The 57,671-nt window shown below is 61.0% G+C and carries 41 protein-coding genes and 26 pseudogenes (2 of these 67 running past the window's edge); 41 read left to right on the plus strand and 26 right to left on the minus strand.

Annotated features, from left to right (window positions below):
* Both HB777_38585 and HB777_38590 read left to right on the plus strand, forming a co-directional pair.
* Nucleotides 1–2,122, plus strand: partial view of an AAA family ATPase gene (locus HB777_38585; GenBank protein ID QND69538.1) — the 3' portion only. It extends 1,352 nt beyond the left edge of the window; only the last 2,122 of its 3,474 coding nucleotides appear in the window; its start codon lies beyond the left edge, outside the window; its stop codon occupies nt 2,120–2,122.
* Between the two features lie 261 nt (nt 2,123–2,383).
* A complete protein-coding gene (locus HB777_38590; GenBank protein ID QND69539.1) occupies nt 2,384–3,727 on the plus strand; it encodes an IS1182 family transposase in 1,344 nt (447 codons plus the stop codon).
* Between the two features lie 274 nt (nt 3,728–4,001).
* On the opposite strand, the gene HB777_38595 is transcribed toward HB777_38590, so the two are convergent.
* Nucleotides 4,002–4,292, minus strand: coding sequence for a hypothetical protein (locus tag HB777_38595; GenBank protein ID QND69540.1), 291 nt, complete (start codon nt 4,290–4,292; stop codon nt 4,002–4,004).
* A 199-nt stretch (nt 4,293–4,491) separates the two neighbouring features.
* Between HB777_38595 and HB777_38600 the strand changes: the two are divergent.
* Nucleotides 4,492–4,731: pseudogene (locus tag HB777_38600) on the plus strand (nucleotidyl transferase AbiEii/AbiGii toxin family protein).
* Nucleotides 4,732–4,942: 211 nt separating this feature from the next.
* Here HB777_38600 and HB777_38605 read toward each other — a convergent pair.
* A pseudogene (locus HB777_38605) lies at nt 4,943–6,282 on the minus strand (IS1380 family transposase).
* A 450-nt stretch (nt 6,283–6,732) separates the two neighbouring features.
* Nucleotides 6,733–7,011 (minus strand): annotated as a pseudogene (locus tag HB777_38610) (IS3 family transposase).
* 43 nt (nt 7,012–7,054) lie between these two features.
* Between HB777_38610 and HB777_38615 the strand changes: the two are divergent.
* The gene (locus tag HB777_38615; protein ID QND69541.1) at nt 7,055–8,428 is read left to right on the plus strand and encodes an IS30 family transposase; all 1,374 of its coding nucleotides are present in this window, start codon (nt 7,055–7,057) and stop codon (nt 8,426–8,428) included.
* A 13-nt stretch (nt 8,429–8,441) separates the two neighbouring features.
* Here HB777_38615 and HB777_38620 read toward each other — a convergent pair.
* Nucleotides 8,442–9,343: pseudogene (locus tag HB777_38620) on the minus strand (IS3 family transposase).
* A 635-nt stretch (nt 9,344–9,978) separates the two neighbouring features.
* Between HB777_38620 and HB777_38625 the strand changes: the two are divergent.
* Nucleotides 9,979–10,212: a hypothetical protein gene (locus tag HB777_38625; GenBank protein QND69542.1), complete on the plus strand. Its 234-nt coding sequence runs from the start codon at nt 9,979–9,981 to the stop codon at nt 10,210–10,212.
* Nucleotides 10,213–10,944: 732 nt separating this feature from the next.
* Here the strand turns inward: HB777_38625 and HB777_38630 are convergent.
* The 6 genes and pseudogenes from HB777_38630 to HB777_38655 form a co-directional block, all read right to left on the minus strand.
* A complete protein-coding gene (locus tag HB777_38630; GenBank protein QND69543.1) occupies nt 10,945–11,397 on the minus strand; it encodes a hypothetical protein in 453 nt (150 codons plus the stop codon).
* Between the two features lie 474 nt (nt 11,398–11,871).
* Nucleotides 11,872–12,579 (minus strand): serine protease, encoded by a 708-nt coding sequence (locus HB777_38635; GenBank protein QND69544.1) that lies wholly within the window; start codon nt 12,577–12,579, stop codon nt 11,872–11,874.
* Between the two features lie 406 nt (nt 12,580–12,985).
* Nucleotides 12,986–13,147 (minus strand): annotated as a pseudogene (locus HB777_38640) (hypothetical protein).
* Nucleotides 13,148–13,198: 51 nt separating this feature from the next.
* A pseudogene (locus HB777_38645) lies at nt 13,199–13,989 on the minus strand (cytochrome P450).
* Between the two features lie 57 nt (nt 13,990–14,046).
* Complete coding sequence (locus tag HB777_38650; GenBank protein ID QND69752.1) at nt 14,047–15,456, minus strand: insulinase family protein; 1,410 nt, start codon at nt 15,454–15,456, stop codon at nt 14,047–14,049.
* Nucleotides 15,457–15,463: 7 nt separating this feature from the next.
* On the minus strand, nt 15,464–16,972 hold the full coding sequence (locus HB777_38655) for an insulinase family protein (protein ID QND69545.1): 1,509 nt from the start codon (nt 16,970–16,972) through the stop codon (nt 15,464–15,466).
* A 425-nt stretch (nt 16,973–17,397) separates the two neighbouring features.
* Between HB777_38655 and HB777_38660 the strand changes: the two are divergent.
* The 10 genes and pseudogenes from HB777_38660 to HB777_38705 all read left to right on the plus strand — a co-directional run bounded on the left by HB777_38660 (nt 17,398) and on the right by HB777_38705 (nt 26,150).
* Nucleotides 17,398–18,535: pseudogene (locus tag HB777_38660) on the plus strand (IS3 family transposase).
* Between the two features lie 91 nt (nt 18,536–18,626).
* A pseudogene (locus HB777_38665) lies at nt 18,627–19,012 on the plus strand (transposase).
* Nucleotides 19,009–19,221: a transposase gene (locus tag HB777_38670; protein ID QND69546.1), complete on the plus strand. Its 213-nt coding sequence runs from the start codon at nt 19,009–19,011 to the stop codon at nt 19,219–19,221. The pseudogene HB777_38665 and the gene HB777_38670 overlap by 4 nt, the downstream one beginning before the upstream one ends.
* Nucleotides 19,145–20,167: pseudogene (locus HB777_38675) on the plus strand (transposase). Before HB777_38670 ends, HB777_38675 begins: the two are co-directional and overlap by 77 nt.
* 163 nt (nt 20,168–20,330) lie before the next feature.
* Nucleotides 20,331–21,959, plus strand: a complete 1,629-nt coding sequence (locus HB777_38680) for an IS1634 family transposase (GenBank protein ID QND69547.1) — start codon at nt 20,331–20,333, stop codon at nt 21,957–21,959.
* Between the two features lie 95 nt (nt 21,960–22,054).
* Nucleotides 22,055–22,315, plus strand: a pseudogene (locus tag HB777_38685) (transposase).
* A 404-nt stretch (nt 22,316–22,719) separates the two neighbouring features.
* Complete coding sequence (locus HB777_38690) at nt 22,720–23,862, plus strand: IS630 family transposase (GenBank protein QND69753.1); 1,143 nt, start codon at nt 22,720–22,722, stop codon at nt 23,860–23,862.
* Nucleotides 23,863–24,245: 383 nt separating this feature from the next.
* Entirely contained in the window at nt 24,246–24,473 is a 228-nt protein-coding gene (locus HB777_38695; GenBank protein QND69548.1) for a helix-turn-helix transcriptional regulator, read from the plus strand.
* A complete protein-coding gene (locus HB777_38700; protein ID QND69549.1) occupies nt 24,470–25,723 on the plus strand; it encodes a type II toxin-antitoxin system HipA family toxin in 1,254 nt (417 codons plus the stop codon). Before HB777_38695 ends, HB777_38700 begins: the two co-directional genes overlap by 4 nt.
* A gap of 265 nt (nt 25,724–25,988) precedes the next feature.
* Nucleotides 25,989–26,150, plus strand: a pseudogene (locus HB777_38705) (IS110 family transposase).
* 91 nt (nt 26,151–26,241) lie between these two features.
* Here the strand turns inward: HB777_38705 and HB777_38710 are convergent.
* The 7 genes and pseudogenes from HB777_38710 to HB777_38740 all read right to left on the minus strand — a co-directional run bounded on the left by HB777_38710 (nt 26,242) and on the right by HB777_38740 (nt 32,370).
* Complete coding sequence (locus tag HB777_38710) at nt 26,242–26,385, minus strand: hypothetical protein (protein QND69550.1); 144 nt, start codon at nt 26,383–26,385, stop codon at nt 26,242–26,244.
* A 133-nt stretch (nt 26,386–26,518) separates the two neighbouring features.
* A complete protein-coding gene (locus HB777_38715; GenBank protein ID QND69754.1) occupies nt 26,519–28,030 on the minus strand; it encodes a transposase family protein in 1,512 nt (503 codons plus the stop codon).
* A gap of 677 nt (nt 28,031–28,707) precedes the next feature.
* Nucleotides 28,708–29,214 (minus strand): annotated as a pseudogene (locus tag HB777_38720) (IS1380 family transposase).
* Between the two features lie 139 nt (nt 29,215–29,353).
* Nucleotides 29,354–29,560, minus strand: a pseudogene (locus HB777_38725) (hypothetical protein).
* Nucleotides 29,561–29,916: 356 nt separating this feature from the next.
* Nucleotides 29,917–31,011 (minus strand): response regulator, encoded by a 1,095-nt coding sequence (locus HB777_38730; protein ID QND69551.1) that lies wholly within the window; start codon nt 31,009–31,011, stop codon nt 29,917–29,919.
* A gap of 295 nt (nt 31,012–31,306) precedes the next feature.
* Nucleotides 31,307–31,438 (minus strand): annotated as a pseudogene (locus HB777_38735) (IS91 family transposase).
* An 809-nt stretch (nt 31,439–32,247) separates the two neighbouring features.
* A pseudogene (locus HB777_38740) lies at nt 32,248–32,370 on the minus strand (peptide deformylase).
* Between the two features lie 106 nt (nt 32,371–32,476).
* Here HB777_38740 and HB777_38745 point away from each other — a divergent pair.
* Nucleotides 32,477–33,817, plus strand: a complete 1,341-nt coding sequence (locus HB777_38745) for an IS1380 family transposase (protein ID QND69552.1) — start codon at nt 32,477–32,479, stop codon at nt 33,815–33,817.
* A 134-nt stretch (nt 33,818–33,951) separates the two neighbouring features.
* Here HB777_38745 and HB777_38750 read toward each other — a convergent pair.
* Nucleotides 33,952–34,367, minus strand: a pseudogene (locus tag HB777_38750) (peptide deformylase).
* 3 nt (nt 34,368–34,370) lie between these two features.
* A pseudogene (locus HB777_38755) lies at nt 34,371–34,893 on the minus strand (MucR family transcriptional regulator).
* A gap of 364 nt (nt 34,894–35,257) precedes the next feature.
* Between HB777_38755 and HB777_38760 the strand changes: the two are divergent.
* From HB777_38760 to HB777_38845, 18 genes and pseudogenes are all read left to right on the plus strand, one after another.
* Nucleotides 35,258–35,440 (plus strand): hypothetical protein, encoded by a 183-nt coding sequence (locus HB777_38760; protein QND69553.1) that lies wholly within the window; start codon nt 35,258–35,260, stop codon nt 35,438–35,440.
* Nucleotides 35,441–35,676: 236 nt separating this feature from the next.
* Nucleotides 35,677–36,663: a DUF3991 domain-containing protein gene (locus tag HB777_38765; GenBank protein ID QND69554.1), complete on the plus strand. Its 987-nt coding sequence runs from the start codon at nt 35,677–35,679 to the stop codon at nt 36,661–36,663.
* Between the two features lie 112 nt (nt 36,664–36,775).
* Nucleotides 36,776–37,381 (plus strand): annotated as a pseudogene (locus HB777_38770) (DUF1419 domain-containing protein).
* Nucleotides 37,382–37,393: 12 nt separating this feature from the next.
* Nucleotides 37,394–37,793, plus strand: a pseudogene (locus HB777_38775) (DUF3085 domain-containing protein).
* Between the two features lie 84 nt (nt 37,794–37,877).
* Nucleotides 37,878–39,722, plus strand: a pseudogene (locus HB777_38780) (N-6 DNA methylase).
* Between the two features lie 15 nt (nt 39,723–39,737).
* A pseudogene (locus tag HB777_38785) lies at nt 39,738–40,490 on the plus strand (hypothetical protein).
* A pseudogene (locus HB777_38790) lies at nt 40,490–40,808 on the plus strand (hypothetical protein). The pseudogenes HB777_38785 and HB777_38790 overlap by 1 nt, the downstream one beginning before the upstream one ends.
* 483 nt (nt 40,809–41,291) lie before the next feature.
* Nucleotides 41,292–41,879, plus strand: a complete 588-nt coding sequence (locus HB777_38795) for a hypothetical protein (GenBank protein ID QND69555.1) — start codon at nt 41,292–41,294, stop codon at nt 41,877–41,879.
* Nucleotides 41,880–42,213: 334 nt separating this feature from the next.
* A complete protein-coding gene (locus tag HB777_38800) occupies nt 42,214–43,140 on the plus strand; it encodes an ArdC family protein (GenBank protein QND69755.1) in 927 nt (308 codons plus the stop codon).
* A 213-nt stretch (nt 43,141–43,353) separates the two neighbouring features.
* The gene (locus tag HB777_38805) at nt 43,354–43,662 is read left to right on the plus strand and encodes a type II toxin-antitoxin system RelB/DinJ family antitoxin (GenBank protein QND69556.1); all 309 of its coding nucleotides are present in this window, start codon (nt 43,354–43,356) and stop codon (nt 43,660–43,662) included.
* Nucleotides 43,659–43,952: a type II toxin-antitoxin system RelE/ParE family toxin gene (locus HB777_38810; protein ID QND69557.1), complete on the plus strand. Its 294-nt coding sequence runs from the start codon at nt 43,659–43,661 to the stop codon at nt 43,950–43,952. The genes HB777_38805 and HB777_38810 overlap by 4 nt, the downstream gene beginning before the upstream one ends.
* A 642-nt stretch (nt 43,953–44,594) precedes the next feature.
* Nucleotides 44,595–44,906: a DUF736 domain-containing protein gene (locus HB777_38815; protein QND69558.1), complete on the plus strand. Its 312-nt coding sequence runs from the start codon at nt 44,595–44,597 to the stop codon at nt 44,904–44,906.
* Between the two features lie 115 nt (nt 44,907–45,021).
* Nucleotides 45,022–45,267 (plus strand): type II toxin-antitoxin system Phd/YefM family antitoxin, encoded by a 246-nt coding sequence (locus HB777_38820; GenBank protein QND69559.1) that lies wholly within the window; start codon nt 45,022–45,024, stop codon nt 45,265–45,267.
* Nucleotides 45,264–45,649, plus strand: a pseudogene (locus HB777_38825) (type II toxin-antitoxin system VapC family toxin). The gene HB777_38820 and the pseudogene HB777_38825 overlap by 4 nt, the downstream one beginning before the upstream one ends.
* A gap of 693 nt (nt 45,650–46,342) precedes the next feature.
* Nucleotides 46,343–46,654 (plus strand): DUF736 domain-containing protein, encoded by a 312-nt coding sequence (locus tag HB777_38830; GenBank protein ID QND69560.1) that lies wholly within the window; start codon nt 46,343–46,345, stop codon nt 46,652–46,654.
* 70 nt (nt 46,655–46,724) lie between these two features.
* Nucleotides 46,725–46,901 (plus strand): hypothetical protein, encoded by a 177-nt coding sequence (locus HB777_38835; protein ID QND69561.1) that lies wholly within the window; start codon nt 46,725–46,727, stop codon nt 46,899–46,901.
* Nucleotides 46,901–47,149 (plus strand): CopG family transcriptional regulator, encoded by a 249-nt coding sequence (locus HB777_38840; protein QND69756.1) that lies wholly within the window; start codon nt 46,901–46,903, stop codon nt 47,147–47,149. Before HB777_38835 ends, HB777_38840 begins: the two co-directional genes overlap by 1 nt.
* The gene (locus tag HB777_38845; protein ID QND69562.1) at nt 47,146–47,583 is read left to right on the plus strand and encodes a PIN domain-containing protein; all 438 of its coding nucleotides are present in this window, start codon (nt 47,146–47,148) and stop codon (nt 47,581–47,583) included. The genes HB777_38840 and HB777_38845 overlap by 4 nt, the downstream gene beginning before the upstream one ends.
* Before the next feature lie 37 nt (nt 47,584–47,620).
* On the opposite strand, the gene HB777_38850 is transcribed toward HB777_38845, so the two are convergent.
* The 3 genes and pseudogenes from HB777_38850 to HB777_38860 form a co-directional block, all read right to left on the minus strand.
* Nucleotides 47,621–47,899 carry an HU family DNA-binding protein gene (locus HB777_38850; protein ID QND69563.1) on the minus strand — a complete coding sequence of 93 codons (279 nt, stop codon included), beginning with the start codon at nt 47,897–47,899 and terminating at the stop codon, nt 47,621–47,623.
* A 119-nt stretch (nt 47,900–48,018) separates the two neighbouring features.
* Nucleotides 48,019–48,264: a WGR domain-containing protein gene (locus HB777_38855; protein QND69757.1), complete on the minus strand. Its 246-nt coding sequence runs from the start codon at nt 48,262–48,264 to the stop codon at nt 48,019–48,021.
* A gap of 374 nt (nt 48,265–48,638) precedes the next feature.
* Nucleotides 48,639–48,960, minus strand: a pseudogene (locus HB777_38860) (type IV secretory system conjugative DNA transfer family protein).
* Between the two features lie 55 nt (nt 48,961–49,015).
* Between HB777_38860 and HB777_38865 the strand changes: the two are divergent.
* Nucleotides 49,016–50,030 (plus strand): annotated as a pseudogene (locus tag HB777_38865) (helix-turn-helix domain-containing protein).
* Nucleotides 50,031–50,262: 232 nt separating this feature from the next.
* On the opposite strand, the gene HB777_38870 reads toward HB777_38865, so the two are convergent.
* A complete protein-coding gene (locus HB777_38870; GenBank protein QND69564.1) occupies nt 50,263–50,442 on the minus strand; it encodes a hypothetical protein in 180 nt (59 codons plus the stop codon).
* Between the two features lie 204 nt (nt 50,443–50,646).
* Here HB777_38870 and HB777_38875 point away from each other — a divergent pair, with 204 nt between their 5' ends.
* The 5 genes and pseudogenes from HB777_38875 to HB777_38895 all read left to right on the plus strand — a co-directional run bounded on the left by HB777_38875 (nt 50,647) and on the right by HB777_38895 (nt 53,957).
* Nucleotides 50,647–50,889, plus strand: a complete 243-nt coding sequence (locus HB777_38875) for a helix-turn-helix transcriptional regulator (GenBank protein QND69758.1) — start codon at nt 50,647–50,649, stop codon at nt 50,887–50,889.
* The gene (locus HB777_38880) at nt 50,886–52,301 is read left to right on the plus strand and encodes a type II toxin-antitoxin system HipA family toxin (GenBank protein ID QND69565.1); all 1,416 of its coding nucleotides are present in this window, start codon (nt 50,886–50,888) and stop codon (nt 52,299–52,301) included. The genes HB777_38875 and HB777_38880 overlap by 4 nt, the downstream gene beginning before the upstream one ends.
* Before the next feature lie 224 nt (nt 52,302–52,525).
* Nucleotides 52,526–52,831, plus strand: a pseudogene (locus tag HB777_38885) (helix-turn-helix domain-containing protein).
* Between the two features lie 532 nt (nt 52,832–53,363).
* Complete coding sequence (locus HB777_38890) at nt 53,364–53,591, plus strand: hypothetical protein (GenBank protein QND69332.1); 228 nt, start codon at nt 53,364–53,366, stop codon at nt 53,589–53,591.
* Nucleotides 53,592–53,600: 9 nt separating this feature from the next.
* Nucleotides 53,601–53,957 carry a DUF2958 domain-containing protein gene (locus HB777_38895; protein QND69566.1) on the plus strand — a complete coding sequence of 119 codons (357 nt, stop codon included), beginning with the start codon at nt 53,601–53,603 and terminating at the stop codon, nt 53,955–53,957.
* 692 nt (nt 53,958–54,649) lie between these two features.
* Here the strand turns inward: HB777_38895 and HB777_38900 are convergent.
* From HB777_38900 to HB777_38910, 3 genes are all read right to left on the minus strand, one after another.
* The gene (locus HB777_38900) at nt 54,650–55,021 is read right to left on the minus strand and encodes an XRE family transcriptional regulator (protein QND69567.1); all 372 of its coding nucleotides are present in this window, start codon (nt 55,019–55,021) and stop codon (nt 54,650–54,652) included.
* Nucleotides 55,022–55,818: 797 nt separating this feature from the next.
* Nucleotides 55,819–56,250, minus strand: coding sequence for a hypothetical protein (locus HB777_38905; protein QND69568.1), 432 nt, complete (start codon nt 56,248–56,250; stop codon nt 55,819–55,821).
* A complete protein-coding gene (locus HB777_38910; GenBank protein ID QND69569.1) occupies nt 56,247–56,948 on the minus strand; it encodes a ParA family protein in 702 nt (233 codons plus the stop codon). The genes HB777_38905 and HB777_38910 overlap by 4 nt, the downstream gene beginning before the upstream one ends.
* Nucleotides 56,949–57,503: 555 nt before the next feature.
* Here HB777_38910 and HB777_38915 point away from each other — a divergent pair.
* Nucleotides 57,504–57,671 carry the 5' portion of a hypothetical protein gene (locus HB777_38915; protein QND69570.1) on the plus strand. Its footprint extends 249 nt past the window's final position, so only the first 168 of its 417 coding nucleotides appear in the window; its start codon is at nt 57,504–57,506; the stop codon falls past the right edge of the window.

A 57,671-nucleotide genomic window follows, 5' to 3' on the forward strand; every position in this document is an offset into this window, starting at 1 on the left:
AGATGCAGGTGCAATTCGATGGGAAGCTGCGATCGCGCGCTTGCATCCCTGGTCGGGAGATGCTCAGGCATTGGCCAGGATCGCCATTCCGAATGCTGGGCGGCTTGGCGCATGGAAGGCGCTGGCAGCAGAGCTCGGGATGAGCAGGGGCGTCCTTTCCGAACGTCTTGCCGAGCACCAAGGCCATCACGACTTGCTTTCGGCGCGGCTGGAAGCCCTTCGTGCCTCGGTCGATGTCACCGACGATGACGCGGCGGACGCTATTCGGCGCGCCCGGGACGACGCCTGGGCAAGGCATCGCGATGACCTGACTGGCGATACGGCGGATGATTTCGCGGCAGCACTGGCTCGAGACGACAGCGTCGCGGCAGGCCGTCTAGCCAACGCCCGGGAGCTCGTTGAGATCCGCAGCACAAACCGCAACCTCGCAGAAACCGCCGCCACCATCGCGCATACGCGCGACCAACTTGAACGCAACAGCTCAGATCGGGAGGCTGTGCCCTCGGAAGTTCTTGCAGTCGCAAGAGACCTGCTTGGAGAAATCCCCGAGACATCCCCCGAACAGCTGATCGAACTGATCGAGGATCGCATTGCTGCCCGGATCGATGCGCTCGCGGCCTGGGAGGAGATCGAGCTTTCCCGCAAGAAGACCGAGCGGGCGGTTGATGAGGAAGGCCGAATACGCCTGGAGCTGAGCGGCGCACGGGCGAGCGTTGGCGTCGGTTCGGATCCTGGTGACAGCCTGGAGACGGCCATGGCCGTGGCAGAGCTGTTCCTTGAGAGACAATTCAAGGTGGACGCTGAGCGCACCGAGGCGCTCAAGACCGTTGGCACAAGGCAAGAGGATCTGGCCGCTAGACGCCGAGCCATCGAAGTCGCTGAGCGACGTGAGGATGAATGGCTAGCCGGCGTTGCCGAAGCGCTCAAGGGCACCTGGCTCGAGAGCGGCATCTCGGCGACCGGCGTCGGGGGCGTCCTCGATCAATTGGCTGAACTGTCCAAATGTCTTCAAGACCGGGACGCCATGCGACTCCGTATCGAGAAGATGGAGGCCGACAGGGACAATTTTCTGGTCGAGGTTACCGCCGTTGCAGCCGAAGCGGGCGAGGCGGCCAACGACGACGAACCGGAACAGCTGGCGGTTCGGCTTGCCGAGCGCCTGGAGCGCGCCGAGCGCATGCGCGAGGCCAAGGCAGGCCTCGTCAATGACCTGCAGCGCCTGCAGGATGGGCGTGAGACCCTCGATGCCGAGATTTCGGTACATGAGCGCCGCAGGAACGAGGTCCTGAGCGTCTTTGGCGTGGCCACGCTATCCGAAGTCGTGCAACGCGACGAACTGCTGCGCGACAGGGATCGCCTGCGCACAGCCGTGGCCGGACTTGAGGAGCAGCTGTCGTCCGAGCTCGCGGTGGAGGGGTTCGAGCAGGCGCGTTCGATATTGGATGCTGTCGATCTCGACAGTCTCGCAATCGAGAAGGCTGAGGCAGAGCAACGGCTTCGCGCTTCTGACGAGGCGATACAGCACCAGCTCATTCGGCAGACGCGCGCGACCGACAAGCTGGACGCGATTGGCGGCGACAGCGCTGTTGCCCGGATAGATGCCGAACGGCGCACCGTCCTTCTGGAAATCGAGGAAAAGGCCGTCCGCTACATCGAGCTGAAATTGGGAATAATGTCGGCTGGAAATGCTCTGCGTCTCTACCGCGAGCGTCACCGCTCCGGGATGATGGAGCGCGCATCAGACGCGTTCGCCCTCATGACGCGCGGCCAGTACTCTGGCCTGACAACTCAACCTGTAAAGGGTGGGGAAGTGCTCATCGCGTTGCAGCGCGATGGGCAATCCAAGGTCGCCGACGCGCTGTCAAAGGGCGCGCGCTTTCAGCTCTACCTGGCGCTCAGGCTTGCTGGGTACTACGAATTTGCGCAATTTCGACCCTCAGTTCCATTCATCGCCGACGACATAATGGAAACCTTCGACCATGTCCGATCCGAGGAGGTTTTCCGGCTGTTTGGGGAGATGGCAAGTGCAGGGCAGGTTGTCTACCTGACGCATCACCAGCACCTGTGCGAGATCGCCAAGGCTGTTGTGCCGAGCGTAGCGATTCACGAACTTGGAGAGTAATGGGTGATTGTGTCGTAACCGCTCTACGTCGATGAGGGCGTTTTGCGCTATCAATCATTTGATGAGGACGTCGAGCTCGGCAGCTACTTGGATTGTTAGTAGCAAGTTAGCCAGGTTGTTGGTCCGAAATATGTGGATTTTTCGGACATTCCAGGGCTTGGCGTTCGTCCGAAATACGTACGAGACTGTTGAAAAACTCGGCTTGAATGGCCTCCCAACACGTGATTCCATCCCTCTGCTGAGCGCTGGAGATGATTTGTCATGATGGGCAGGCTCGATCTTCAAGAACAACTCTTCTACGAGTTTCGGCTTGATGAGCACGTACCTGCCGGTCACCTACTCAGACGCATCGATGCGACGCTTAATCTAAGCTTTGTGCATGAGCACCTCGCCTCAAGCTACAGCCACACTGGCAGGCCTTCGATCGATCCCGAGTTGATGCTGCGAATGCTGCTTATTGGTTACCTGTACGGCATTCGGTCAGAGCGGAGGCTTTGCGAGGACGTTCATCTTAACTTGGCGTTCCGCTGGTTTTGCAAGCTCGGCCTCAACGGAGCTGTGCCGGACCACTCAACGTTCAGCAAAAACCGCTACGGCCGCTTTCGCCAAGGGGATCTGTTTCGAAGGTTGTTCGAGGAGATCGTCGGTCATTGTGCCACTGCTGGGTTGGTCTCAGGCACGGATACTGCAGTCGATGCCAGCTTCATCGAGGCGGATGCGAGCTGGCAGAAGAAACTTCCTGGTGACGCCAATGCAATCGCCTGGTCCGACGGTGGCACGATCTCGCGGCCAGTGCATGAGTATCTAGCCGCACTCGACGCAGCGCTGCCGCAGGCCCCAGATGAGCGTGAACCTTCGACGCCGAAACATTTATCGCCGATTGATCCGCAAGCTGGCTGGTCAAACAAGCATGGACGTGGCCGTTTCGGTTATTCAACCAACTACTACATCGACACTGAAACGAGCGTCATTCTTGACGTCGAGGCCAGTCCGGCTCGCTTCGCTGCGGAGGTGAACACAACCAAGACAATGGTGGTGCGGACGCGCGAGCGTCTCGGACTGACGCCTGAACGGCTGGCAGCTGATAAGGCTTACGGCAGCGCCGGGCTTCTGAGCTGGCTTCTCGAGCAGGGTATCGAACCGCATATCCCGGTGATTGAACGCCAACACCAGACCGCCGGCAAACTGACCCGCGATGCTTTCTCCTATGATAGGCAGAGTGACAGCTTCACCTGTCCTGAAGGTCGGCAATTGACCTATCGGGGAAGGGACATCGGCGCGCGCGCCAATGTCTATTTCGCTCGCCCGTCCGACTGCGGCGCCTGTCGTTCAAAGCTGAGTTGCACAGACGGACCAGCGCGACGAATTACACGATCCTTCGACGAGGATGCACGTGATCAGGTACGGGCGCTGCGCGAAACACCTGGCTATGCCCGCTCACGGCGACTGCGCAAGAGGATCGAGCGGCTCTTTGGCCACTTCAAGCGCAACATCGCGTTTCGACGATTGAGGCTACGAGGCCTGAGCGGGGCAAAAGAAGAATTCCTTCTCGCCGCAGCGGTTCAGAACCTCCAACTGTTGGCAAGACGACCGGCCGCTGCATGAAGTGGAACGGTTCGGCAGACATCGCGCCAACATATCGGCTCCAGTGCCCTGCGGTCGTTCCGGCTAGTTATTCAACAGTCTCGTACATATTTCGGACATGAGCGAGACTCGATCTGACCTGCAGGCTCTCATCCAAGATCACATGGCGACAAGTCCGCCACGCATAGTCTGGAACGCCTGCGGATTTTCTTAACCTCGGCAATCGCGATGCGGTGGACAAAGTGCTGCAGCGGATGGTCAAGGCCGCCGAACTGCGGCGGATTGATCGCGGACTTTACGATCGACCAACGTTCACACCTTGACTCAACAGAAAAGCCCACCAGCCCCCCGTGGCGTCATCGACGCCGTGGCGCGGCGTGATCAGATCCGGGTTCTCGTTGACGGCAAGACCGCAGCAAATGACCTCGGCCTGACTGACGCTGTACCAGCCCGCATCGTCGTACACGCCGATGCGCGGTTGCGGCCGATTCGACTTGGCAACCTCGACATCACCTTCCGGCCCACGTCGGCCAGCAAACTCTACTGGGCTGGGCGTCCGGCAATGCGCGTCGTCCAGGCGCTGCATTGGATGCGCGATATGCTAGGCCAAGATGAAGGGAACCAGAAACTGTTACGGCGCCTGCGCCGACTGCTGAACGATCCCGACCAAGGTGACCGCCTCCGTGCCGACTTGGCGGCTTGAAGCCCCTACTGCAGGACGCCGCTGAGGTATCCCAAGGCCGGCTCCAGCCGAGCGGGACTATGCCTCCGAGAATGCTGAGCCAATGAATTCTGCTTACGACCAGGTCCTGAGCGCCGACACCGAGACAAGAATGGGCTTGTTTACAACAACAGCTCAGCGTCTTAACTCCAGGCCGCAGAATATCGAAAAGGACTTCTGGGTCTGCTGGACCTTGGACGCCCTGTTCAATGGCCTGCCTGCCGATAGTCCAAGGCTACTCTTCAAGGGCGGCACTTCCCTTTCCAAGGGGTTCGGCCTTATCAGCCGGTTTTCCGAGGACATCGGTGCGCCGTGACGGTGCGGGAGGTGAAGTATGACTTAGCCGCCTTGATGCACAGCGATGAGTTGTCGGCGGCCTGAAGCTACGATTTGGTCGCGATGTGGGTGCATTTTGACAAGCCTGGTCGGGCGGCGGGGCTGATCCGTCGGTGATGGGAGGCGGGGTTTGCGGGTTGATGTTGGCGGGTTCGGTTCGGGGCATCTTGGCCCCGTCGCTATGTCACGAGTTGGGGGATGCGATCGAGGACGATGCGCAGAATACGCTGGTCGGGGCAGGATGTCGGCAGGTGCAGGCGGATTTGCGTTTTCATCTCGACCACCCGCGCGGCGATTTTGATGAGGCGCAATCGCAGCGTGTCAAATTGGGCGACGGCAAAGCTCGAGCGCCTCGGCATCGCAGCGCGCAGGCTCCACATCAGCCAGTAGGCGCCGGCATGCAGGAAGAGCCGGAACTGGTTGGCCGTCGCTCTTGTGCAGGATGTGCGGTCGGCGGCAAGATGCGTCTTCCAGGACTTGATGTGGTTCTCGGCCGCGCCGCGCCGGCAGTAGAGGTCCTCGTAGAGCGCCTTGGCCTTGCCACTGGCCAGATTGGTGACGATGAAGCGGGTGTCGGCACCTTGGGCGCCGACCTCGACCCGCGCGATGATGCGCTCGACGCGGCTCCAACTAGCGGCGCCGTCAACGAACTCCTTGAACCTGCGGACCTTGCCTGTCTTGGCCGACACTTCGAAGCGCGCCGTCGTGCTGGCCTCCAGATCCGCGACATGCTTGCGCAGGGTCGTGGTGGGCGCGAGGCCAAGATGAAGTCGACGTCGTTGGCGCGGCACCAGTCGATGACCTGCGGGCTGCAATAATGGCTATCGCCGCGGAGCAGGATTCGAATGTTCGGCCAGTTGATCCGGATCGCCCGCACCAGACGGCGCAGGTGGGGGCGGATCTCAGCCCCACTCGGCCGCTTGGCCGGTCGCAGGATCGCGCTGACGAACCGTCCCGCACCATCGAACACTACGATCGGCTGGAAGCCGTACTCGTCATGGTGGGCATTGAACAGGCGAAGCTGTTGGCCTCCGTGCACAGCGTCGAAGGTGTCGTCAATGTCGAGTACGATCCGCTTCGGCACCTGCCGGAACGAGGCGCAATAGAGATCGACCATCGCCCGCCCCATCGCAACCAGCTCCCGCACGCCGGGCAGGTTCTCCAGCCGGCACAGCGTCGATTGCGACGCCAGATCCCGACCCGACGGCAGCGCATCCTGGGCCATCTTGAAGACCGGATCGCGGCGCAGCCGGTTGGCGTCGTTGCCGTCCTCGTAGCCGGCGGCAATCATCTTCATGCGAAAGCCGATCATGTCCGCCAGGCTGTGGACGACCTGGTCCGGGCAGCGCGGATCGTCGATGCAACGCGCCAGACGCTCGGCCACCCGCAACCGCTTTTCCACCTCGGCCAAAGCCAGAACGCCGCTGTTGGACGACAGCATGCCGCCGTCGAAACGGGCGACGACGGACTTGCCGCCGACTGATGACAAACCGCTCAGCGGCAGCGTAAGATCGTTCATGGTGGGTGTGGTCTCCGGGAAATGGTTCGGATCGGCTTAAGCAACCAAATCCTAAGTCATTTCAACGGCTTGCGCCACATCCACCAACCCCCATGAATTTTTCAGGTTAGGTATCACCTCCCAAACTTGCTGATTTTCGACCGGCGGCTGTAACGCCGCCCCTCTACAGAGAACAGTAGATGGAAGGGGGCCGCAAAGCTCGACCGGGTGTCGCCGGTTGGGTGTCATAAGCAGAGCGGCCTTAACTGTACCGGATGCGCCCATCGAGCGCAGGTCGGGCTACCGCAGTGCCCATGGTGAGATAACGAAGTGAGCGTTGGAAGCCTCTATATCCGAGACCGTCTCCAAATCGCGCGATGGCGTGGGAGGCAATATAATGCGAACAGAACTGGCGCGGCTCAATGTTTAGCACTCGAGATGTGGCCTGCTGCCGGTTTTACGGACACGAGGTTAAGCTAACATAGCTTGTTCCTCGAACTCCACGGGGCTCAGATAGCCCAGCGTCGAGTGCCTCCGCCGGGGGTTATAGAAGCATTCGATGTAATCGAACACATCCGCCCTGACGTCATCCCTCGTCCTATAGACCTTGCGGGCTGTCCGCTCGGTCTTGAGCGACGAGAAGAAGCTCTCCATCGCAGCATTGTCCCAGACGTTGCCGGACCGGCTCATCGAACACGTAATGCCGTGATCGGCCATCAGGCGCTGGAACTGCTCGCTCGTGTATTGGGCGGATTCAAGCGGTCGTCGCAACACTTGAACGAAGGAGGTTGCGATGGGCATTGGAAAGCGACGATCACACCGTTCTGGGCGGGCGCCGTTGCCGTCACCGGGACGTCCGCCAGTGGCGGGGCGATCTGAACTCCAGCGATTCTGGTTGGGGATAGCGCAGGGGCTGACCAGCGAAGATGCTGCGCTGGCGGCTGGTATGTCGCAGCCTGTTGGAACCAGATTGTTCCGACAGGCGGGCGGCATGGCACCAGCGATGTTCAGATCTTCCACCAAGCCGCCGTCAGAGCGATACCTTGCGTTTGCGGAACGTGAGGAGATCGCACTTCTTCGCGTTCAGGGCCTTTCGAGACGCGAGATCGGACGCCGACTTGGCCGATCCGCCTCGACCATCTCCCGTGAGCTACGACGCAATGCCGCGACGCGCAGCGGCGGGCTGGAATATCGTGCATCGACAGCCCAATGGCACGCCGACCGATCGGCCCATCGGCCCAAACCGACCAAGCTTGCGCTCAACACAACCTTGCGCACTTATGTGGAGCAGCGACTGGCCGGCGTCGTCATGACCCCAAGTGGCGCCGCCGTTCCTGGTCCGGCCGTTCGGTGGAAGGGCCGCCGACACGGTCCGCGAAAGGATCGGCGATGGGCCAGGGCTTGGAGCCCGGAGCAGATCGCCCGACGCTTGCCGATCGACTTCCCGGACGACAAGACGATGCGCATCAGCCACGAAGCCATCTATCAAGCCCTCTTCGTTCAGGGTCGGGGAGCGCTAGGCCGCGAACTGTCGGCCTGCTTGCGAACGGGGCGCGTGCTGCGGGTCCCCAGGGCCCGCGTACGCAGTCGAGGTAAGAGCTTTGTCTTGCCGGAGATCATGATCAGTCAACGCCCCGCCGAAGCGGCCGATCGCGCGGTGCCGGGTCACTGGGAAGGAGACCTCATCCTTGGTCTTGGCAGCTCGGCGATCGGCACGCTGGTTGAGCGTACGACACGCTTCACGATGTTGCTGCATCTTCCCCGGCTTGCGGGGCATGGCGAAGCTCCGCGCATGAAGAATGGCCCTGCTCTCGCGGGACACGGGGCCGAAGCCGTGCGCGACGCGATTACGCGCACCATCATCACCTTGCCCGAAGAACTGCGCCGTTCGCTGACCTGGGATCAGGGAGCCGAAATGGCTCAGCACGATCGTCTCAAGATCGACGCGGGTGTCCAAGTCTACTTCTGCGATCCGCAAAGCCCCTGGCAGCGCGGCACCAACGAGAACACCAATGGGCTGCTGCGTCAGTACTTCCCGAAGGGCACCGACCTGAGCGTCCACAGCGCCGACGAGATCGCCGCCGTGGCCGCGGCCCTTAATGCCCGACCGAGAAAAACCCTTGGCTGGAAAACGCCGGCAGAAGCGCTTGACGAGTTGCTGTCGTGAGTGAACACAATCAGTGTTGCGACGACCGCTTGAATCCGCCTTGCGATCCCTGGTCGGAATGATGCAGCAGGCTGTCGGGCTTGCCCCGGCGCCAGATCGCCATGATGAGGGCGTCGGTGACGAGCTGTGCTGTCATTTCGGCCTTCATCGCCCAGCCGACGACCCGCCGGGAGAACAGGTCGACCACGGCGGCAACGTAGAGCCAACCTTCCGCGGTCCAGATATAGGTGAAGTCGGCGACCCATTTCTGGTTCGGCGCCGATGCCTCGAAGGCGCGGTCAAGGAGGTTGTCCGACACTGCGGCTCGCTCGCCCATATCCTTCGGGAGTCCGCGGCGCCGAGGCCTGGCACGCAGACCGTTCTCCCGCATAAGCCTCTCGATGCGATGCAGTCCGCAGGACAGCCCCTCAGCCAGCACGTCGTGCCAGACGCGACGGGCGCCATAGGTTCGGTCGCTGCTCTTGAAGCTGCGGTCGATCCTGGACACCAGGATCTCGTCATGCCGGGAGCGAGCGCTGGAGCTGCGGTTGAGCCAAGCATGGAAGCCTGACCGGGACACGTCCAGCGCACTGCACAGCCATGCCACCGGCCAGATGCTCCGGTGCCTCGCGATGAAAGCGAACCTCATGTCACTTCCCTCGCGAAGTAGGCTGCGGCCTTTTTTAGGATGTCGCGCTCCGCCTTCAGCTTCGCCACTTCCTTGCGCAGCCGGTCGATCTCCTGCTGCTCCGGCTTCATCTGCCCATGACCGGGAAACGCATGCTGCGGATCGGTCGAAAGCTCGCGCACCCATTTGCGCAGCACATTCTCGTGGAGATCGAGGTCGCGGGCAGCCTGGGACACCGCAACGCCCCGATCCTTGATCAATCTCACCGCCTCAAGCTTGAACTCGCGGCTGAACTTCCTTCTTTGCATTCCCACTCTCCAGTTCCGTTAAACACCTTATCTCGGTGTCCACGAAACCGGCAGCAGGCCAATGGGAGTGGTTCTCCTTGGCCCATCTCCCGCATCGCAAGGGGTATAGCTCACCGCCTAACGGCACAAAGGTTGAAGATCGGAACACGGGAACTCAGCTCGCCTGCCCAGATCGGAACTGGGCTAGCCGCGACGACCGGAGAAGGACGAGTCTGAGGGCGGAGCTTTCGTAGTAGTCGGAGCATGGGAAAGCCATGCACATGGCGAAGGGAAGCAGGAAGACGATAGACTTGTATGACGGAGAAATGATCCATGGACATGGATCGTCAAGCTGACGAGGCTTGGATACTCAGCGTTCAACGCAAACTCCATCAGTGGAGTCAGGCAAATCCTGACGACAAATGGCGGGACATGTGGGGTTGGTTAACCGACATCCGCACGATCCGCTGTGCTTGGCGGCGCGTGGCCGCTAATCGAGGCGTGCGCACCGCTGGGGTCGACGGGATGACCGTAGGGCGTATCCGCGCCAAATGTGGTGAAGAGCGCTTTCTGGAAGGATTGCAGGTTGAGTTGCGTCGTATCCATCCGAGCAGGACCGCGAGATTTTGGAGCTTCGCGCGTGGTAATATCGGTTCATGGAGATCGATGAGGATAAGATCGACGATGCGGTTTTGGCGCTGTTATGGCTGACGCTGCATAACGAGCGTTGCGCTTGGAAGGGTTTCGACTGGGCAACGACGGATCGGCTTCACGAGAAGGGCATGATCGGCGACCCAGTCAACAAGTCGAAGTCAATGATCCTTACCGATGAAGGGCTGGAGCGTTCGGAAGCGTTGTTCCGGAAGCTGTTTACGCGGTCGCCGCAATAGCGGTCCCTTTTGGTGCCTTCCATTTCCGCACTGTCCTTATTGACGTCAACAAGGACAGTCAGTGCGCAACCCCCACGAGGCCTACAAGGCGGCCTTGCTCGGATGCGTACGAAAAAGCGCCTATGGCGCCCTGACTCGACTATTCCTCGGCGAGGACGGCCTCTTCCTTTTCTGCATCTGGATGGTCCTGCTGTAGTAAGGCCGGATGTCGCCCCGGCAGAATCATTATGCTAACATTTTCGACATCGTCGGTCCGTGACGCGTTTACTGATGACCGGAAGCAATATGCGTGCCAAAGGAAAAACTCGCTTAATTATAAGGCAATCGATCGAAGCGGCTATGTCGCATCTCCAACATTGTCGTACATCGGACAATGCCAGGCGACATGTCACGGGGCGACAAATTGGCCTCTTCCTCAATCTGTATGGCTACGAACAACATGCGTGCTCTGATAAGGAGTTCTGGCCTTACTGGAGCCTCTGCTTTTGACATACTGCGTTGGCTACAATGAAGAGCAGGGATTCGGCCCGTGTTGACGAAGGTCCGTAAAGTCCTTTATGCTGCGCTGGAGAATACATGTTTGACATCGCAGGATGTGTCTGCGTCTCACCCAGTATGACCACGTGTACATAAGCCTCTACTGCAAAATTCCCGCGTTGGGATCTAACTGATCGGGTAAATCCGGAAATCCGAAGTTGTATAAGGTTACACGTGATCGCTAAAAATTTGCAGTTACTGAGCCTTGGGACGAAGCCGGCGTGCATACCTCTCGCAGCCTCCGATGTTTCCATCGTACTTGATGTCCTCAATCATGTCGGAGGATCCAACGATCACGTCGATTTTGCAGTGATCGTCGTAGATCTCGGTTGCTGTGCCTTGGGTCTCGACGTAGATCGGCTCCCCGTTCACATAGGCCGTGCCCGAATTAAACGTTGGAACAGTGTATGAGCCGGCGTCCCGGGTTACCCACGTGAAAACACGCTTATGGGCTATCATGCTCTCCGCATCGGGAAAGCTGAGAACGCGAAACGCCTCTTGATACGGTTGACCTCGTAACGATGTTAGGCCTGCATCCATATTTTCCATCGTGTGGCACCCATACAAAATCGACAGCGCGACTGACCCAATGGTCCAGAGCGAGGCGATGGCAGTTGCTTGGGCCAAACGTTTCAAATTCGAGTACATGCTGATCTCGCTCCCATTCTGATTCTTGTTCTCCGCAGACCGGATAGATGACTATCGGGATGGCCCGCGCCGTCAGCGTCTGCGCGGCTGCCACTGCGTGAAGGCTGAGTGGACCATTAACGCAAGAAACTGGATGACGCTCACCGCTCATTCTATCGTCCCGTGCAACGTTTACGTATCATCCGACGCAATCGTGCCAAAGGAATGAAGCTTTCAATTACAACGTGCCGCAAACTGCACGGGGAATGTGATGGTGCGCTGCGACGCGGCAACGGAAACGGAAACGGAACGAGTTCTCGTTCGCATTAGCGTGACGCAACTCGCATCCGGCCGGTTTGTCGGTAGCCTGCACAGCATTCATGGGACACGGTGAGGGCACCTGTTAAGCCGAACTCCGGTTAGTTCACAATCTGCGCGTTCAGATAGAGGCGGCAACGTGAATTTTCCATCCTGCACGCATTCTGACTCGCCGCCTCAGTTACCGAATTGTGACATCTTATCCAAGATCCACTCGCGCTCAGACGACACGCGCGTATACACACCGTACTTCAGCCGCTTTCCGCAACCGTCCCCAGTCGATACAATTCCAACCAAGATGGCGTCCTCTGGGCTATTGCCTTTGGTTAGAGGACCTCCACTGTCCCCTTGGCAAGCATCGGTCCCGCCGCTGATGCTTCCGGCGCACATCATCCCAGGAAAGATCCCCCCAGCATATGAGTCCGGACCATTGCACGTTTCGTTCTCTACGTACGGGACGGTGCCCTTTAGGAGCTGGTCTGATGGTTCTCCACCGTCTGACGATTCTCCAACGTCTAACGTATTTCCCCAACCCGACACGGTAAGTCCCTCGCCAATAGCAATTTGCGTACTGGAGGTAGCAAGGGGGATGATTGCTGCGGGCTGCGTACTGTCCACTCGCACCAGCGCCACGTCATGTTCACATGTGTCCGGGTTATATTCTTCGTGAACAAAAAAACTCTTTGCGTAGAACGAAACGCCATCATGGTAATCTGTAGCGCCTACCTTGACCTCGACCTTCACGTCGTCTTTTTCATCCGCTAAACAGTGCGCCGCTGTGACGATCCATCGCTCTGCGATCACCGATCCACCGCAAAAGTTCCCGTTAATAAGGAGTGCGACCTGCCAAGGATGCTCTTCGATCGTGGTCGGCTTGCCGTCCACGATTTTCTCTCTCAAAAGCAATCGTGGGCTTCAGCGGTAAGTCCGGATCCCGGCACGTGACAGCATGGGCGTGTTGTCCACCAAAAAGGATAGCGAGCGCGCAGAGGGTATGACGGGAGATTGGTAGCATCGGTTCCTCGTACTATTTTGCTTGACATAACGGCCGCCTGTCGTGGGGGCCAACCAGGTTGAAATAGCTAAAATACGCCCTCCTGCCTGCCAATCTCATTTGCTAGGTAGCAACCCCTCATCTCGGGTGTAGCCCCCATGTTCTTGCCTGAGATCAGGCGGGCTGTGTCGATCGGATCGGAATTGGCACTGACGCGGGAGCCCCCGCATCCACTCGTCTCAATGCGCCAAAGCACCATGCTTGATTTGTTCCAGCCACTCGCTTCGGTCGTTTGTTTCAAAGACGCTTGATCTCGATACCGTATTTCCTCAGCACGTAGCCAATCTGGCGCGGCGTCAGTCCAAGCAGGCGTGCCGCCTTCGCTTGGACCCAGCCACATCTTTCCATGGCCGCGATGACACGTTCGGCATCGGTCGTTCTCGCACCATTTAAGTGCACGTTCCGCACGCGGCCCCAGCGGGGCGATGGCCTCCCCGGCGTCGCGCAACAGAGGCCGAATTCGATCTGCGCGGCAGTGCACTCGCGCCCCGCCACCAGCATGCCCGCCGCCAGGCCGATCGCCTCTTCCTCGGTCGCCTTGCCCTGGTCGACCGCCGCGAGCAGATCCGTCAGCAGGTTGTCGCCCGGATCCTGGCGCTTGTCCCGCATCTTGCCGCGAATGTAGGCGCGCGGTTCTTCCCAGGCCAGGCCAGGCCAGGCCAGGCCAGGCGAGGCCGGGCCAGGCCAGGCCAGGCGCGACGCGCTGCGCGGGCCGCTTTCATGCTCGTGCGTCATCACCTCGTCGGACAGCCCGGCGAAAAAGGCGTGATCCTCGTAGAGTACGCCCATCAGCGCGCTGATGACCATGGCCGGAAGCGGAAAGGAGAGGTGGCGCCGCAGGTCGGCGGGCTGGGGCTGGGCCGCCAGCGTCTCGAACAACTGCGCGGCGATCGCCTCGACCTGCTGCGCGAGCAGCTTCACCCTGCGGTTGCTGAAGGCCGGCGCCACGATCATGCGTAACCGGGCATGCTCGCCCCCTCGTGCGAGACCAGCCACCCCGGCGAACCGAGAATCACCGAATCCGGGGTGAATGCTGCCGGCGGCATTCCCGCGGGCCGGAACGCCGCGTCGGACAGCACCGCCTTGGCCTCGTCGTAGCCTGTCACCCACCAGCCTTCGTGCCCGGACGGGAAGCGCACGCGGTGGATCGGACCGTTGGCGCGTAGCGCCAACTTCTCGGTCGAGGGCTCGATGTGATCGACGCGCCATATCGGCAGCGTCGGCAAGGGTTGTTCGGACATGGTGGCAGTTCACTCTCTAAGCGATGGAGGGAGAAGGAAGGCAAATGGGTCCTGGGCTCATCCTTTGCCCCCCAGCGGCGGGCCGACCACCATAATGGCGGGCTCGGCCGAAAGCAGCTTCTTCGCCGCCGCCCTGACCTGGTCGAGCGTCACCTGCTCGATGAGGGCCGGGCGCCGCTGGATGTAGTCGGTGCCGAGATTGTCTAGCTGCAATTCGACAAGCGTGGCTGAAATCGAGCTGGAGGAACCCAGATTGTTGATGGCATAGGCACCGATCAGATACTTCTTGCTCGCTTCGAGCTCGGCCGATGTTGGGCCTGTGTCCACCAGCTCCTTGATTACTTGTCTTATCAGGTCGAGCGTCTCGGCCGCCCTGTCGGCGCGCGTCGATGTCGTCACGACAAGCGTGTTGGAATGCTGGTAGCCTTCCAAGCTAGAGGAGACACCGTAGGCAAGGCCGCGCTTTTCGCGCACTTCCTGGAAAAGACGTGAGGTAAATGGCGAGCCTCCGAGTATATTGTTTATCAGCTGCGCGGCATAGAATTCCGGGTCGCTGCGTCCGATGCCGGGAAAAGCCAGCTGGAGCGAAGTCTGGGGCAATGAAGTCTGGGGCAATGCGGATTTGACCAACGTCCACCCGCCGAGCTTCGGGGTGACATCAGATACGGGGGCGAGCGCCTGCTTCTGAGGCAAATCGCCGAACAACTGGTCGAGCCTTGCGCTCAGGGCTTTGGCATCAATGTCGCCGACGACCGCCACGTGCAGCCCGTCACGACCGAAAGCGGTCTTGTGGAAGGCGCTTAGATCGGCGGGCGTTATGTGGGCCAAGCTTTGCTTGGTGCCCTCGGGCGGCCGCGAATACGGATGCGTGCCATAGAGTCTGCGCAGCCAGGCAAGCTCGGCGATCACGTGAGGTTCGCGCTCGTTGGCGATGATTTCGGAGAGAAGCTGGGCGCGAATACGCTCGACCGGCTCCTTATCGAAGCGAGGCCTGTTCACCGCGAGCCTGACCAGATCGAAAGCGGCGTTCTGGCGCTCGGAAAGCAGGCGCATCGAGCCATGGATACCGTCGCGCTGCGCGTCGAAGCTCATCTCGGCGCCGGCATCGTCGAGCTGCACCTGGAAGGTCTCGCTGTCGAGATCGCCGGCGCCCTCGTCGAGCAAGCCGGTCATCAAATTGGCAAGCCCCTCCTTACCGGCCGGGTCCTGGGTGGTGCCGCCGTCGAAGACCAAATCCATGGTGACGATCGGCAGCGTATGGTCTTCAACCAACCAGGCGGTGATCCCCTTTTCAGATTTCACCTCCTGGATATTCATCGCCGCATGGGCCCTGAGCGCCGGCAGGATGAGGAAGAGGATGGCGAGAATGACGATGACCAGCGGGGTGGCGAAGCGCGCGACGCTGCCTTGTGCCGCTGAAAGCGGAAAAGGCAGGGCTTGTGCAAAGGCGGCACGGTGTTGGTTCATCGTCACATCAATTCTCCGTATTGGGCAAGAGAGGCAAGAGATAGCCGGTGGTCGAATGGTCGGACACGAGATAGCGGGCGGCAACGGCCTTGACCTGATCGGCGGTGACCTTGCGGATGCGGTCCGGCCGTTCCTCGACGTCTTTCAGATTGCCGCCGGTGGCAAGCGTGGAGCCATACATGCTGGCGATGGAGTCCTGCTGTTCGTGGGCGAAGATTACTGAGCGGACATAGCGGTCTTTCGCCTTGTCCAGCTCGTCGCTGGTGACGCCGTCCCTGGCGATGCGGGCGATCTCGGCGTCGACCGCGGCCTCGATGTCGGCAAGCTTGGCGTCGCCCCGCGGCGAGCCGTGAATGCTGAAGTAGCTAGCATCCAGCATGGTGCCCTCGAAATGGGCGCCGGCCTCGGCGGCAATGCCCTGTTTCACTACCAACTGCTGGTACAGCCGGCTGCGGGTGCCGCCGCCGAGGATTTCGGCCAGCAGGTCGAGCGCCTCGGCCTCGCCGCGCTCAGCGGTGCGATAGGACGGCACCACCCAATGCGTCGAAAAGTTCGGCACCGACACGCGCGCGTCGGTCAGCGTCACCGTGCGCTTAGTGTTCTGCCCCGGCTCGACCGGACGGATGCGGGTTAGACCAGGAGCCGCCGGCACCGTTCCATACGTCTTCTCGGCCAGAGCCTTTACCGTCTCCGGCGCGACGTCCCCGGCCACCACCAGCACGGCGTTGTTGGGCGTGTAATATTTGTCGTAGAAGGCCCTGGCGTCGGTCCAGTCCAGCTTCTCCATCTCCTGCATCCAGCCGATGACAGGTATTCGGTAGGGCTGGTTCTGCCAGAGCGTGGCGTCGACCGCCTCGCCCAGCACCGCCTGGGGATCGTTGTCGATGCGCGAGCGGCGCTCCTCGATGATCACGTCGCGCTCGGTCTTGATATCATCGTCGGTGATGCTGAGGTTGAACATGCGGTCGGCCTCGAAGCTCATCATCTGCTCCAACGCGGGAGGCGCCACCGTCTCATAGAAGGCGGTATAGTCCTGAGAGGTGAAGGCGTTGTGCGAGCCGCCGATCTCGGCCACCGCGCGGTCGAACTCGCCGGCGGCATGGTTGATCGTCGCCGCCTTGAACATCAGATGCTCGACGAAATGCGCGATGCCGGATTTGCCGGGCGGCTCGTCGGCGCTGCCGATCTTGTACCAGACCATATGGGTGACGATCGGCGCGCGGTTATCGGGGATGACGACCACTTCCATGCCGTTGTCGAGCAGGAAATTCGTTGCCTTGATGTCGTCGTTGGCCGCTAAAACCGGAGCGGTGGTCACAAACGCCAGCGCGGTCGCAAAAAGTGTCCCGCGCAGGCAGCCAAACCGAAGGGTTACTGATGGCTTCTCTTTTCGTGACCGGCCGATGGGCAAGGTTTGAGTCAAAGTGAGTTGACCCTTGTTTTGAAGGTGCTGCGTGCTCGCCGCACTTAGTGGGAGAGAGTGGGTCAATGGCCAGCCCCGAGCCAGATGTTCCATCAGCATGTTGCCAGGTCTGACTCGAGCGTCATTTTTGAGTGCATCTGGGAAACGTGAGGTGGCATTTTTTGTTGGGTGATCATGGGACGGCTTCTCCTTGGTCCGTGACGTGTTTGCCGATGATCCGGCGTCGTTTGCCATTTGGCGATCGTGCAACGCCGGACGGTATTGATAAGGTCTCCTAGTTCATAAGATCTCCTGACTGGTTGTCCCCACAACAACCCTTCTTGCAGAGCTAGCTGACAGTAGCCTGAAAGCTACGAGCGAGTTGCGCGACAGCGATCTTGAGTGGCCTCAAGGGTAAGCGCGTAGGCATCCCCACGTAGCGTGCAGGCGGTTGAGAGCTGGCTCGGCAAAATTGAACAGGGGTTTAAGTGGAATTTCTGCCTGAGCTGAGCCAGAGTGGCTCACGAACAGGAGCTGAAATGCCGAAACGAATTCGCCGTAACCATGCTGCTGGTTTTAAAGCCAAAGTGGCGCTTGCGGCCCTGAAAGGGGAAAAGACGCTATCGGAATTGGCGCAGCAATACGATGTGCATCCCAACCAGATCGCGGATTGGAAGAAACAGCTTCTTGAGGGAGCCGCGAGCGTGTTTAACGGTGGGGAGAAAGCGGCACCAGCGGTCGATGTGAAGGTTCTTCATGCCAAGATCGGCGAATTGACGCTGGCCAATGATTTTTTAGGCTCGGCGCTCGACAAGGCCGGGCTGTTGGCGAGCGTAAAACGATGATTGATCGCGACCATGACTTGCCGATTACAAAGCAGGCTGCCGAATTGGGGATCAGCCGGGGCAGCGTCTACGCCTTGCCTCGGCCCGTGTCAGCCGCCGATCTGAAGCTGATGCGCCGGATCGACGAATTACACATGGATTATCCGTTCGCCGGCAGCCGGCTGATGCAAAAACTCCTGAAGCGGGAGGGCTATGAAACGGGCCGCTTACACGTGCGAACCTTGATGAAGCGCATGGGCATAGAGGCGCTTTATCGCAAACCGCGCACCAGCAAGCCCGGGGATGGGCACAAAATCTATCCCTATTTGTTGCGCAAACTGCCGGTCACCCGGCCCAATCAGGTCTGGGCGACAGACCTGACCTATATCCCGATGGCACGTGGGTTTTGTTATTTGGTCGCCATCGTCGACTGGTTTACGCGCAAGGTTCTGTCCTGGCGGCTCTCCATCACGATGGACACGGCGTTCTGCATTGAAGCACTCGAGGAGGCGCTCGCCCGATATGGCAAGCCGGAAATCTTCAACTCCGACCAGGGCAGCCAGTTCACCAGCATCGAGTTCACCAAGATCCTGCTCGATCAGAAAATCCAGATCAGCATGGATGGTAAGGGCGCCTGGCGCGACAACGTCTTCGTCGAGCGCCTATGGCGAACCGTCAAATACAACGAGGTCTATCTCCAGCCTATGAAAGCGTCAGCCAGGCACGTGCTTCCATCGGTAAATTCCTGACTTTTTATAACCAGAGACGACCTCATTCGAGCCTTGACGACAGAACGCCCGATGAGGCCTACTTCACCCCAATGACGCTCCCGAAGCGGCCTAAACACAGGTAGGATTCCACTTATAAATCGGGAAATCCTGTTCAAACAAACCGAGCCAGCTCTGTTGATGGTCATTTTCAGCATGAATCATGCGGAGAATCCTATGAGCGACAGTATGAGCCATCATCGAACATTCGAGATTTTGACGGCGGAGCCTGTGCCGTCCCGACGCAAGCCGCGCCATCGGTCGGACGAGAGAAGGCACGGCTTGTCGCCGAAGCGTTCTCGCCAGGGGGCAATGTCTCGGCGGTTGCGCGTTCCGAGGGGCTGGACCCCTCGCAGCTCTATGCGTGGCGCCGCAAGGCGCTTTCGTCGGGCATGGTTGCGCCACTGACGGAGGGAGCGAGCAAGCCGGCGAAGTTCACGCGCTTTGAAGCGGTGGGCAGCGACACGGTGGAAATCGTCATTGGCGACGCAGTGGTGCGCGCCGGCGGCGATGTCGATCCTGATCGCCTGGCGAGGATCATCCGCGCGGTTCGTAAGGCATGATCGCTTCCGGTGTGGTGGTTTACGTGTCGTGCCAGCCGGTCGACTTCCGCAAGGGCGCGGCATCTTTGATGGCGCTGGTCAGGGATGGCGGCCTGGACCCATTCTCGGGGGCACTTCACGTATTCCGTTCGAAGCGTGCGGACCGGGTCAAGACGCACCGCCCGCCTCGGCGAGAGCCAGTTGGTGATCGGCTTCGCGGCCGGCGGTGAACCCGGCTCGCGCCTGTCGCGCAAACTCGCCATGCCGGTGAGCGGCGACACGCTGTTGCGGATGATCCGCGCGGCCGGGTTCGAGCCGCCGGAAGCGCCGCGGGTGGTTGGCATCGACGACTGGGCCTGGCGCAGAGGACAGCGCTACGGAACGATCATCTGCGATCTGGAGCGCAACCGCGTCCTCGATCTGTTGCCCGACCGAAATGCCAACACGGTCGCGTCATGGCTGAAACGTTATCCGGGCATCGAAGTCATCGCTCGCGATCGCGCCGGCATTTATGCTGACGGCGCCCGTCGTGGTGCTCCCCATGCAACGCAGGTCGCCGACCGCTGGCATCTTCTCCAGAACCTGGGCGAAGCGTTGCGTCTGGCCCTCGGCCGCCATCGCAAAGCGGTCAGTGGCGCCGGAAAGGCGATGATGGCCGAGATGAGTGGCGATGCCGACGCCAATCCGGAACCATCAGTGGAGACTTCCCCGAAGCTTGATGGCCTGCGCCGGTCGCGCCGCAACCAGCGCAGTGAACTCTATGCTGAAGTCCTTGATTTGCGGACGACCGGCATGTCGCCGCGACAGATCGCGCCCCGGACCGGCATGAGCGTGAGAACGGTCGAGCGCTGGCTTGCAGCGGGCGGGGAGCCCGAGCACCGGCGGCCGCCCGCGCGCTCGGTTTTCATAGATCCTTTCCAGGAGTATCTCGAAGGACGCTGGCAGGAAGGCCAACGCAACGGGTTGCACCTGTGGAGCGAAATCAAGCGCCGCGGCTTTGCAGGCAGCAGGGCGACCGTCTACAGGTGGACCGCCGCCCGCCAGCAGTGCTCATCGACCGCTCCGCCAAATGCCCGATGGCGGCCGCCGTCGCGCCGAAACTGTGCATGGCTGCTGAGGGAAGACCCGACTTTGCTCGATCAGCAGACCGAACAATTCTTGGGCCATCTCTATGACCCGACTTGAACAGTTGGAGGTGAACGGATGGCGAACGCTGTCCGTTAAGCTATTGAATTCACTGGCCTTGAGTTTTCGGCGCGAAAATGTGTGGTAACAACATTTGATCTGCTAGCCGCATGTTGTATGGATTTGATGGCATTTATTCGCTAACAACGCTGGCATGTTTGTCGTTGAGAGAGTCGCGCGCGGCCACCGCTATCTTTACCTCGTGGAAAGTGTCCGCGACGGTAAAACCGTTCGCCAGCGCACGATAAAGGCGCTGGGCCGCAAGGATGCGCTGGTTGCCAGCGGCGAACTTGACAGATTGGCGGCCTCGATTGCGCGCCATGGCGAACGCAGCCTCATCCTGTCCGACATTGACGCGGGGCGAATTGCCTCTCGCCGCATCGGCGGTCCGCTGTTGTTCGGGCGGCTGTGGGAGCGGCTCGGGATCGGCGAGGTGCTGGAAGAGGTGCTGGAAGGGCGCCAGTTCGGCTTTGCGGTGGAACGGGCGGTGTTCGTTGGCACGCTGCATCGGCTGTTCGTCTCGGGCTCGGACCGCGACTGCGCGAACTGGATGGCCGATTATGGTATCGAGGGCGCCGAGGGTCTGGCGCTCCATCACTTTTACCGGGCCATGGCGTGGCTGGGCGAGGAACTCGGCGAAAAGGCGCAAGGCGCGCTGGTGGCGCGCTGCGTGAAAGACGCGATCGAGGAAAAGCTCTTCGCGCGCCGGCAGGACCTGTTCACCGACCTCAGCCTTGTGTTCATGGACACCACCTCGTTGTCCTTCCATGGCGCGGGCGGCGAGACGCTGGGCAAGCGCGGGCATTCCAAGGACTTCCGCCCCGATCTGGCGCAAATGATCCTGGCGCTGGTCGTTGATGCCGAGGGCCGGCCGATCTGCACCGAGATGGTGCCCGGCAACACCGCTGACGTGACCGTCCTGTTGCCGGTGGTCGATCGGCTGCGAACGCGCTTCGGCGTCACACGCGCCTGCGTTGTCGCCGATCGCGGCATGATCAGCGCCGATACCATCGCCGCGCTCGAAAAGCTGGGCATGGAATACATTCTGGGGGCCCGCGAACGCTCGAGCAGCGTGATCCACAACGTCGTGCTCAATGACGCGGCACCGATGGTTCCGCTCGTTCTCGAGCGCCAGCGCGGTGAAACTCAGTTGTGGGTCAAAGAGGTCAAGGTCGGTAAAGACCGCTATATCGTCAGCCGCAATGACGCCGAGGCCGAGAAGGACAAGGCCGACCGCCAGGCGATCATCGCCGGCCTCGAGGCACAGCTCAAGAAGGGCGACAAGGCACTGGTCGGCAACTCGGCCTACCGGCGTTACCTCAAGGCCAGCGGCAAGAACTTCAAGATCGATGTCGGCAAGCTTGCCGAGGAAGCCCGCTACGACGGCATCACCGTGGTGCGGACCAACGCGAAGGTGACCCCGCTCCAGGCCGTGCTGCGGTATCGCGATTTGCTCGAGGTCGAGAGCCTGTTCCGCGCCGCCAAGGCAACCTTCAATACCCGGCCGATCTTCCACCAATCCGATGCCGCCATCCGCGGGCATGTGTTTTGCTCGTTCCTGGGGCTCGTACTCAGCAAGGAACTGTACCGCCTCTGCCGGGCCAAAGGCCTGACGCCCGAATGGCAGCCGCTTCTACGCGATCTCGACCGCCTCCAGGAAGCCACCATCGAAAAGGATGGTCGCATCGTCACCACCAGAACCCACGTTACGGGCCAAGTGGGCAACGTCTTCAAGGCAGCTGGCATCGCTCTGCCACACAACCTCGACGAACAACTCGCCTGATATCATCCCCAAAATGTAGTGGTAACACGCGCCGGCGCGCGCCTAACGTGCTGATATAATAACATATTCTTACAGGCGGTGTTTAAGTGGGGTATGACTGCGCGCCGGAGCTCTTGAAGGCGGGTGACCTGGCCCGACGTTTCGCTGCACTGATACGCGGCGACGACGATGCCAGCCTCGAGCAATGGATTGAGGACGCCACGGACAGCGAACTGGCTTCACTTGCAGCAGGCATCGGCCGTGACATTGCGGCTGTTCGGGCCGCAATCACCCAGCCCTGGAGCACCAGTCCCGTCGAGAGACAGATTAACCGTCTCAAGACCATCAAGCGCCAGATGCATGGGCGCTCCGGGTAGTCAGTTGCGGTGCACGCGCACGGTCTGGCGGGACGGATTCACCGAGCAATTTCTGCTCGCAATGACCCCGAGCTGCCGATACCGCCTCGCCTGGATGGGGACGCCTGAGTTCGCCATGTCTTCTGGAGAGCCGGATGCGTAACGAAAGGCGCAAGTCCGGTTCGGGAAGAGGCGGTGAGAAACCGGTCGCCGAGAGGCGACACGGCGCTTGCCGCCTACTTTTATACGTCACCGTGTTCCGCGGTGATTTAGGGGAAGGGGCCTCGGTCGCCGAACTTCAGAACCTCAGTCGCACCAAGCGCGAGGCCAAACTAGACGATCGATTCCATGAATCCGGCTTGGAAGGAACAATCAGTTGCTTGGTGGATTCCTCGTTTGCGATTGGCGAAACGAGGAGCAGCATCATGGCAGGACAGCGGCGTGTGATCGAGTTGGCGATGAACGAGGAAGAGGTTGTGCAATTGGGCGCGATATCGCGCTCGCGCACGGAACGCGCGAGCCGGGTGGCGCGCGCGCAAATGCTGCTCAACTATCGTGAAACACCGTCGTTCTTCACGGTGGGGCGAAGGCTGGGGGTTCATCATCAGACAGTGCAACGCTGCGTCGAACGGGCGGTGGACTATGGCCCGCTGGCCGCACTTGATGACCGGCCGCGACCGGGGAAGGAGCCTGTGATCACGCCGGAGGCTAAGGCTTGGCTGGTATCGTTGGCCTGCGACAAGGCCAAGGACCACGGCTATCCGCACGAGTTGTGGACGACGCGGTTGCTGGCCCGCCATGCGCGCGAGCACGGCCCGACGGCTGGACACGCCTGTTTGGCCAGTCTGGTCCAGGGCACGGTGTGCAAGATCCTCGGCAAAGAGGAAATCAAGCCGCATAAGGTGCGCTATTATCTTGAGCAACGAGACGCCGAGTTCGAACAGAAGATGGCCGAGGTTCTGTGCGTCTATCGTGAAGTCGAGGTCCTGAAAAAAGCCTCTGCCAATTCGAACAGGCGGCGCAAGCTGGTGGCGATCATCTCGTGCGATGAAAAGCCCGGAATCCAGGCCATCGCAACGACGGCGCCGGATTTGCCGCCCGTGCCTGGCGCCTACGCCACCTTCGCGCGCGACCATGAATACAAGCGCCATGGCAGGCTCAGCCTGTTGGCCGGGATTGATTTGCTTACCGGCAAGGTCCATGCGCTCGTGCGAGATCGCCATCGCAGCCGCGAGTTCGTCGAATTGCTCAAGCTCCTCGATGCTGCCTACCCGGTCGGGACCGCAATCAAGTTGATCCTCGACAATCATTCCGCGCACATATCGAGAGAGACCAGAGCCTGGCTCGCTACTCGACCGGCCGGCCGCTTCGAACTCATCTTCACTCCTAAGCACGGCTCGTGGCTCAATCTTATTGAGGGCTTCTCCAAGTTCGCTCGCTCGGTGCTGCGCCATATCCGGGTGACCTCGAAACATGAGCTCAAACAGCGCATCATGGCTGGTATCGACGAGGTCAATCGCCATCCCGTCATCCACACATGGTCCTACAAACTCGCCGAGGCCGCCTGATATGATTCGAACCAAAGAAACGCAGGACTAGATGCTATCAAGGACGCCTGTACGGCCTATATCCAAGGACCGATGGCGGCGGCCTTGACTGAATTGGTACCTGCCGCCGCAGAGCGCACGGGACTGCCGCTCGGAGACTTTCAGGTACGAACTGACGACGATGACAAGCAGATTGATATCCGACCGCAACGCCTGTTGAGAGGTATGTCCGTCCGGCAGTGAAGATTGAGTCAGGCGCCAAGTCAAGTAAGCACTCGAGCTAAATCACCCCGATCGGGTTGATACCGGCGCTACTAACGTTTTCCTTATGTGATCGTCCCGAACGGTTCTTTTTCTTTCCAAAGGCCGCTTCGAATGATAGATTCGTCCCGATAGGGATGAATATGCAGACGATAACCGACAGCAAAACCCTCGGCCTCCGGATCCGGCAGGAACGCAAATCGCAGGGCCTCACACAGGAACAGCTCGCCGGCCTTACCGGCGTCGGCGTGCGTTTCGTGCGCGAACTGGAAGCGGGGAAGGAGACCTGCCAACTTGGTCGTGCGCTCCAGGTGGCCAGCGCCCTCGGCCTCTTCCTGTCGGTCGGCCGCCGACGGGATAGCGGGTCATGACTCATCTACTGGACGTATATTTCAGGGAGACCAAGGCCGGCATTCTCAGCCAGGACGAGGACGGCGCGCTGGGCTACGCCTATTACGCCGACTATCTCGCCGGGCAGCAGCCCCGCGTCATTTCCTTCTCGATGCCGCTGCGGGAAGAACCCTATGCCGACCGGGTCGCGCGTCCGTTCTTCTCGGGCCTTCTTCCGGACGAGGGCGCGCGGCAGCGTCTTGCCGGAGCGCTTGGCCTTTCGGCTGGCAATGCGTTCGGCCTGCTCGAGGTCATCGGTGGCGAATGCGCGGGCGCCTTGTCGTTGTATCCAGCTGGTGAAGCGCCGGCTCCTTCCGACGATGACGAGGCTCTCAGTGCAGAGCGACTCAAGGAAATCATCGGCAAGCTGCGCGAGCGGCCCCTGCTCGGAGGAGAGGAGGGCGTTCGTCTCTCACTGGCCGGCGCCCAGGACAAGCTCGCGGTGATCGTCGAAGGCGAGACGATCCGGCTAGCCAAGGGCGGCCGCCCAACCACCCATATTCTGAAGCCGGTCATCCAGGCGCTGGAAGGAACCGTCGAGAACGAGCTCTTCTGTCTGCGCCTGGCAGAGCGTCTCCAACTGCCGGTTCCAAGGGTCGAGATGCGCCGTGCCGGCGACACCGCGTTTCTTCTGATCCAGCGCTATGACCGTGCGCGGACTGACGGCGGACACATCGAACGATTGCACCAGGAGGATTTCTGCCAGGCGCTCAGCGTTCCACCCGAACTCAAATATGAAGAAGAGGGCGGTCCCGGTACCAAGAGCTCGCTGGACCTGATCGATCGGGCCTGCGCACGACCGGCGGCGGACCGGTTGCGCTTCATCCGGATGCTGATCTTTCATTATCTCGTGGGCAATGCCGATGCGCACGGAAAGAATTACGCGCTGCTCTATGACGGCGATACGCCGAATCTCGCCCCACTCTACGACGTGGTTTGCACCGCCGCCTATCCGCGGCTGGCCAAGAAGCTCGCCATGGCGATCGGCGGACGATCCGTTCCCGACACGATCCAACTGAAGCACTGGCTGACGCTCGTTCCCGAAACCCGGGGCGCGCAACGCCTTCTCATCCGCGATATCGCAACCATGGCCGGGCGCATTGGAGATGAGGCCGACGCTTTGCTCGCGCAGCTGGCGAATGTAGGGGCGGACCACGCCATTCTAAAATCCGTGCGCGCAGTCATCGCGACCCGGGCAACGCACCTTTTGCGGATGACCGAAGGTGGATGACGCCTGAGGGTCCACAGGTAACAGACCTTGCTTCGCTCAACCCTTGTCGGTCTCGGTGGCGGAAACTGGGAATGAATCCCGGTAGATCGATCAGGACGGCAACTTCTTCCTGCTGGGCGAGGAGCCTTAATGGTCTCCACCAAGGGATACATCCAAGCGCGGAACCGCGCGTGCCTACAGGGGCCATTGTCATCGATGCGGCGGCCACGGCTGCCTAATCGGCAACGGGCAGACCACACCTATTGGCGACAAAAATGAAAAGGATCGTCGAACTCAAGAAGGTTTGGCCCCGCCTATCCGAGCCCACATGACGGAGTTCGGCATCATTGCGGCGAAGGGCGCACAGAACGTCGATCGATTGAAGGAACAACTGGATCTGCTGCCGGAAGTGGCCCGGATGCCCGTGAGTTTGCTCTTCGATCAGTTGGCTGTTAGCGGTCGTCAGGAAGTGCGCATAAACGGTGCCATGTGCTGTTTGGGGTTTTCCTGTGAGAGAGGTAGGGACCTGCTGATTTCGTTTAATCGGTCGGGGCATTGAGGTTTTGGATCTCCTGCTGGATGTCGAGGGCGTAGCATAACCAGATCTTGTCGCGCAGTTCGGTGAGGAGCTCGAAGACGGCGAGCGCCTGGTCGGGTGTCAGTGCGACGGCGTCGCCGCACACTACCAGCCTTCTCGACCACCTCATGAATATGGACCAGGCTCCCGGCCCAAGGATGCCACGGGTAAAAAAGCTCGTGCTCCGCGATCTCGTGTTGCCTCACGTAATTTTGTTACCGGCTGCCTCACCAAGAATGTTACCCGCTCGCCAGACGTGTGGAATCTGAAGCGAGGTATGGCGCTAGGCTGCTGACCTCGCCGATGAGCCGCTGCACGGCTTGTTGTCGCCACGCCCTTACTCGCTTCTGCAACGTGTGAAGCTGGCGCAAGCTGTATCGCCCGGGATAACGGACCTGGAACTCGACGAGAAGTTCAAGTGCGGTCTGATCCGGACGCTTTTCAAGGCATCGTGCCATCTCTTCCCAATGGTCCTTAAAGATGTCTGGACGTCGGCCACGCGGTTTGTCGTTGAGCCGACGATACGTCTTCGGCCCAACGACAACACCGCGTGCGCGAGCTGCTTGGCGCCACAGATTGACCCGTCGGACGAGTGTTTTGTACTGCTTGCGGGTAAATCGACCTGGAAACTGGACACACAGCTCTTCGAAGAGTTGCGTGGCATTGATGTTGGGGAATTCTTCCAATCGGCGGCAAACGATCGGCCACACCATGCGGAGCGCCTGGACGCGGGCTTGGCCAGGCTCGGCGTAGACCGGCTTCGGCTTCTCCTGCATCTTCGCGGCTTTCGCGGCAGGAGTGGGTGAGATCACCGGCTTGAGCGCGGCGGTGGGAGCCGCAATAAGGACTTGCGTCGAGACCTTTTGTAGACTTCGTAGGTAACGCGGTTTGGCTTCGGTGGAGAATGTCGGACGGATTTCGCCCGCATGCCAGGCACTCGACAGGCTTGCTACGAACGCGGCCAGGTCGGGTGGTTCGGATGTCGGCGGCGGCGGTGTTTCGCCGTCAGCCAGGGCTGCGAGATAGGCCTGCACAGCTCGTATCTCCTCCAGAAGCTTCAGCGGATCGAGGTCGGCGGCGATCTCGCGCAGCTTGCTCTTGGCAGCCATCGGGATGCCCTCCGCCTGCAGGAGACGCTCACAGGGCGTCTGCGGCGGATGATAGCGCTTGGCCACCTTCGCTCCGTCGCGCTGCTTGGCAGCCAGCTTGAACGAGGGCTGGAAGAAGTTCACAAACAGCCGGGATGCCCCGTAAAGGCGCGTGATCGCTCTGGCCGCCGCCAAGCCTTCAAAGCGCCGATAACCCAGGAGCTTCCGTACAACGGCGCCATTTTTCTGCTCTATCCACGCTTGGTCGTTCTTACGGTAAGGCCGCGAGCGAGTGAGTTCGATGCCGTGACCAAGGCAATATTCGATCAGCCTGTTGTTGACGAACTCGCTGCCATTATCCACATCCAGCGCTCTCAGGGCAAAGGGCAAGCCCATGCGGATGCGCTCGAGTGTCTCGACCACGAGGGTGCCTTCTCGGACCACGATGGGCGCGGCCTCCGTCCATCCGCTCGCGATATCGGTCAGAACCAGGCTGTGAACGTAGCTACCGCGGTTGGCCTCTCCGCAATGAGCAACCAGGTCCATTTCCATGCTGCCGGGAAGCGGCTCGTTCCAGTCAGCAAAGGTGCGCATTTTGATGCGCCGCCGCGGCTCTGGCACAACCCTTGGCGGCTTTTTCGTACGCATGGTGCGCCTCGGCATCTGGAGCAAGCGGTCGATCGTCGCGGCGCTCATAGACAGGATCTTGTGGCGTATCTCCTCCGCGAGCTTCAAATGATCGTTGCGTTCCAGCGCCGGCAATAGAATGGGCAGCAGTGCCTTAAGGCGCTTGCCGCAGACTCGATCTGAAGCTTCCCACAGCACAATCAACGCGCCCCGAGCGGCCTCGTCATAGAGCGACGGGCGTTGACGGGTCTGCCGGCTCCTCGGCTGCGGGGGGCTGTTCAGGACACGGATTGCGGACTTTTCATGATAACCCGTCGCCGCGATGAACTCCTCCAAGATCCTGCGCTTGTCCTTGTTCGCTGCGGCCGCATAGCGAACCCTGACCGCATTGGCGAGTTCCATGCGAATAGCATGCGTCATCTTCGTCGTCATGATGCCTCCCTCGTGGTGAGAGCATCATCGCGGTATTCGCCTTCACGGGTAACATTTTAGGTGAGGCAACCAAGACGCGCGGTAACATTTTCTTTGAGGCAATGCGACACCGCGATCCCGTGGGCGTTCTGTCGTCGTGTTGTACAACGAGGTGCGCCCGCATGGGGCGATCGGGCACAAGGTCCCGATCTCGTTGCTCAATCACGATGGCGCCGCCAGCCCGCCATCGTGAGAAAGCCGGGAAACTGCACCTTCCGGCGGTCCAGAGAATGGTATCGGAGCAGGCGCAATTGCTGGCCGCCATGTACGGCGTCAAACGTGTCGTCGATGTCGAGCACAATCCGCTTCGGCACCTGCCGGAAGGAAGCGCAATAGAGATCGACCATCGCCCGCCCCATCGCGACCAGCTCCCGCACGCCGGGCAGGTTCTCCAGCCGGCAGATCGTCGACTGGGAGGCCAGATCCCGACCCGACGGCAGCGCATCCTGGGCCATCTTGAAGACCGGATCGGAGCGCAGCCGGTTGGCGTCATTGCCATCCTCATAGCCGGCGGCGATCATCTTCATGCGAAAGCCGATCATGTCCGCCAGGCTGTGGACGACCTGGTCCGGGCAGCGCGGATCATCGATGCAACGCGCCAGACGGTCGGCCACCCGCAGTCGTTTTTCCACCTCGGCCAGCACCAGAACGCCACAGTTGGAGGACAACATGCCGCCGTTGAAACGGGCGACGACGGACTTGCCGCCCACTGATGACAAACCGCTCAGCGGCAGGGTAAGATCATTCATGGCGGGTGTGGTCTCCGGGAAATGATTCGGATCGGCTTTAGCAACCAAATCCTACGTCATTTCAACGGCTTGCGCCACATCCGCCAACCCGCCGTGAATTTTTCGGGCTAGATAGCTCACGTGTTGTTGTTGGTGGGCGCCCCGGCAACCGCTTCATCTTGTCAACCAGCCGCTCCAGCGATCCCGCGCGTTCCAACTCCGCAAAGAAATGATGCGGCGTGACGCTACCCAGCCGGTGCCTCTCGGCCAGTTTCCACACATAGGGATAGTCGACCATGAAATTGGATCGAGGCGACGCCTTGGATGGTCCAGCCTTGGTCAGGATGCCGCCGCCCACGAGCCGATCGGGAAGGAATTTGCCACCGAGAGCCATGCCGCCGATGCGTTGCCGGCCATGTTCTTCCACCGATCGGGCATACTGCAAACAACGTCCCATGTGAATGAAAAAGACCGTTCAGAACAACGCTACAGCACGGGCTCTCACGGCGGGAATCCGAAGTTGTGACTGCAGGGGGAAGCGCCTTAGGCTTGGGTGGCATGCTTGTCTCACGCCAGTGGATTGGGATGTGGTGTGCCCGTGCTGACTTCCTCTGGCGAGCCGGCCCACCGCGGGTTTGGTTACCACCCTTGTTTGACATTCTCCGTTGCCCAGCAGCCTACAATGCTTCCTACGCCCAACCTGGTCGCTGCAGCAAACCAGTGTCATTGAGGGATTCGAATAATCGCCTCAAAACCATCCTCGCGACCTGGGGCAGGCGAGGCAAATTCAAGGCTGCCCCCGACGTGCTTGATAACATGATTAGCGAGGGGTAGACCAGGGAAGTCCGGCTGAGTCTTACGACGCTCATATTCATATCGCTCTGTTATTTCGTCAAGGTCTGGGAGGGGCACCACCGGTCCTGCGTTTACAATGGCGATAGTTCCATTAGCTCGGACGGAAACTGTTGCCAGGGTATCGGGCAGTCCATGTGTGAGTGCATTGTCGAGTAGGTAATGAAGCGCGAGGTCAACCGCAAGGGCGTCTTCAAATTTGCGCACCAAAGAGGGGCAGCCGTCGACGTCAAGGATTAGCCGTCCGGCAAACCACGGCTTTTTCAAGAGGTCATTAACCTTTGACCGAACCTCTCGGACAAGATCGACGTGGTCTAGGACCGATTCGGCCACGAAACTGTACCCGACGCCACGCACTGTCGCTATTCGGTCCCCGCCGATCTTCTTGCGGAGCCGGCTAACATAAACCTCCACGGTGTTGCTCTCAATCTCCGAACCCAAGGAAAAGAGTACGTCCTCGATCTTCGCCTTCGAAACTAACGTTCCGGGCCGGCGCAGAAGGCAGTTGAAAACTGTCCATTCGCATGCAGTCAGGTAGACCGGCTGCCCGTCGCGCTCGCAGCGCCGCTCGGCCGAGTTTATTGACAGCGTCCCGACACAATATGGCTCCGGGAACTTCCCATGACGACGCCCCACGGCATGAATGCGCGCGGAAAGTACGCCGAAATTGAACGGCTTGGCCAAATAGTCGGCGGCACCAGCGTTGAGCCCCTCGATTTCGTCCTGATCGCGGCCTGCCACGATGATGACCGGTGCCGAATCAGGCCGCTTCTTCATCTCCCGCAGGTAGTCGATGCCGTTGCCGTCTGGCAGCTCAATGTCGAGCAGAACAAGGTCGTAGGCGAACAGACTTGCTTTATCCCGCGCTTCGGACAGGTCCTTGGCCCAGTCGACCGCGTGGCCCATCGTATGTTCGCGTACATCGCGGACAAAGTCCTCGTTGTGTCCAATGAGCAAAATATACATGCCGAGCTCCATTAATATCGCAGGGTTCATGCCTAATGACGGAACCTGACGCTACGCTGAACCCCCGTGGCGCAAATGTCCGGCGGCTTTCAAGCTGCCGTCAGCTACGGGTGTTAGAAGCCCGTTACGGAACAACCAAAAAAGGCAAATTATCGACGCCATTCTTTTCTCGGCACTTTTTATTCATGTGACCACCGTTGGCGCTGCATCGGCCGTCGGCAAATCCGACGTTGGGATCGCCGAAAGGCGACCCTGCCAAGCGGTACTGACCAAGCTTGAAGCGGCCCGAAGGCAGATCGGGCGGCGGCGCGACGCTCAGCAATTCGCGCGCGAGTGCGAGGCTGACCTTGCGAGAGCCGCCGGCGAGCAAGCCGTAGTGCCGGATGCGGTGGAAGCCACGCGGCAGGATGTGGAGCAGGAATCTGCGGGCACAGAAGAAAAAGCCCGCTGCCGGGAGGAGGTGGCAGCGGGCTTGATTTGAAATGCAGCGCGGGAGGAGGTGCACTGCATTCAGCGTCGGCATCGCATCTGGGAGGAGTAGATGGCCGACAGGAGGATCATATCGGTTGCCGAAAATATTGCAATGCACAAAACTGTGTATCGCACCTGCGAACACGTTACCTGGGCCGCGCATCAGGTGGCGGCTCAGCTCAGTCCGGAAATCGCAATACCGCCTCGTCGTGACATATTCGGCCTTCCTGTAGGCGGCTTCCAGCCCCGCGGGCCGCGGCAAGCGAGCTGGTGAGTTTTCTCGCTTTATAGAACGGCCGCTTGCCGTACGAGAGGGATGGCGGCTCCCAGTCGGGATCAGGCTGTCGGCGAAGCTGAAGCCCAGCGATACGGGTCTTCTCCCATCGGGCGTCCATCCCTGCCGAAAGTTCCGGCACGACCGCCAGGAGAGATGGAGAATGTAACTGTGCTACAGGCCGTCAGACGATGGTACGAAAAGAGGAGTGCGATCCGGGCGCCGCTGGCGACGAGCCGCACAGGTGCTCATTCTTCTCGACAAGCGCACCGCGTACTACGAAGCGCAGCGTGGCGCGGTCCCGGGCTCATGACGATGCCCGCGAATTCGTCCATAGGGCGAAAGTTGGCGCCGAGATCGCCCACATCGCGCCAGAGGCAGAGGCGGAGATGGACGTCGACGTCGTGCGAGCGGTCGACGACGACGAGCTTGATCGGCACCGACCTGGGTCAACGCACAGGATCTGACTGCGCCCGTGGCCCCAGAGCAGGCTATGGAACACGCAGCAGTTTCTCATATCTCTTGATCAGCCGATCCCGCTTCAGACGCGAGAGCTTCTGGATCCAGAAGATTCCATCGAGTTGATCAATCTCATGTTGGTGGCAGACAGCTAGCCTGAAAAATTCATGGGGGTTGGTGGATGTGGCGCAAGCCGTTGAAATGACTTAGGATTTGGTTGCTTAAGCCGATCCGAACCATTTCCCGGAGACCACACCCACCATGAACGATCTTACGCTGCCGCTGAGCGGTTTGTCATCAGTCGGCGGCAAGTCCGTCGTCGCCCGTTTCGACGGCGGCATGCTGTCGTCCAACAGCGGCGTTCTGGCTTTGGCCGAGGTGGAAAAGCGGTTGCGGGTGGCCGAGCGTCTGGCGCGTTGCATCGACGATCCGCGCTGCCCGGACCAGGTCGTCCACAGCCTGGCGGACATGATCGGCTTTCGCATGAAGATGATTGCCGCCGGCTACGAGGACGGCAACGACGCCAACCGGCTGCGCCGCGATCCGGTCTTCAAGATGGCCCAGGATGCGCTGCCGTCGGGTCGGGATCTGGCGTCGCAATCGACGCTGTGCCGGCTGGAGAACCTGCCCGGCGTGCGGGAGCTGGTTGCGATGGGGCGGGCGATGGTCGATCTCTATTGCGCCTCGTTCCGGCAGGTGCCGAAGCGGATCGTACTCGACATTGACGACACCTTCGACGCTGTGCACGGAGGCCAACAGCTTCGCCTGTTCAATGCCCACCATGACGAGTACGGCTTCCAGCCGATCGTAGTGTTCGATGGTGCGGGACGGTTCGTCAGCGCGATCCTGCGACCGGCCAAGCGGCCGAGTGGGGCTGAGATCCGCCCCCACCTGCGCCGTCTGGTGCGGGCGATCCGGATCAACTGGCCGAACATTCGAATCCTGCTCCGCGGCGATAGCCATTATTGCAGCCCGCAGGTCATCGACTGGTGCCGCGCCAACGACGTCGACTTCATCTTTGGCCTCGCGCCCACCACGACCCTGCGCAAGCATGTCGCGGATCTGGAGGCCAGCACGACGGCGCGCTTCGAAGCGTCGGCCAAGACAGGCAAGGTCCGCAGGTTCAAGGAGTTCGTTGACGGCGCCGCTAGTTGGAGCCGCGTCGAGCGCATCATCGCGCGGGTCGAGGTCGGCGCCCAAGGTGCCGACACCCGCTTCATCGTCACCAATCTGGCCAGTGGCAAGGCCAAGGCGCTCTACGAGGACCTCTACTGCCGGCGCGGCGCGGCCGAGAACCACATCAAGTCCTGGAAGACGCATCTTGCCGCCGACCGCACATCCTGCACAAGAGCGACGGCCAACCAGTTCCGGCTCTTCCTGCATGCCGGCGCCTACTGGCTGATGTGGAGCCTGCGCGCTGCGATGCCGAGGCGCTCGAGCTTTGCCGTCGCCCAATTTGACACGCTGCGATTGCGCCTCATCAAAATCGCCGCGCGGGTGGTCGAGATGAAAACGCAAATCCGCCTGCACCTGCCGACATCCTGCCCCGACCAGCGTATTCTGCGCATCGTCCTCGATCGCATCCCCCAACTCGTGACATAGCGACGGGGCCAAGATGCCCCGAACCGAACCCGCCAACATCAACCCGCAAACCCCGCCTCCCATCACCGACGGATCAGCCCCGCCGCCCGACCAGGCTTGTCAAAATGCACCCACATCGCGACCAAATCGTAGCTTCAGGCCGCCGACAACTCATCGCTGTGCATCAAGGCGGCTAGCAAGCCGTCGGCTTCTTCGACCTGCTCGACGCCGTCCAAATCCTGATAGCCTACGCGAACGAGGGCATGGCGTTCGATCTCCTCAGTGACGCCTGGCATCGAGACACTACCTTCCGTGTGCCGGATCATTTCGGCGGAGGCCCAAAGGATAGCCGGATTGACGTAAGTCCGGAGCCGCGCTGGGGACAGTTCGATTACGACCAGTCGCTTCAAAATGCCGATATGCGGGCGGTGATCCCGATGCCAGGCGCCGCGTGCATGGTGTCCGCCAGGTCGATGGCGAGGTTCCGCAATTCGTCATCGAAGTCTGTTACGGGCTCGGCGACAGCTCGAAGGCGACGGTCGGGAAATCTCACGATCGGCCGGACCGTCACATGTCACTCCTTCGCCTCAGCGATCATCGTGTCGGAAGTCTGGTGATCTTCAGGCCGATCTTGCGGCGTTTCGCCGGTGCTGGCGCCGGGGGGAACTACGGGCTCAGGCACTGCTCCCTTTCTTCCTAGCCCGCTTGCCTTCGCCAGTTGAGAGCGCGCTGCCGTGTAGTTAGGGGCAACCATCGGGTAGTCCGCAGGCAAGCCCCACTTTGCGCGGTATTCATCCGGCGTCATGTATTGTAGTGAGTACCGATGTGGCGCCTAAGCGATTTGAATTTCCTGCCGTCTTCCAGGCAGATGATGAAATCTGGCGTCACCGAGTTCTTGATCGGGACCGCTGGCGCGCGCCTTTCTTCCGGCTGTGCCGCCGGTGCTTCCCGCAGCTTGCTGACCGCTGCATAGGTATCGGCAGCCACGCGGCTGAGTTCGGACGCGTGGAAAGCGGATTGTTGCTGACATACGCGGCAACGATGTTCGCGGTCAGCTCCAGGAGCTCAGTTTCGGGCGCAGCAATCTCTTCAGGCATTTGCGAATTCTCGAGATATCTCGTTCGTTGCGATCCCAACCGCGATCTCGCTACAGGAAACTTGGCCGGCCGTACAGGACCGGAAGCCGTCGGTGACGATCCGCATTGTCTGGGGAGCGATGCAGGGGCCATGGACGAGGGATTGCGCGTTATTCGCACTGGCGCCCATGGCAGGTTCCAACCCCGCTCTTATCGGCTCATTTCCCTTGGTCCAATCCCGACCTTTCCGATCAACCCGCAAGGGGTCCGCTACGCGAGCGTGCGGCCTTGAGGCTGACGCCTCTGCGGTGATCGCGGTCCGTCCCGAACCCGACGGGCGCCTGTCGAGCGGGGAATTGGTCCCCGCCACAACGGGAGCCAGACCATGTCGCACAATCTCAGCCTCGCGCAGTCCCACGCGTTCGAGCTCGCCCGCACCCTGATGGTCCCGGTGACGCTGTTCCAGGTCGACGGCGAATACGGCGTCCTGCCGAGCGACGAACTCGACGACGCCGACGTCATCGTCCTCCACGAATACGACCCCTACCAGTTCGGCCCGGCTCATTGAGCCGGGTTCGCCCGAGCGGACGTATGCCGCTTGCGAGCGGCGGCCGCAAGGGAGGCTGCGCCGCGGCTGGCGATGCCGTGGCGCTACCGCGCCCTGATCGATTCATCAGTTGCCAGCCGCGCCCTTGCCCCCATCGCTCTTCGCGGCGGGCGAGGATGGTTCCGCAAAGGCTGCGGAAACGGAAAGGCAATCGAGGAAAGGGCCGGGGAGTGTGAAGGCGATCCGGCGGAAAAACGATGGAAAAGAGAGACGTCGAGGAATTGAGGGATCGTGTGCTCTGCGCGGCCGTGCTGGAGCGGGCCGGTTTCGCGATCGATCTGAAGGAAAGCACGCGCCGGGCGGTCAAATACCGGCGCGGTGACGATATCATTATCGTCATCCACGATGGCAAGGGCTGGTTCGATCCGCTGTCCGACGCTAAAGGCGACGTGTTTTCGCTCGTGGCGCATCTCGACGACATCGGGTTCGCGGAGGTGCTGCAGCGGGTTTCGGAACTGGTCGGCTTCGTGCCGAGCGAACCAGTCTGGACGCGCCAGCCCCGCGACCACGCGCCGGACATCGGCGTCACCGAGCGCTGGCGGTTTCGTCGCAAGCCCTGGCGAGGCTCCATGACCGGGCGGTATCTGCGCAACGAGCGGGACCTCCCGGAATCCGTCATCCTGGCGGCGATGCGGCAGGATCGGCTTCGCGAGGGACCGCGCGGCAGTGTATGGGCCGCTCATGTCGACGACGACGGTGTCGTCACCGGCTGGGAAGAACGCGGACCGGAATGGCGCGGATTCGCCACCGGCGGCGGGAAGGTACTGTTCCGCTTGGGGCCACGCGAGGCCATTCGCTTCTGCGTTACGGAGGCGGCGATCGACGCGATGAGCCTTGCCGCGATCGAAAGCCTGCGGCCCGACAGCCTCTATCTGAGCACCGGCGGCGGATGGGCGCCCGCGACCGAGACGGCCATACGGACGCTTGCGACCCGCCCGAATACGCAGCTTGTCGCCGCGACCGACAACAATGTGCAGGGCGAAGCCTATGCCGAACGCATCGAGGCGATCGCCGTCGCGGCGGCATGCGGCTTTGCGCGGTTGCGGCCGGTCACGGAAGACTGGAACGACGATCTGCAGGCGATGATGAAAGAAGAAGAGGAACGGAGAGGGAAGAAGAAACCCGACTGCCGCATGCCGCCTGCCGCGTCAAAGGTGAAGCTTCGCCCGCTGCGCGGCCCTTGACCCGGCCGGACGGAGAGGCGGCCGCGGGGGAGGGGTCATGAAGGGCTGAATTGACGGCGAAGTCGGAAGGATGAGCCGCGCTCCAGCCCGACGAGGCTGAAAGGAGCCCGCCATGCACCCCGTATCCCCGATCAGAAAGGTCTTTCAGGGCGTCGCCGACCGGCGCCAGATGTTCCGCATGTTCGACCGTCACGCGCAGCGGCCCAACCGCTGGGACGCCGACGCGAGCGCGCTCTATGCCGGCGAATGGTTCGAGACCGGCCAGGCAGACCACGACTATATGTTCGAGATCCTGCCGCCACTCTGAATGCGCGGCGACATGTTCGCGATGCGCGAATTCCTGACCGGTAGTGTCACCAGCGTCTTCTTCGCGCTGACGATCGACAGCCAGTTCCGTCATTTCCACGGCTATTGCGATCTTTCCGACAGGGGCTCACCCGAGCGGATGCGTGCCACGATCGTCGACCGGGAATCGCGGCCGGTGAAGGCAATGACGCGGACCGAGCGCCTCGATCACATCTGGAGCGCGACCCATGATGATTATCGCGGCTATGCCGGGGAGCGCTGGCCGGAGCCTGCACGTGGCAAGCGGACCATCACCGTCTACGGCGGCAGCCGGGGCACGACGTTGAAGCTGCTCAACGATCTCACCGACGAAGAGATCTCGGCCAAGCTTCCGGTGCATCTGCGCTACCTCCCCGACGCGATCGCGGCGTGAGGGGGGGCGGCCATGTTCACGTTTCCCATTCTCGGCGTTCGCAAGGTCATCGAACGCGGAAAGACCGATGCCGCCGCCAATGGCGGATTCCGCAACCCGTATTACGGCCTCAGGCCCGGCAAGGGCGAGATCCCCGGCGTTTGGCTGGTCGGAGACCAGGGGGTCTACATCATGTCGAACGGAAAACTCGCCGACGGTGACCGCCCGCTCGTGGTCTATTTCGACGAGTGCCATCCGGTCGGCAATCCGGACTGGTTCCATTACAAACACCGTCATTTCGGCGGTGACGACGGGATCGAATTCATCGACGCCCGAGAGGCTCATTCCGCTGTTCGATCGGAACATCCGCCGCACTCATCTGCTCGTGCAGCTGACCGAGACCGAAGTCTCGCTGTCCCTGATCGCCCGCTAGCCCCTTCACAACCTCCCCAGCCCTTCACGCGGCCGACAACGCCGTCCGCGTGATCGCGCTCGCCAAAATCCAAGGAGATTTTCCATGCCCCACGACGACCCCTTCACTCTCGACCTCTTCGGAAACACTGCGCTGTCCTCGGGCCTCTGCGTCGGGGTAACGGCCTTTTCGACGTCTTCCGCCGATAGTCCGGTCGATGACGATCCGTCTCCCGTCTCACCAGCCCCGGCCATGCCGATCGGCGCGGCCGCATTGCCTGCTCGGGCGCATCAGGTCGATAAGGGCGAGAACTTCAAGCTGGCAGCGACCCGCGGCCTTGGCACATCCTGGCGGGACCGGGCTCGTGACAATCTCGCCGCCATACGGCTCGCCGCCGATATCGTCGACCAGCAGCGGTTTGCCACGCCCGAGGAACAAGCAGCGCTGATCCGGTTCACCGGCTTTGGAGCTTCAGCACTGGCGAACGGCGTGTTCCGCCGCCCCGGCGAGCAGACGTTTCGCCAGGGCTGGGAGAAGATAGCCGCCGATCTGGAGGAGGCGGTCGACAGCCGGGACTACGCCTCGCTGGCCCGCTGCACGCAGTACGCCCATTTCACACCGGAATACATCATCCGAGCGATCTGGGCCGGCTTGCGGCGGCTCGGCTTCCGTGGCGGCAGTGTGCTGGAGCCGGGCGTCGGCACAGGGCTCTTTCCGGCGTTGATGCCAGAGGCATTGCGCGCTGCCTCGCACGTCACCGGCATCGAGATCGATCCGGTCACGGCGCGGATCGCCTGCCTCCTTCAGCCGAACGCCCGAATCCTCAACCAGGATTTCGCGCGGGTCGACTTGGCCGAGCATTTCGATCTGGCGGTCGGCAATCCGCCGTTCTCGGACAGGATCGTCCGATCCGACCCCGCATACCGCTCGCACGGCTTCCGGCTACACGACTACTTCATCGCAAAGGCCGTCTCTCGGCTGAAGCCGGGCGCACTCGCCGCCTTCGTCACCTCCAGTGGAACGATGGACAAGGCCGATGCCCGCGCCCGCAAGCACATCGCCACAATGGCGGATCTGGTCGCTGCCGTTCGCCTGCCGGAGGGCAGCTTTCGCGCCGATGCCGGGACGGATGTTGTCGTCGACATCCTGTTCTTCCGCAGGCGCAAGCACGGAGAGCCCGAAGGCGATGTGTCATGGCTCGACCTGGAGGACGTTCAGCCCGCCACCGAGGACGAGAGCGCAATCCGCGTGAACCGCTGGTTTGCGATGCATCCTGACATGGTGCTCGGCGAGCATGCCCGTCGCCGCGGGATCTACGGTCCCGACGAGACGTATACCTGCCTGCCGCATGCCGGCACGGATCTCGATGCGGCACTGACAGCCGTCGTGCATCTCCTTCCGGAAGCCATCTATGACGGCGAACCGGAAGAGATCGGAGCAGACGCTGGCGAGCATGTTGAAGCGCCGGCCCGCAACGCTGCGGACGGCGCGACAATCCGCGAGGGCAGCTACTTCATCGGCCAGAACACCGCGCTGATGCAGATGGTCGACGGCGAGCCCGTCACCATCCAGATTCGGAAGGGCGTGACCGGCGACGGCATCCCGGAAAAGCATGTCCGCATCCTCCGCAAGCTGGTCCCGATCCGTGACGCCGTACGCGAGGTGCTGAAGGCCCAGGAGTTCGACCGGCCGTGGAAGCCGGCGCAGGTCAGGCTGCGCATCGCCTGGTCGAGCTTCGTGCGCGCGTTCGGACCGATCAACTTTACCACTGTCTCGACCGCGCAAGATGAGGAAACCGGCGACGTGCGCGAGACGCACCGCCGGCCCAACATCCAGCCGTTCCTGGACGATCCCGATTGCTGGCTGGTGGCCTCAATCGAGGACTACGACCTGGAGACCAACACGGCAAAGCCCGGACCCCTGTTTACCGAGCGCGTGATCGCGCCACCCCTGGTGCCGGGAGGCGACGGGAAGCATTTTCTCGCCACAGGATGGCGTATCGCCCGTCCGATCGCGGAATGGCGGCGCGACGATTTTTATGGTCATGCCGGCCAACTCGCGGACGAGGCTACCTTCAGGGCCAAGGTGCTGAAACAGGCGGAACACCGGTGCGAGAAATTCGCGCTCGGCCGGCGTGAAGAGCGATCATCGGCAAGCACACCTTGGGGGTCGTCGCAGGGTGCGACGGTCTATGCCGACGGTGTCGTTCTTCACTCGGCGGCCGGCCATGGTGGGTTTCTTCTCTCGCCCGAGCGCAACCGCAAGGTTCATCGATCGCTGCGTGTCGACGGCGGCGCCTACGAGGAGGATGAGGCCTGGGCAATCGTGGCCTTAACCTTTCCGCACCTGTTCACCAGCTTCGAGCGGCGCTGCGCGAACAGGACGATGAAGGACAGCTTCCCGGACGCCTGGGAAACGATCGCAGGCAACGTGCTGGGAACCGGTGAATCCTGGAGGAAGGACGAGCGCTCCTTCTTCGACGAGCACGCCGACGATTGGATCGTCGTGTCGGCGATCCTTTCCGGTCATCAATCCGGTTTCACGGAGGTCATCGCGACCCCCGGTGGCAAGCGCGGGCATGGTACCGAGGAGCGACGCTTCCTTGTTCCTTCGGACGAATACCGGGTCGGCCCCTTCGGCTTCATCATCGATCCGCAGCGGCACGCCGTCTACGGCGGACCGTCCAGCTTCGTCAGCTGGCAGGGAAGGGCGGTATGATGTTGTCCAGAGATCGTCGTGCTCAGCTCTTCCGTATGAGGATGCGCGCCGGCAGACCCAGCGTCAGCTGGACATGATCAACCGCCAGATCACCCGCCGCATGGCGGCCCTGATACGGCAATATCCCGTCATACTAGGTATCGGCGGGGGAGATCGCCTGATCCAGGTGCATTCCTCGAACGGTATCGCGCCAACCTCGCTGCCGTTACCGCTGAGCGCCAGCCGGAGATCGCCGCCTTGTCGCGCAAGCTGGCGCGGCAGGAAAGCGCCATGGCGATATTGCGGCAGCGACTTCAATCGGAGACGCTCTGTGCGTGATCCGAGATGCTGGCGCCAGCCGCTGCCAAAGGTCAAGCATGGATGCGGGGGTGGCAACATCCGTGTCGAGCGAGCGACCATCATCAGATCGACGGCGCCCGGCGTCAGTGCGGCAACCCATGGGACTTTATTGCGGCGCCAGCCGAACAGGCGCCTATCCTTCGGCATGCCGGTGCCCGTGATCATCCCCTTGCCGGTCTTCCCGTCGGGTTTGCTGCGGTCTGAACCGGCGGCTGGCCACTTCAAGGCCGCTGACGCGCCGCGGAGCGGCCGGAACCCGCCGATCTCGGCAAGGCCGGCCCGCGTCCTTCACAAGGACCAGTGAAAGGACTGGCCCCCGCTTGTCCGCAAGCCGGCCTCGCTCGCCTGGCAGGTCCCGGACCCTGAAGTGTCCAGCTTCCGCCGGTTCCTTTTGACCGCACCCGCAGGAAAGACCGGCAAGGGCCGGAACACCTGAAGGGCATCGCTAGAAAGGTAAGCTCAATGTCCAGTTCAGCCCGCTCAAGCAAGGCCAAGGCCCGCGTCGTCCAGCTCCGCAAGGGCACGACCCTCGAAATGGTCCGGCTCTGCTGCCCGGACAGCAACCAGGCCTCTCTCATATCCGAAAGTTTCGGCCTTCCTGTCCTCGACAGCGACGGCATCCGGGACTTTCATGAGCGCAGCCTGATCGAAGGCGCTGATACCCTCTCCGAGGGGCTTTCCGAAAAAGCCATGCAGATCCACCTGCAAAGGATCGTCGGCTCCTATGTCGGTTCGGCCTTTGGAGCAGGCCAGTTCTACTCGAAGGCTGTTACCGAGGCGAAGGACGCCACGGCCAAGCTCGCCAATGACACTCGCGACGAGGACATTGACGGTCCGGTCGGCTTCAACAGCAAGGCCCAGCGCAAGCGCGAATTCGCCGCCGACATGGGCCTTCAGGCACACGCCCTGCGCATGGCGGCCGAGGGCGCCGTCGCCGCCTACGAGCACATCATCGGTGAAAGCTGGAAGCCCTACGAGCGCCAGACCGAGAACCCCGGCCAGACCGTCAACCGGCAGGCAGCCGATCTCCAGATGGCGGCGCTTGGCTAACCCCCAATGGGCGGAGCTTCGGCTCCGCCCGATCTTCCTCCCTTGGGGCTGGCGTCCTACTGGACGCCGGCCTCTTCGCGTGCGCCAGGGCATCTGAAGCCAAAGAAATGGAAACCGTCGTCGAGGTCGCGCCAATCGCGGCCGTCACGAATGTTGGTCCTGCTCCGGTCCTCGGCCCCCGAAACGGCTGCGCCATCCTCCACTGACGTTGCGGCCCGCATGCAACGCTTCCCCGCCTTCCGATTCCTCTTCTGCGGGTTCGCGGACCTGCGGTCCTGCGCTTGCGGACCTCGTGACGGCCGCGATTGGCGCGGCCTCGAATGGAGGTTGGGAAATGGACAGGAAAAACAACAAGACCCGCGTCGACATCTACGCGAAAATCACCGATCGCATCGTCTCGGATCTGGAAAAGGGAGTGCGCCCCTGGGTCAAGCCCTGGAGCGGTGCGAACACCACGGGGCGTATAACGCGCCCGCTCCGCCACAACGGACTGCCGTATCAGGGGATCAATACGCTGCTTCTCTGGTCGGAGGCGGTTGCGCGAAGCTTTGTTTCCCCGACCTGGATGACGTTCAAGCAGAGCGTCGAGCTCGGCGGTCATGTTCGCAAGGGCGAGACCGGCTCCATGGTCGTCTATGCCAACCGCTTCAACCGAACCGAAACCGATGCCCAGGGCGAAGAGGTCGAGCGCGGCATTCCCTTCCTCAAGGCCTATACGGTGTTCTGCGCCGACCAGATCGAGGGGCTTCCGGCACAATATTACGGCAATCCCGCTCCGGTAGCCGATCCGGTGGAGCGGATCGAAAACGCGGACACCTTCTTCGCGAACACCGGTGCTGTCATCCGGCACGGTGGGGATAAGGCCTGTTTCAATCCAGCTCTCGACATTGTGCAAATGCCTCCGTTCGAGAGTTTCCGGGACGCGCCGAGTTACTATGCGACCCTTGGGCACGAACTGACCCATTGGGTCGGCGCTGAGAAGCGGCTTGATCGCAATCTCTCACGATATCACAAGGATCGTTCCTTCAGGGCGCACGAGGAACTCGTGGCCGATCTGGGCGGCTGTTTTTTGGCGGCCGATCTCGGCATCGTTCCCGAGCTCGAGCCGAGGCCCGACCACGCAAGCTATCTTGCAAGCTGGCTTGAGATTCTCAGGAACGAGAAGCGTTTCATCTTCGCCGCGGCGGCCCATGCCCAGCGGGCGGTCAACTATCTGCATGATCTCCAGCCGCAGGGGACACTGGTCGAGCACGCTGCGTGATACTGCATCTCCAATCGCATGGCGCTGGGCCATCCGGAGCGCTTAAGGGCCACGCTGCGTTCGCAGCTAGGTGTGTATGGCCGCCTGCGCCTTGCCACCGCATGGAAGCCGCCTGCATTCTTCGCCAGCGATGCCGCGATTAGTGTGTGGTCGTCGTAGCTAGAAACAGTCATTCAAGTGCATTACATTGTGGATTCGAGACAGGAGACAACCATGGCGACAAACGCACTCGTGCAGACACGTATCGATTCCAACATCAGGGACCGCGCGGCGTCCGTGCTTGAAGGCATGGGGCTGACGGTTTCCGACGTAGTACGCATCCTGCTGACGCGCACCGCCAATGAAGGTGCACTGCCGCTGGAACTGATCAGCAACAGCGAGGCTCATGATGCATGGTTTCGCGCCAAAGTGATGCAGGCACTCGAAGATACCCGGACCGATGTCACCGCTGAAGATGTAGAGACGCATTTTGCATCCCGACGCGCTGCCGCGCTACGCAAGGCAGGAACTACCCAGTCATGAGGCTGAAATGGTCAGCGTTTGCGCTTGCTGATCGCGACGACATCTTCACCCATATCGAAGCCGAAAGCCCGCGCGCGGCGGCTGCCGTTGACGAGCATATCGCGCAGGCGGTGCTCCGCCTGGTCGAGTTTCCCGAGAGTGGACGCCCTGGACGAGTGCCCGGCACGCGGGAGCTGGTCATCTCCCGAACGCCATATATTGCAGCCTACGTTCTAACCCATGATGCTATCCGTATCCTGCGTGTTCTCCATGGTGCGCAGATGTGGCCCGAGGACTTTTCGTCCGACTAGCTTCCGTGATGCAATCGCCTGCACGGTGACGCTGATCCCGACTGAAGCTGGCACCCGATACGCCGTTGCCAGCAGCGTTCTGCTGAACCGGCGCCATAGTCTCGGCTTCGGTTGAATGCCCCGGTCATGCTGACGAGTGACGTCGAGCGCTGACATTACTATCCTGCCAAGACGTCTCGAGTTCTGATGTCGGCGTTGGTGCTTGTGAGCACGACCCTGCCTACTGGGTCTGGGCAGATTCGCAGGCTGCCGTCGTCCGGACGGACAGTTGATCACACAAGTCGCCGTCTCATGGCGATGAGGCGGTGGTGGAACGCCCGTCTTCATTCCTGTTTCCGAAAGCACGTCCATCTGCGTCCTCGATGTGACTGGTCTGACCGAACGCCGATCCCGCAGCGCGGGCTCTCGATCTTGTCCCGGCAACGGCCTGCGCGACTTTCTTCCCCTGCCGGCTGCGCCGCCATTCCTCGCGATCCAAGAAAGTCGCTCCCGGCCGCCTTCCACTTCGTTCCAGCCCTAAGGACCACCCCATTTGCGCACGCGCAACGGGGACCCCGGTGGGTGCGGGTCGATCGCCTCCGTTCCACCGACCGTCATCGAGGTCGCGATGGGCGCGGCCCGACCAACAAAGGAATGAGACAAATGGCTACCATCGGCACCTTCACCTCCACCGGCAACGGCTTCACCGGCACGATCAAAACCCTCAACCTCAACGTCAAGGCCAAGCTGGTCCGCGTCGAGAACCCCTCGGACAAGGGCCCGCACTTCCGCATCTTCGCGGCGGCGAATGTCGAATTGGGCGCCGCCTGGCAGAAGGTCTCCGCAGAAGGCCGTGACTACCTCTCGGTCAAGCTGGACGACCCGAGCTTCCCCGCTCCGATCTACGCCACCCTGATCGAAGTTGACGGCGAGCAAGGCCTGCAGCTGATCTGGTCCCGATCAAACCGGGACTGAGGATCTCGCGCGAGGGCTCCGCCGCAAGGCGGGGCCTTCAGCCTTCTTCGGCAGGTGCACTTGAACGTCAGGCACGCATAGACTAAGTTTCATGGACTAAGTCATGGAGCCAGCAATGCGCACCGTCAATATCCACGAGGCCAAGACGCATCTGTCACGCCTTATCGACAAGGCGGCCAAGGGCGAATCTTTCATCATCGCCAAATCCGGCAAGCCGATGGTGAAGGTCGTCGCGATAGACGCTCCTGCGGCCGGCGAAACGCGTCGCGTCGGGTTTATGGCCGGGCAGTTTTCCGTTCCGGACGATTTTGATCGCATGGCCGGTGAGGAAATCGAGAAGCTGTTTGGCGGCGACGCATGAAACTTCTGCTCGATACCCATCTTCTGCTCTGGGCGGCGGGCGAGCCCGACAAGCTCCCGCCTGCCGCCCTCGCTGAGATCGAGAGTGCCGACAACGACCTGACGTTCAGCGCTGCAAGTCTCTGGGAGATTGCGATCAAACGGGGTCTGGGCCGCGCTGATTTCACGGTCGATGCGCGTCTTTTGCGCAGGGCCCTGATCGACAACGGCTATTATGAGCTGCCAATCACAAGCGAGCATGCCATAGCCGTGGAGGGGCTTCCCCCATCCACAAGGACCCCTTCGATCGGATCCTGATTGCTCAGTCGATCGTCGAGGGCATTACATTGCTGACCGTCGACGATCTGGTTGCACAATATCCCGCGCCTATCCGTCGCCTTTGATAACCTCCGGCCGGAGAGCGGGGGCTTCTTCCTGCCGTACCCGCGCCGTTCATCGCCCGCCCAAGTCCTTTATTGTGAAAACGCGCCGAACAGAGACCCCAAGCACTGGACGCCCAAATATCTGATCCACTGCTCTTTCCAGGATTTTCGACGGGCCACTTCCGGACCCCATGCCATTACCCGGTCGGCCTGACCAGTGACGTCGAGCGCTCACATTGCCACCCTGCCACGACGTCTCGGTTCTGGTGTCGGCGTTGGTGCTTGTGAGCACGACCCTGCCTACTGGGTCTGGGCAGATTCGCAGGCTGCCGTCGTCCGGACGGACAGTTGATCACACAAGTCGCCGCGATGAGGCGGTGGTGGAACGCCCGTCTTCATTCCTGTTTCCGAAAGCACGTCCATCTGCGTCCTCGATGTGACTGGTCTGACCGAACGCCGATCCCGCAGCGCGGGCTCTCGATCTTGTCCCGGCAACGGCCTGCGCGACTTTCTTCCCCTGCCGGCTGCGCCGCCATTCCTCGCGATCCAAGAAAGTCGCTCCCGGCCGCCTTCCACTTCGTTCCAGCCCTAAGGACCACCCCATTTGCGCACGCGCAACGGGGACCCCGGTGGGTGCGGGTCGATCGCCTCCGTTCCACCGACCGTCATCGAGGTCGCGATGGGCGCGGCCCGACCAACAAAGGAATGAGACAAATGGCTACCATCGGCACCTTCACCTCCACCGGCAACGGCTTCACCGGCACGATCAAAACCCTCAACCTCAACGTCAAGGCCAAGCTGGTCCGCGTCGAGAACCCCTCGGACAAGGGCCCGCACTTCCGCATCTTCGCGGCGGCGAATGTCGAATTGGGCGCCGCCTGGCAGAAGGTCTCCGCAGAAGGCCGTGACTACCTCTCGGTCAAGCTGGACGACCCGAGCTTCCCCGCTCCGATCTACGCCACCCTGATCGAAGTTGACGGCGAGCAAGGCCTGCAGCTGATCTGGTCCCGATCAAACCGGGACTGAGGATCTCGCGCGAGGGCTCCGCCGCAAGGCGGGGCCCACTGGCGAACTGGTCAACCGAAAGGACACCTACATGACGAGCACCATCGCGCATCAGCAAAAGCCCTTGGTTCCGTCGACATCGCCGTCTGGCCGGGCGGTGCGTGGACCGAACTGGTCGACGTCTGGAACGGCGATGCGGCTTCGTGTCCGATACCTCGAGCCGCTTGAGTATCTGCCGTCGCTGCTCTATACGATGCGTGATGATTGATGCGAACCAAGGAGGGCGATATGAGAACGACACTGGCGATCGATGACGACGTCCTGGTCGCGGCCAAGGCCATGGCCCGGCAGCAAGATCGCAGCGTGGGCGAGATCATCACCGATCTCGCCCGGCGCTCGCTGCGCCGCCCGCAGGCCGGCGGCGAGCGCAACGGGATTCCTCTGCTGTCGCCTCGGCCGGATGCCCCTCCTGTCACGCTTGAGACGGTCAACGCCTTACGTGACGAGCTGCCGTGACCTTCCTGCTCGATGTCAATGTGCTGATCGCGCTGATCGATCCTGGCCATGTCGCCCATGACGATGCGCATGGCTGGTTCGAAGTGACCGGCTACGCCGCATGGGCTACCTGTCCCATCACCGAAAACGGCGTCCTGCGCATCGTCGGCAACCAAAAATATCCTAATTCTCCCGGCTCGCCTGCAGTCGTTGCGCAAATCGTTACCAAGTTGCGAGCCCTGCATGGGCACAGCTTCTGGCCCGACGATGTGAGCCTGGTTGGCTCCGGCGACATCGATGCTGCGAAAATCCTGACCTCGGCACAGGTCACCGACACTTATCTTCTTGCGCTCGCCAAGGCGCATGGTGGCCAACTTGCGAGCTTTGACCGCAAGCTGTCGGCGGCGGCCCTGAAGAGCGGGAAGTCTTCACTGCACCTGATCACCACAAGCTAGACCGCCGGGCTCTTTCTGTCAGGGTATCCCGGCAAGATCAGCCGTTGAGCGCGTCCTTGATGGCTTTTGCCGGCGTGAAGGACAGCTTCTTCGAGGCGGAGATCTTGATGGTCGCGCCCGTCGACGGGTTGCGGCCCTCGCGTTCAGGTGTGTCCTTCACCTTGAATTTGCCGAAACCGGGCAGGCTCGTCTCGGCACCGCTCGCGGCCGCATCGGCGATCGCCTTGAACACGCTGTCGACGATGCTCCTGGCCTGCATCTTCGTCAGACCGTTGTCGGCTGCAATCTTGTCAGCGATCTCATTTGCGGTCGTCATGGAACGTGCTCCTCGCGTTGTTGCTGGTCACTGTTTGGCACACAACAACACGGGGTTGGTAGTCCGCGCGTGCGCAACGCTTGAAAATTCCCGGAAGACTGCGCGATCGGCCTGATTTCCTACGGAGCCATATATCCGCGCTTACGTTTGCGGCGCTCGAGCCGGGAGAACGCTTCGTCGGAATCCGCGCGCTCATCGAAGGTTTCCATCATCACCTGGCCGTTTGTGCCGATCCGGCCCCAGTTGCGGACCAGCGACGCGCCGCCGAACAATGTCGGCTGAATGGACAGCACATAGAACCGAGACATGTTGCGAGCCGGATCGATGCGGCGAAGATGAAGCGGGTCTGTCACAGGTTTCGGCATAGTTGGAATCTTCGCTTCCTTTGGAAGCAACGTCCAACGACTTCGATGAATCGATCATGCCTGACCGATTCATGCGGCTGATGCGCCCGGCTCAATACACCAGCTGCGCCGTGATTGTTCGCCTGAAATGTCGTGCTACGCCGATCGTGTCCAATGAGTGTTCCCAATCGGTTGCCGGTGCTTCGCAGTATTGATGGAACGCATCCGCTTGCGGTACTGTCAGCGATCGACGGCTCGCGTGTTCCCCAGCCCGAAGGGCCGCCGCCCAACTTGGTGGGCGGCGAAGCGGAGGGGCTGAACGCGCTATCCAAAACGCGCCGTAGAGAAGCCCCGGAGCTTTCACAGGGAGAGAAGTCCTTGCCCGATCGGGCAGGTCATTTCTTGTTCGGCCCGAACCTGTTTGTGCCAACTCGTTCAAGCATGTCGTTGCGCCGACAGTAGATCGCGCGGCCGCAGCGCAGCGGCGGGTTGCCGGCGGTGAAGACGATCTGCTCATCGGTGCGTATTTGTATAACTTCATGAGGGGATGATCAGCGGCCGTCGAGCGATCTTCTTCCTAACGCACTGATTTACCGCCATAATATCGTGTTCCATAATGTATGTTATGCGACTTTCGGATCGGATCGGATGTAGGCGCAAAGTTAAAATGTCCCACTTCTGCAAATAGGAATGTCGCTTCCGTTTGCTGAATGCCATTCTCCCCGGCACCGATAGCGAGGGAGACTCTAGGTGGGATTGGTCTGCGTCGGGCGCGAAAATCCTGGGGCTCACGGTCCGCCAGACCCAACGATTATTGAGGACATTCCAAGACGACGGTGCCGCGGCTCTCCGCCACAAGGCGCGCGGCAGATGTTCGAACAATCGGATCGTCGACAACGTTCGCGACTTTGTCCTGGAGCTCATCCGCGAACACTATGTCGACTTTGGTCCGACGCTTGTCCGCGAGAAGCTGCTCGAGCGACACCAGATAGCGGTCAGCAAAGAGACGCTGCGCAAATGGATGACCGAAGCCGCCATTTGGACATCGCGACGTGAGCGGAAGCGCCAGATTCATCAACCGCGTGGCAGGCGAGATTGCATCGGCGAGTTGGTTCAGATCGACGGATCGCACCATTGGTGGTTCGAGAGCCGGGGGCCAAAGTGCGCCCTGCTCGTCTACATCGATGACGCCACCGGCAAGCTGCTGCATCTGCGCGGTATCGACACGATCGAATCTGCGAATGCCTATGCGGCCGAGTTCGCCGCCGATTTCAATTCCCGTTTTGGTAAGGAACCACGCAATCCGAAGGACATGCACCGTCCCCTCGCCGATCATGAGAACCTGGACGGCGCCATGTGCCGCAAGGAGTTCCGCACACTGTCGCAGGCTTTGACGCTGCGCTACGACAAGGTGCTGTTCATTCTCGATCCGAGCGTCTTCGCTAAGCGCCTGGCCGGTAAGAAGGTCGTTGTCTGCGACTATCCCGATGGCCGCCTCGAGATCATGGAGGGCAGCACGTCCTTACCCTATAGAACTTTTGACAAGCTGCGCTCGGTACACAGATCGGAGATCGTCGAGAACAAACGCCTGGATGAAGCGCTTGCAATGGTGGCCGAGATGCAGGCCGGACGTGAACTGACACGCAGCCAACACGGACCGCGGCGCACAGGCCAGGCGAACCACTTGTTCGGCATTCCCGCCTGGTCGACGGACGGATTTCATGAACGATCCCGCCGTGATCGCCCGGCGGGGACAGGCGCTGACGAGGCTGGAAGCTGCGGAATGAGATGTCGTGACCAGATCATCAGCGACATTGCGCCAATGTCGTAGGCTCGTCGGACGCTGCCCTTCGCATCCATGTCGTTGGCAGGCTCTCAAAGCTAAAGCCGAAGAAGCCACGATTGATCGCACCCGATCGGGCTGCGCAACCCTGACCAGTTTACGCCCGATCGGGCGCTCACGTCGGCGCCAAGACGCGCGTCGCTGTCGCATTCTAAATTGCTGGCGATGTCGCGTCTCTAAATCGTTTTGACATCGGATGTAGCTGCGCCGAGCGTCGTCCAGTGATCCGCGTGCGCGTCCTCGATCACTGATCGGTTGCAGTAGAATCCTTCGCCCGTCTCTTCTCGCTCCGCCCTCAGCCAGTCCATGATCTTCTGGAAATCGTCCTCGGATGCCTTCCGGATGATGGGGACCATTTTTATCCTCGTCGACATTGAATCTACCTCCGCGCGCGACCCACGAAGAAGTGTTCGGATCATGGCAATCGCCACAGCTGTGATTGACATCTGCGGTAATTGCCATTATAAATCCACTTAACACAGTAAATCGCGTTAAATGCTACTATGCTCACATTCAATATGACATCTCCGATGGAGATTATCCAAGGTGCCGCAGCACGGATGAAGCGGCGGCGGATCGATGCCGATCTTACCCAACGGGAGCTGGCTTCCAAGGCTGGAGTTTCCTACGGCTCGCTGAGAGTTTTCGAGGAGACTGGCAAGGCATCCTTCGAAGCTGTCGTGAAGCTCGCATTCGCCTTGGAGGCGGAAGCTGAATTCGAAGGTTTGTTTCCTTCACGTCCGCCGAAAACACTCGAAGACGTAATCGGGCGCCCGGCCAGGCAGAGGGTCCGCAAGAAATGAAGTTCAGGCCAATCAGGGAAATGAAGGTGGTCCTGGATCTCGAAGGGAGCCAGCGACAGCTAGGGACCCTTGCGTGGAGCACCGATGAACGACGGGCTTACTTCCAGTACTCGGCTGAGTTCATAACTGCGCCGCTCTTGATTTCTCCATTCAATTTGGCTGCCAAGGCGGGTCTTATTGCAGCCAAGCTCGATCCGTTCGATGGGCTGCATGGCTTGTTTAACGACAGCCTTCCAGATGGATGGGGACGCCTTTTGCTGGATCGCCGCCTTCAAAAGGCTGGCGTCGACTATCACATGCTCACACCCTTGGACCGCCTTTCCGCGGTGGGAAGGACGGGAATGGGCGCGTTGGCCTACATTCCTGAACTGCCTGGCGAAGAGCCGGCTGCAGGGGACCTAGACTGGTTCGTTGAACAGGTGGAGCTTGTCCAGAACGAGATGGACACTGCTGATATCGATGCCTTGCAGAGTGCCCAAGGCGGTTCCGCAGGGGCGCGTCCAAAGATCATGATCGGCTTGAACCCGGATCAGAATACCTTCGTGATTGACTACGGCCATGAATTGAAGCCCGGGTTTGATCGCTGGATGGTGAAATCGCGAAGTTCCGACGATCCAGCGGACATCGGCGTCGAGGAGCAAGCATATGCTCTCATGGCGCGCGAGGCCGGGCTGGCGATGGCCGAGACACGGATATTGCAGACGAAGAAGGGCAATCGTCTGTTCGCAACAAAGAGATTTGATCGCACGCCCGAGGGACGGCTGCACATGCATACCGCCAGCGGCCTCTTGTATGCGAGCCATCGCGAAGCCTCCCTGGACTACGCCGCCCTTCACAAGCTCACGCACATGATGACGAGAGACAGCGCGGAGGTCCTCCGCATGTTCGGTCACATGGCATTCAATGTGCACGCGCGGAACCGGGACGACCATTCGAAGAACCATGCATTCCTGATGGGACCGAATGGGCGGTGGAAACTCTCTCCGGCGTACGATCTGACTTTCTCGGCAGGCCCCGGAGGACAGCACAGCGCATCGATCGCGGGGGAAGGATTGAACCCAGGACGACAGCATCTGCTTGCCGTCGCCAAAGGCGCTTCCATTTCCGAACAAGAAGCGTTGAACGTGATCGAACGCATCCGCTCTGCTGTCGATCGCTGGCCACGGTTCGCGGACGAAGCAGGTCTATCCAAAGCACGAACCAATGAACTTGATCTGATCCTGAATGGACGGAGGCCGCAGCCTGCACAGGCGCTACGTTGGGACACATCCCCCGACAGCCTGGCTGTTTCCGAGCCCCTTCCGAAAAGCAACCCCGAAGCGGCCTTGGCAATCCTGGATCGCGCACCGGACATCGCGCCAGATTCAGGAGACGAGCTTGAGGAAGGAAGCTCAGCTAGTTCTAAAATGTGAGGACGACAAAAGGGCCTCCCAGCACGCGCGACCAACGCGGATACCAGACCATCCCGATTTCCGCAGGTCGGCGAGTCAACTTATGGGTCACGGGACATGCGACAGTTGCCCCAGTTAGAGATGCGACACTTCCCGCTTCCGAGGCTGGTCAACATGAAGCTGGAAAGGAAGGCTGGCGACTTCACAGAGCCTGGCGTGAGACCGGGCCCCTTTGCGGAGCCGTCATGCCTTTGGTCACCTTGTCGCAAATAGAGCTGCATCGTCTCGAAGCCATCCAGAAGATCCGCGACCGACGGCTGACCGTCGTCCAGGCGGCGGAACTCCTTCACCTCAGTGGCAGTCAGGTTCACCGACTGTTGCAGGTCTATGCCCTGGACGGCGCCGGCGGGCTGGCGTCCAAGAAGCGCGGCCGGCCGAGCAATCGACGCCATGATGAGGACTTCCGCAACACCGCATTGGATCTGGTGCGCGATCGCTACCAGAATTTCGGCCCGACGCTTGCCCGCGAGAAACTGCTTGAGTGGCATCAGCACGACCCCTGCCCCGCCTGCGGCGGGTTCAGGCGTGAAAGAGGTCGAAACCGGTTGTCCGGACGAACATCCTGACCCCGATGAGCCGCTGATGTCCAAGACATTTGCTGCGTCGCGACCATTGCAGCAGCAGCCCGCAGCTTCCCACATGATCTTGCAAACCCCTCCCGGTCTCCACCTTTCCGGATCGCTCGTGCGACGGCCGTGCGGGGCATCGTGATATCCTGCCGATCTTTCGCCTGCTGTTGTCAAAGACTGCCTGCCGTCATCCAGATCCCCCTTCCCCAGCCGCAAGCCTTAGGCGCGAGTGGCATGCGGGTTTCTGGTCATGGCTTGCTGTTCGGTCTTTGCAGGCATTCCCGTTGATGGATCTGTCCGGAATTAGCGACGGTTGTTCTGGCCAACGCTGCTGTCTTGTCCCGTTCCTGCCCGCTCCTTCGCTGCGCTCCCGAGTTGGGGACAAGCCATCTTAGGCGCCGGCCCCTTTGGAACCGTCCTCCGGGACACAAACCATCAACCAAAGGAAAAGACCATGACAGACACTAACAACACCAAGACCAAGAAGACCGAGTCGAAATCCCCGATGTACCTCGCCTATACGGTGCGGGATGCCAAGGAAGAAGGCCAGAAGGGCTTCTGGACACGCATCGGTGCATTCTTCGCCCACGAAGATGGCGAAGGCGGCACGCTCCTCCTCGAGGCCCTGCCCCTGGACGGACGGGTCGTGCTGCGCGCCCCCAAAGTCGAAGAAGACAAGTAGGAGGCGGACATGCAGCTCTTGACTCAAGATCTGCGGGAGAAGCTGCTGGCGAATGGTCGCCAGCAGCAGCCTCTCCGCGGTACTAGCGACGAGATCGATTTCGTGCCCGTCGTCAAACTGTTCACGCCTGACGCCGGCGCGACCTGGCTCCTCACGGAGATGGATCCGGATGATCCCGACATCGCCTTCGGCTTATGTGATCTCGGGATCGGCAGCCCCGAACTCGGCAGCGTCAGCCTTGCGGAGCTCGCCGCGGTGCGCGGCAGACTCGGATTGCCGGTCGAGCGTGACCTGCACTTCCAGCCAAACCGCACGTTATCGGCCTATGCCGACATCGCGCAGCGTGATGGTGCCACCCGCACCTGACTGCCACCGAACCCCGGCTCCAGCCGGGGTTCGGCTTACTCTGTGACAGGCGTCAGTTGAGCCCAGCTTTCGGCTTGGAAAATCGCCACGAACATACGCCACGGCGGTGTTACCGATTGAAGCATAACTGAATTGTTCCTTGAGCCCTTCGATGCCGCTCAACGGCTGGCATTCCTGGTCAGATATGAGGTCGTCTGACCATCATCGACCATCTTGGACAAGATAATTCCTTTGGTGCTTTGAGGGCTGCTTTTCGCCTCATACGGCTGTGGGCGACATGTCCCCTCTGCATCGCGGTCCTCGCCCGGGTTGCAAGCAGGACGTGGTGCCGGCGCCGCGGCGGGAGGCGCTTTGGCCGGCGGTATCGGCGCGGTTTCACTTGTGGTCTCAAATTTCTGTTGGGGGGATGAAGTAGCCGAGCAGCTGAAGCGCCAGCTTGGCTTTGCCTGTCGTTCCTGCCGTCAGATATCCAGTGACGGATCGGCCAGTGGGCGTGAGGGCTTGTAGGTCCGCAGTTTTTCCAGGCGTTCCCCCTGCCTGCAAAACGAGCGGTCAGAACTCAGCATCGCGTTAGCTGCGGCAAATTCGGCATTCTCTTCTTTGGCGTTGTCGGCGCCGAACTTTGCGAACTGGTCCAGGCACTCGCCGGCGTGGATGACGATGTCCTGGGGTCGCGCACCTTTCTGTTTCTCTCAGCCCGACAGCTTCTGCGACCGGGTCTGCCGCGCTACACGCCGGGTAGCTTCATCTTTTTTCCGGATGGCTGAGGTCAACTCGTCATAGTCGACGCCGCGCTTCTTCAGCGCCCTGCGCGCATCGTCGATCTCGAAGCCCAACAACTCGAATACGGTCATATTGAGCTTGGAAGCGATACGCTCCATTGTCTTAAGGGTCGGATTTCCGATACCGCGCAGCATCGTGTAGTAGGTCCCTCGCGCCAAACCCGTCTTGGGGAGGAAGGCTTCCATTCCGCCATTCTCGATCTCAAGCTGCTGGAGGCGCAGCGCCAGCATTTCATTGAGGATGGAATGATCGACCGGCTGAGGCTTGCGGACGGGCGACATGAAATCGATGAACTCCAGATGAGGCACCTGCGCCTGCGGAGACCATCAATACCGCAATGAGGTTATCTTGTATATGAATGTTCTTATATATTGAATATTCTCTGAAGGCACGGCGTGTCGGATCTAACCTCCTAAAGCGTCGTCGCGCGCAGACATTTCCAATACGGGCCGGCTCGAGCCGGCCCGTATAGGTGGTGCGAGGGACTTTGGCTTCCCACTCGGGCCTTACGTTGCCAGTGACCACATACGAGATAATGTACGGACTGAGTTTCGGCCCAAGCGCTCCCATTTTCTGTCTGGCTGATGCTGATGCCGTTAGGCCCCGCGCGACGCCGCCGGCCGCAAAATGGAAGGACCGCCCGATACTAAGTAGGAACAACCGCAAGCCTATGCATGAGCCAACGTTGCCGTTCGCCACTAAAACCGATAAGCCTGCTGGCGATAGAATGGACCTTCCTGCTCCTCTCCGGTTCTGGCTGCGCACGGCGAGCGCTTTCTGGGGGTGTTGAGTTGGAGCGGCACATCGTCCCCTGGGCGACGGCTCCAAGGCTATTTGTCCAAAGAGTATCTCTGCATGGCGGGCGGCATCTGGACGTCAAGCCGGTCCGGACGCCCTTTTTCTCGGATGCCTTTTAGCGGCTTGCCGTTCGAATTCGTACTCGCGCGAGGCCTGTTGCCCTGTCTCACCGCTGTTTAAGCGGCTGTCCAGCCGCGCGAGCGGCCGAAGCGTAGCGGAGCCAGCCCGCAGCCGGACAGCGCTCCCAAATAGCGCTGCAGGTACGGCGGAGGGCTGGTGGTCAGGCGTCGTGCGAGGGCGGGAGACGTCCAATGCGTTTCAGGTAGTCGTGGAGAACACGATCGATGATGCGTAGAGGATGCGTGCGCTCCTCCGCGGCGATCTGCCTGAGGACCAGATCGATGGCGTCGGGCAAGCGAAGTGCATAAGGGCGCGACGAACTGCGTTCGCCATAGGCATCGAACGGCTTGCGCGGATTTTCCCTCTTCGGTTTGGCCGACGGTGCCGACTTAGGCGCCTCGATCTTGTTGGGCAGGGTTGCGTGAGGAGTTTGCGGGGCAGCGGAGGTTGACGCCTGCGTTGTCGGTTGATCGTCGTAATGCGGTGTGATGACGACGGGCTTGGCCCCGGGCGACGGATCAGACGAGATCCGCTGGGCGCGAAAGGCGTCGCGTGGCAGGGCAGGACGGGGCGGTTTGGCGGTTTCGTTCATGCGGCATTGTCGCCGTTATTGACGCCCTGGCTCGCCGCGAGCAATTCGCGGACGACCTGGTCGGCATTGTAGCGGGCCTTGCGGATCGACTCATCCGTGTCGCTCATCTGGTAGAGTGTACCGTGGCCGCTGGTCATCGTTCGATAGGTGACGCGCCGATAGAGCGCGTTGGCGCAGATGGGCACCTGCTCGGCGTTGAGATAGGCGAGGACTTCGCGCAGCGGCTTGGTGTTGCGGTCGAGACTGTCATATTCGTTGAAGAGAACGCGGTACTGGGTCATGGGGAGATTGGCTGCGCGGGCATGCTGCTCGAGGTTGCGGATGGCGCGCACGACCTGCGATGCATCGAAGGTGTGAACCCTACAGGGCAGGACGACGAGGTCGGCGCGCAGCGCCGAATGGGTGAGCACCGGTCCGTAATAGCCCGGCGTGTCGATGACGACGACGTCATGGCTGTCAAGGCGCTCGAGCGCTTGTGCGAGGCTCTGTTCATCCGGCGCGCGCACGAGATCGATCCCTTTCGGACTGAGATCCCGCGCGACCGAAGATGCATGCCATTGGTAGGCGGAGCCCTGGGGATCCGCGTCGACGATGGCGACGGAATAGTCGTGATTGGCGAACTCGCCGGCAAGGATAATGGCGACGGTGGTTTTCCCGGAGCCTCCTTTTGGGTTTGCGATGGCGAAGATGCTCGGCATGAAAGGCTCCTCGTGGCGCCGCGATCGCGACAGCGAAATGACCAAAACAATATATTAGATATTACGAGGTCGGAAATCGTGCAAGTCGTTGTTCGCGCGGTCCTCCAATGAGAGAATGCGGCAGTGCTGTGTTTCGGCAAAGCGGCAATACCGCAAGGCACGTTTGCTCCAAGGCGGCAATGACACTTCCGGGTAATGCTGTAACTCGCGTTTCGCGACATACGGCAATCTTGGAGGAGAACAATCCCGACCCCTGAGGCATAGCGGGGGTCCTGACAGGTGTATTCATATCAAAAGGCGTCAAATCAGTATCGCGGTAACAACGGGTGGGGATAGCGCTATGGGGCGGATCGCGGCACAGCGCAGGCGGGCACGGCAGGGCATGGGGCGGCTGCTCTCCTTGGGCCATTGGAGTTCATTATAATAGATATTTGTTGACAAGATACCGGTTTGTGGGCCAAACCGGGGAGGCTGCTGGACGCAGCCAGGGCGCTGACGCGCGTTGCCTGCCGGCGAAGCTTGAGCCCGTCGGCCGAGAAGAGAAGGGAGGACGCTGTGGCCAGTTCCGCTGCAATGCCGAGACGCAAACCAAGGCTCCGCACGGAGCTGTCGGAGCTGGATGAGCGGCGCCTTCAGGAGGCAGTGGCACTGTTCGGCTTGCCGAAGGCCGAGGTCGTACGACGGTTGATCCGGGCGTCGGTTCAGGCCGGCCCCGCACTTTCT

The organism is Mesorhizobium loti (genome assembly GCA_014189435.1).
GTDB lineage: Bacteria > Pseudomonadota > Alphaproteobacteria > Rhizobiales > Rhizobiaceae > Mesorhizobium > Mesorhizobium loti_G.

Coding starts and splice junctions, on each gene's coding strand:
- HB777_38590 (QND69539.1), top strand. CDS start 2,384: ATGATGGGCAGGCTCGATCTTCAAGAACAACTCTTCTACGAGTTTCGG.
- HB777_38595 (QND69540.1), bottom strand. CDS start 4,292: ATGCAGCGCCTGGACGACGCGCATTGCCGGACGCCCAGCCCAGTAGAG.
- HB777_38615 (QND69541.1), top strand. CDS start 7,055: ATGGGCATTGGAAAGCGACGATCACACCGTTCTGGGCGGGCGCCGTTG.
- HB777_38625 (QND69542.1), top strand. CDS start 9,979: ATGGAGATCGATGAGGATAAGATCGACGATGCGGTTTTGGCGCTGTTA.
- HB777_38630 (QND69543.1), bottom strand. CDS start 11,397: ATGTACTCGAATTTGAAACGTTTGGCCCAAGCAACTGCCATCGCCTCG.
- HB777_38650 (QND69752.1), bottom strand. CDS start 15,456: ATGAACCAACACCGTGCCGCCTTTGCACAAGCCCTGCCTTTTCCGCTT.
- HB777_38655 (QND69545.1), bottom strand. CDS start 16,972: ATGGAACATCTGGCTCGGGGCTGGCCATTGACCCACTCTCTCCCACTA.
- HB777_38670 (QND69546.1), top strand. CDS start 19,009: ATGATCGCTTCCGGTGTGGTGGTTTACGTGTCGTGCCAGCCGGTCGAC.
- HB777_38680 (QND69547.1), top strand. CDS start 20,331: ATGTTTGTCGTTGAGAGAGTCGCGCGCGGCCACCGCTATCTTTACCTC.
- HB777_38690 (QND69753.1), top strand. CDS start 22,720: ATGGCAGGACAGCGGCGTGTGATCGAGTTGGCGATGAACGAGGAAGAG.
- HB777_38695 (QND69548.1), top strand. CDS start 24,246: ATGCAGACGATAACCGACAGCAAAACCCTCGGCCTCCGGATCCGGCAG.
- HB777_38700 (QND69549.1), top strand. CDS start 24,470: ATGACTCATCTACTGGACGTATATTTCAGGGAGACCAAGGCCGGCATT.
- HB777_38715 (QND69754.1), bottom strand. CDS start 28,030: ATGCCGAGGCGCACCATGCGTACGAAAAAGCCGCCAAGGGTTGTGCCA.
- HB777_38730 (QND69551.1), bottom strand. CDS start 31,011: ATGTATATTTTGCTCATTGGACACAACGAGGACTTTGTCCGCGATGTA.
- HB777_38745 (QND69552.1), top strand. CDS start 32,477: ATGAACGATCTTACGCTGCCGCTGAGCGGTTTGTCATCAGTCGGCGGC.
- HB777_38760 (QND69553.1), top strand. CDS start 35,258: ATGTCGCACAATCTCAGCCTCGCGCAGTCCCACGCGTTCGAGCTCGCC.
- HB777_38765 (QND69554.1), top strand. CDS start 35,677: ATGGAAAAGAGAGACGTCGAGGAATTGAGGGATCGTGTGCTCTGCGCG.
- HB777_38795 (QND69555.1), top strand. CDS start 41,292: ATGTCCAGTTCAGCCCGCTCAAGCAAGGCCAAGGCCCGCGTCGTCCAG.
- HB777_38800 (QND69755.1), top strand. CDS start 42,214: ATGGACAGGAAAAACAACAAGACCCGCGTCGACATCTACGCGAAAATC.
- HB777_38805 (QND69556.1), top strand. CDS start 43,354: ATGGCGACAAACGCACTCGTGCAGACACGTATCGATTCCAACATCAGG.
- HB777_38810 (QND69557.1), top strand. CDS start 43,659: ATGAGGCTGAAATGGTCAGCGTTTGCGCTTGCTGATCGCGACGACATC.
- HB777_38815 (QND69558.1), top strand. CDS start 44,595: ATGGCTACCATCGGCACCTTCACCTCCACCGGCAACGGCTTCACCGGC.
- HB777_38820 (QND69559.1), top strand. CDS start 45,022: ATGCGCACCGTCAATATCCACGAGGCCAAGACGCATCTGTCACGCCTT.
- HB777_38830 (QND69560.1), top strand. CDS start 46,343: ATGGCTACCATCGGCACCTTCACCTCCACCGGCAACGGCTTCACCGGC.
- HB777_38835 (QND69561.1), top strand. CDS start 46,725: ATGACGAGCACCATCGCGCATCAGCAAAAGCCCTTGGTTCCGTCGACA.
- HB777_38840 (QND69756.1), top strand. CDS start 46,901: ATGCGAACCAAGGAGGGCGATATGAGAACGACACTGGCGATCGATGAC.
- HB777_38850 (QND69563.1), bottom strand. CDS start 47,899: ATGACGACCGCAAATGAGATCGCTGACAAGATTGCAGCCGACAACGGT.
- HB777_38855 (QND69757.1), bottom strand. CDS start 48,264: ATGCCGAAACCTGTGACAGACCCGCTTCATCTTCGCCGCATCGATCCG.
- HB777_38870 (QND69564.1), bottom strand. CDS start 50,442: ATGGTCCCCATCATCCGGAAGGCATCCGAGGACGATTTCCAGAAGATC.
- HB777_38875 (QND69758.1), top strand. CDS start 50,647: ATGAAGCGGCGGCGGATCGATGCCGATCTTACCCAACGGGAGCTGGCT.
- HB777_38880 (QND69565.1), top strand. CDS start 50,886: ATGAAGTTCAGGCCAATCAGGGAAATGAAGGTGGTCCTGGATCTCGAA.
- HB777_38890 (QND69332.1), top strand. CDS start 53,364: ATGACAGACACTAACAACACCAAGACCAAGAAGACCGAGTCGAAATCC.
- HB777_38895 (QND69566.1), top strand. CDS start 53,601: ATGCAGCTCTTGACTCAAGATCTGCGGGAGAAGCTGCTGGCGAATGGT.
- HB777_38900 (QND69567.1), bottom strand. CDS start 55,021: ATGTCGCCCGTCCGCAAGCCTCAGCCGGTCGATCATTCCATCCTCAAT.
- HB777_38905 (QND69568.1), bottom strand. CDS start 56,250: ATGAACGAAACCGCCAAACCGCCCCGTCCTGCCCTGCCACGCGACGCC.
- HB777_38910 (QND69569.1), bottom strand. CDS start 56,948: ATGCCGAGCATCTTCGCCATCGCAAACCCAAAAGGAGGCTCCGGGAAA.